Here is a 55,256-nt window from a genome sequence, read left to right as displayed (position 1 = left end):
TGGTCGGCCTGGTCAAGGCGGTCAAGCGCTATGAGCCGGACCGGGGTTCGGCCTTCGAGAGCTACGCCGTCCCGACCGTGGTCGGGGAGGTCAAGCGGCACTTCCGCGACCACATGTGGGGCCTGCACGTCCCGCGCCGGGTCCAGGAACTGCGCAACCGGGTCCGCACCGCCATCCAGGAGCTGACCCGCTCACCGGACGATCGCTCGCCCAGCGTCAAGGACATCGCCCGGCACACCGGCATGACCGAGGAGGACGTCCTCGTCGGCATGGAGGCGCTCGACAGCTTCCGCACGCTGTCGCTGGACGCCGCACTGCGCGGCGCGGACGACGGCTACACGCTGGTGGACACCCTCGGCTCCACCGAGTCCTCCTACGAGCGGGTGGTCCAGCGCGAATCCCTCAAGCCGTGCCTGCGCAGGCTTCCCGCGCGCGAGCGGGAGATCCTCTACCTGCGGTTCTTCTGCGACGAGACCCAGAGCCGGATCGCCGATCGGCTCGGCATCTCCCAGATGCATGTCTCCCGGCTCATCAACCGCACCTGCGCCCGCCTGGGCCAGGAGGTCGGCGCCCGTGCCGCGTGACGCCCACGGTCCGCGTCATGTCCACCCCGGCGGCGGCCACGGCCGCGCGGCCGGACGCCGTGGGCAGGCCGGACGCCGTGGGTGGCGCCGATGCCGTGGCCGGGGCGTACGCCGTGGGCGGGGCGCGCCCCCTCAGCCGCCCGGCCCCGCCCCCCGCTCCCGCCGGTCGAGCGGCGCGACGGTCCGCTCCAGCAGGGCCGCGGCCTCGTCCGGGTCCCCGCCCCGGCCACGCTCACTCATGGCGACGCACGCCTATCGTTGAGATATGCACGACACGGCGGTGACGCTGTTCCTCTGCGGCGATGTGATGCTCGCCCGCGGTGTCGACCAGATCCTGCCGCATCCCGGCGATCCGGAGCTCCACGAGCCCTACATCCGCGACTCCCGGGCCTATGTGGAGCTGGCCGAGGAGGCGAACGGCCCGATCCCGCGGCCGGTGGACTTCTCCTGGCCCTGGGGCGACGCCCTGGCGGTGCTGGACGAGGAGGCGCCCGAGGTGCGGGTGCTCAACCTGGAGACGAGCGTCACCCGCAGTGATGAGTTCGCCCCGGGGAAGGACGTTCACTACCGGATGAGCCCGGACAACCTCCCCTGCCTGACCGCGGTCCGGCCCGATGTCTGCGTCCTGGCCAACAACCATGTGCTCGACGGCGGCCGGCGCGGGCTCGACGAAACGCTCGACTCCCTGGCCGCCGCCGGGCTCCGGGTGGCCGGAGCGGGCCGTGACGCGGCCGCCGCGCGGCGCCCCGCCGTCGTCCCCGCCGGGGACCACCGCCGGGTGCTGGTCTTCTCGTTCGGCGCGGCCTCCAGCGGCATTCCGGGCCGGTGGGCCGCGACCGAGAACCGGTCCGGGGTCGACTTCCTGCCCGAGCTCTCGGACGCCCGCGCGGCCGGAATCACCGAGCGCGTACGGCAGCTCAAGCGCCCCGGGGACATCGCCGTCGCCTCGGTCCACTGGGGCGGCAACTGGGGGTACGGCGTCTCACCTGACCAGATCCACTTCGCCCACGCCCTGATCGACGGCGGTGTGGACCTCGTCCACGGCCACTCCTCCCACCACCCCCGCCCCCTCGAGGTGTACCGCGGCAAGCTGGTCCTCTACGGCTGCGGCGACATGGTCGACGACTACGAGGGCATCGGCGGCTACGAGCGGTACCGCGACGATCTGCGGCTGCTCTACTTCCCCGAGCTGGACCCGGACACCGGCCGTCTGGTGAGCCTGCGCATGGTGCCCCTGCGGTCACGGCGGATGCGGCTGGAGCGCACCGGCCACGACGACGCCGCATGGCTGGGCGGAACCCTCGACCGGGTCGGGGCCTTCCTCGGCTCGCACATCGACGTCCGGCCCGACGACGTCCTCAGCCTGCGCGGACCCTGACCCCGCCGGTCAGACGATCTTCGAGCGCACCAGCCCGCCCAGCACCAGCGCCCCGGGGATCAGCGGCAGCCACACCGTGATGAAGCGGTACGCCAGTACCGTGGACGTGGCCGACTCGACCGGCGCACCCGCCGCCACCAGCGCGATGACCAGCGCCGCGTCGACCGAGCCGATACCACCGGGGGCGGGGACGACGGCGGCCACCGCCGTGGCGGCCAGATACGCGAGCATCACATGCGCCGGCCGCACCTCGAGCTCCAGCGCCAGCGCGACCGCCACCAGCCCCGTCGCCTGGAGCAGCGGAAACGCCAGCGAACCACCCCACAGCGCCAGCGCCCTGGACGGCCGCATGTGCAGCGAACGGGCGTCGGCCAGCGCGGTGCGCAGGAACGTCACCACGAGCCGGCGCACCGGACGGACCAGCGCCACCCCGGCCACCAGCACCCCGGCCGCCGCCACCACCCCGGCCACCACCGTCCCGCTCACCGACTCCGGGAGCAGCGGGCCCAGCCGCAGCGCCTCGGGAAACGCCACGAGCAGCACCAGCAGCAACCCCACCCGGGCCGTGGCCTCCGCCAGGAAGTACAGGGCCAGCGCCGCCGAGGAGCGGGCGGGCGGCAGCCCGCAGCCCGTCATGAACCGGATGTTGACCGCACTGGCGCCGATCCCCGACGGCAGCAGATGGTTGGCCGCCCCCGCGGCGAACTGGGTGGCGAACAGCCGCCTCGCCGGCAGCCGCTCCAGCACCGTGCCCTGCCGGGCGAACGACACCGCCACCCAGCCGAGCCCGGTGGTCGCCACCGCCGTCAGCAGCCAGTACGGATTGGCGGTGAACATCTGACGGGCGCCGGAGCCGATCAGCGACCGGTGCTGGACCACCCAGACCCCGACGACGAGCAGCGGCAGCAGACACAGGATCTGGCGCAGCGGCAGCCGCCGGTACAGGGGCCGGCGCTGCGCCCGTTCCGCGGGCCGGTCCAGGGGCTGCTCCACGGGGCGCGACATCGCTTCAGGCATCGGTCCGGACACTCCTGTCGTCATGGGATACGTGCCGGATATGGCTCTTGGCCCAGCATCGTCGCGGAACGCGCACCGCGCAGCGGGAGCGCGATCAGCAGGCCGAGGCAGATCCACACATAGGTGTTGCTGCCGAGGAAGCCGTCCACCCCGGTGGAGTCGAACCGCCACAGCCACACCACACTGCTGCACAGCAGCACGTACACCAGCGCACCGACCCGGAGCAGCAGCCTGCGCCGGGCCGGTGGCGCGTCCGGCCGCAGCCCGCTGTCGGCCAGCACCGCCAGGGCCGGAATCAGCCACACCAGATGGTGCACCCAGGTGATCGGGCTGATCAGACAGGCGGCCACCCCGGTCAGCGCGAACCCGGCCCGCTCGTCCCCGACGGCCACCGCGCGGCGCACCCGGTGCGCCCAGACGGCCAGCACCGCGAGCACTCCGAGCGCCCACACCACCCCGCTCGGCGGCACCGGATCGACCAGCCGGGCCAGCACCCCTTCCCACGACTGGTTGGAGACGTAGGAGAGCACCCCGATCCGGTCGGTGTCCCACAGCGCCTCGGTCCAGTAGACCCGCGAGGCTCCCGGCGCCACCGCCAGGGCCAGCAGGGTGGCGGCCGCGGCGGTGCCCGTGGCGGTCGCGGCGGCGCGCCACCGCCGGGTGATGAGCAGATAGCCGATGAAGATCGCCGGGGTGAGTTTGATGGCGGCGGCGAGCCCGATACCGCAGCCGGCGAACCGGCCGCGCCCGGTGGACAGCAGCCAGGCGTCGAAGAACACCAGCACCAGCAGCAGCAGATTGACCTGACCGAAGCTGAAGGTGTCCCGCACCGGCTCCAGCAGGACGAACAGACAGGCCGCCACCACGAAGGCGAACCACTTGTTCCAGCCGTGCCGCTGGACGATCGGCCCGATCAGCCAGGTGAGCAGGGTGGCCGAGGCGGCCACGTTGAGCACCAGGCTCAGGGTGATCGCGGCCGGCCAGGTGAACAGGGCCATCGGCAGCATGCACAGCGCTGCGAAGGGCGGATAGGTGAAGCCGTAGTCCGCCCCGTCCGCGCCGGGGATGGTGAAGTCGTAGATGCGGCCGTCCCGCAGCCAGTGGCCCACGGCGTCGTAGTAGACGTTGAGGTCGAACCAGTGCCGGTGCAGCGGGACGAAGGCCAGGAACAGCGCCACCGCCGCCGTGAGGGCGAGCGCCAGGACCAGCCGTCCGCGTGAGGTGGTGGGCCCCGTCATGCCGAACGCTCCGATCGGTGGCCGCCGGAGACGGCGGGCAGCGCGTTGCCGGTGGCGAACCCCGGCGCGTGCCGTACGCACCACAGCGCGCACACCGCCAGCGCACCCCCGCACACGGCGTACGTCAGCTGCCGCGAATCCGGCGCGAACCCATTGGGCAGCACGGCCAGTGCGAGCACCCCGCTCCCGGCCACCACCGCCTTGCGCACCGTTCCGCCCGGACCGGCCGCCGCGATCACGAACAGCCCCCACAGCACGTACCAGGGCCGGATCGCCGGGCCCAGCACGGCCACCGCGATCAGGCTCAGCCCCAGCGCGTACACCGGCCGGGGGCGGGGCGGGCGCAGCCAGGCGACCCCGATGGCCACGGCGGTGGCCAGCAGCCCCAGACCGTGCCAGGCGGGTGCGGCCAGCGGCGCCAGACCGCTCCCGACGGCCTCCAGCAGGGCGCCGGTGGCGCGGCCGAGCGTGCTGGTCAGCGCCCAGTTGTCCGGTGAGGCCGGGGTGGTGAGCGCGGAGATCCAGCCGTATCCGGTGCCGGTGACGGCCGTCGCCACCCCGGTGGTGGCCAGGGACAGCGCGGCGGTGGCCGCCACGGCGCCGACGCGGCGCCTGCGGCCCTCCACCCGGCGCGCCCACAGGGTGGCGACCGCCAGCAGCCCCAGCGCCGCCGGGGCCTTGACCAGGGCGGCGAGCGTGACCAGCACCGCGCCACAGGCCGGCCATCGGCCCGTCGCGGCCACCAGCCCGGCCCCGAGCAGCCCGAGCATCACGGCATCATTGTGCGCCCCGCCCACCAGATGCAGCAGCAGGAGCGGGTTGAGGCCGCCCAGCCACAGGGCGGCGCTCGGGTCGGTGCCACAGCGGCGGGCCAGAACGGGCAGCGCGAGCACCATCAGCGCCACCCCGAGCAGTGCGATCAGCCGCAGCCCGATCACCCCGAGCGACGGCTCGGCGCGCGAGGCGTGGGCGACGGCCGATTCGAAGGCCAGCGAGACCGGGCCGTACGGCGTCGGGGTGTGCTGCCACACCGGCGCCACCTGGTCGGCCAGCGGCCCGCCGAGGCGGATGGGGCCATGGGTGTAGACGTCGATGCGGGCGTGCACCATCGCGCCCTGGGCGAGATAGCTGTACACATCCCGGCTGAACAGCGGCGGCCCGGGCAGCAGGGGAGCCGCCCAGGTGGCGAGCGTGATCAGCAGCGAGCGGGGGCCGGGCGGCCGCGGCCCGCGCACCTCGCGACCCAGCAGCCACCACGCCGCGATCAGCAGCACCAGCCCGAAGTAGGTGCTGATCAGCCCGAGCGCCTCTCTCCCGGAGTCAGGGGTGAGGGCGTCCCCCACCGGTAGCGCTCCGGCCGTCGCCCCACCCGCCGCCAGGGCCACCGACCCGGCGAGCCCGAGGAGCCGGCAGTGACCAGGAGCGACGGCGACACGTTGCGGGAGAAGACGACGGACCAGCACCCAGCCAGCCTCGGGAGAGCGCATGGCCGGAAATTGACGTCGCGGTCACCGGAGACTGGCCGAGAGGTGTCGGCCGGGCCACACCGCCTGGGGAGCGGGCAGGATCGATGCCCACGGTGCCCGGTCGACCACGAGTTGACGCAGTTTGCGCAGCTCGCACGGGCTGTTCCAGCCGAGCACCCCCACCACCCGGCCCCGGTGTCCATAGGCGACGACGAAGTGGCCGCCCTCGAGCTCGCCGTGGAGCACGGCGAGCTCGGCGTCGGCGGGAAAGATGCCGTACGCCTGGATATGGGCGTCGTACTGATCGGTCCAGAAGTACGGCACGGGGGCGAACGGCTGGTTCTCGCCGAGCACATTGTGGGCGACGGCCCGCGCCTGTTCCGTGGCGTTCAGCCGGTGTTCCAGCCGCATCCGGCAGCCGAAGTGGTTGTTGTGCCACGAGGCGACATCACCGGCCGCGTAGACGCCGGGCGCCGCGCGGCAGGTGGGATCGCATTCGACGCCGTTGCCCAGCTCGAGGCCGGATCCGGCCAGCCAGCCGATCGCCGGTGCGGCGCCGATGGCGACCACCACCACATCGGCGTCGAGCAGTGTGCCGTCGGTGAGTTCGAGACCGGTCACCCGGCCGCCGGACTCGAAGAACCGCCGCACCCCGGTGCCACAGCGCATGGACACCCCGTTCTTCTTGTGCAACTGCCCGACCAGGGCGGCTATCCGGTCGCCGAACTGCCGCCGCATCGGCACCGGCCGGGGGTCGATCATGGTGACGTCCAGCCGCATCCTGCGGGCCGCCGCCGCGGCCTCCGAGCCGAGGAAGCCCGCGCCGACCACCGCCACCTTCACATCGGGCTGGCGGCGCAGGTCGGCGCGCAGGGCTAGGGCGTCGTCGAGGGTGCGCAGCAGGTGCACCCCGGCCAGATGGTGGGCGCCGGGCAGGCTGTTGGGGGTGACACCGGTGGCGATGACCAGGGCGTCGTAGGAGACGCCGACGCCGCCGTCCAGCACCACCCGGCGGGCGGCGGTGTCCAGACCGGTGGCGGATCTGCCGAAGAGCAGCCGCGCGTCGAGGGCGGACAGCTCCTCGTCGGTGCGCAGCTTGATCCGGTCCGGCTCCCAGGTGCCCGCCAGGATCTGCTTGGACAACGGCGGCCGGTTGTAGGGAGTGTGGGGCTCGTCGCCGATGAGGGTGAGCCTTCCGTCGTAGCCCTCGCCGCGCAGTGTGACGGCCGCGGTGAGCCCCGCGACCGAGGCACCCACGACCACGACGTTCCGCGGTGCGCTCACGAGTCGGCCAGGGCGATCGCCAGGGCGGGGCAGACGGCGGCCGCGTGACGGACGTCGTCGTGCAGCTCCGCCGGCGGACGGTCGTCGAGGAGTACGGCGACACCGTCCTCGCCCCGCTGGTCGAACACGTCCTGGGCGGCGAGGACGCACTGCCCCGAGGCGACGCATTTGTCCTGATGCAAGGTCACCTGCATGGCGTTCTCCGGCGCTGGGGATCAACGGAAGGCGGTTACCAGACGAATGTTCGGTAACGGGCGGAAGGGAGGCTAGTTCTCCCGCGTACCCAGCACAACACGCTCCGCAAGAAGCTGGCCACGGAGCGAGACATATGAGCCTGGCATGTGCACCCCGAACAGCCCGACCGGCCGGTCCGGGAAGACTGTACAAAACACCAGGTCACACCCGGGACCGCGGACCGGGGGCCGGTTGTGCGGGGGATGGGGCATCAGCAGCTCACATGGCGGAAATACGCAGGTTACGAAAGTTCCGTATTGCTCACGTACGGTTCGAAGAGGCCCATGATTTCCACCGCACGGAGGACCCTTGCGCGCGCTCGTCCCACCGCCCGACTGGCTGACGCACCCCCTGCGCGGGGTGCGGGCGCTGCGGGGCCCCGTGCCCTGGGCGGCGGTGCTCCGCGGAGCCCTCGGCGTGGGGCCGGTGGTGGCCGTCGGCGTGGCGTCGGGACACACCTCGTTCGGGATGCTCGCCGGGCTGGGGGCGATGTTCGCCCATATCAACGACCGCCCCGCCACCCGCGCCACCCGCGTCGTGCGCATCGGCCTGCCCGCCCTCGCCGGCGCCGTCGGACTGCTGACCGGGGCCTGGCTGGGCACGCTGGGCCTCGGGACCTGGATCGCGCTCGCCCTCGCCCCCGTCGGACTTGTCTCCGGCGCGCTCAGCGCCATCGGCCCGGTCTGCTCCTCCGCCGGGGTGCAGCTGATGGTGCTCGCCGTGGTCGGCGCGGGCATGCCCCTCCCGGTGTCCCCGCCGGCCCGGGCGGGCCTGCTGCTCATCGGCGCCGCATGGGTGATCGCCATGGCCGCGCTGCTGCCACGCGTCATCCCCGCACGCCAGGCCGCGCCCTCCGGCGAACGGGAGACGGTGGCCGCCGTGTACGACGCCCTGGCCGACCTGATGACCGCGGTCGGCACCGACGACGGCCAGGCCGCCCGGCGCAAGCTCACCGCCGCCTACGACGCGGCGTACGAAGCCCTCTACGCCCATCGGCTCCCCCTGCACCGCGTCGACGAGGAGGAGCGGCGGCTGCGCGACCGGCTGGCGGTGGCCGGAGCACTCAGCGAGGGCATCCTGACCCTCCTGTGGGAGGACGAACCCGTACCCGAACGCCTCGCGCGCACCCCCGCCCAACTGGCCCGCTCGGTACGGACCGGACTGCCACCGGGCCGGCTGCCCGCCCCGGTGCCCGACACGGCGGGCAATGTGGCCATGCACCGGGCCGTGCTGCTCGCCGCCCGGGTGTTCGACGGCGAACCGGCGCCGCCCGTCGGCGCGGTGGTCCCCGGCCACCGGCAGCGGCTGCGCCGCGCGCTCGGCCCGGCGGGCCGGGAGTACGCCGCCCGGGTGGCCCTGTGCGTGGGCATCAGCACCGCCCTCGCCCAGCAACTGCCCGGCGCGCACTGGTACTGGCTCCCCGCCACGGCCGCCTTCCTGGTCAAGCCCGACATGGGCCCGCTGGTCTCCCGGGCCCTCTCCCGCGCCCTCGGCACCGCCGTGGGCGTGGCGGTCTTCGGCGCCCTCGCCACGCTGCTCGCCCCCGGCGCGGGCGACCCCGGCAGCTGGCCGGTGGCCGTCGCGGCGGTCTGCTCCGCGCTGATCCCCGTCTCCGTACGCCACTTCGCGCTGCAGACCGCCGTGCTCACCCCGCTGCTGCTCTCCCTGGTCTACCTCGGCGGCGACACCGACCCGGGGTTCACCCGGCTCACCGACACGCTGCTGGCCTGCGGTGTGGTCCTGGCCGCCGGGGCGCTGCCCGGGCTCGGCGGCCCGCGCGCGCAGGTGTCGGTGCGGCTGTCGCTCGCGGTCCGCGCCACCCGCGACCACCTTGACCGGGTGCTCACCGCCGAGGCGCCGTACGCCACCCGGCTGCGGCTGCGCCGCGAGGCCTACCGCGCACTCGCCGACGCCCGGCGCGCGGTGGAGGTGGCCAGTGCGGAACACCCACCGTTCGGCCGGGACCTGGCGGCCTGGGCGCCGGTGGTACTGGCCCTGGAGAAGATCGTGGACGCGGTCACGGCCTGCGGCGTACGGCTCGACCAGGGCGCCCCACAGCCCGATCCCGCGCTCGCGGCCCGGCTGCGGGCCGCGCTGTCCGACCTGGCCGACGCCGTCGCCACCCGCCGGCCCCCGACGGACCTCGTCCTGCCCGCGGGGGCGGCGGTGGGCGACTGCGCGACCATCGCCGATGTCACCGCCGGGCTGCGCACGGTGCGCGACCTGGCGGCCGGATGACCCCGCTCACCTCCCCGGCGGTGACATCGGCGACCGGCCGTTCACCGCCCCGGCGGCGGATTGCCCGGCGCGCACAGCGGCACACCGTCCTGCCAGGCACCGCCCTTGAGGTAGATGTTGCTGACCCATCCCCGGCGGTCGGAGAGATAGCTCCAGGCGTCGTTGGTGTAGCCCTCGGCCGTCACCTGCTCCGCGTGGACCTGGCATTGGACCCGCACCTGGCTGGGACCCTGAAGCGTGGTCACGTCCGGTGAGCCCTGCGCGGGCTCCCGGTGGACCCGTACGTCATCGCCCCAGGTGTCGCGGAAGTCGACGTTGTCGCCGTAGCCCCCGCCCTGGTCGGTGTCGCATTCGGGAACGCCCTCCAGCCAGGCGCCGCCCCGGAGGTAGATGTTGGACACCCACGCGTTGCGGTCCGGCAGATGCGCCCACGCGTCGTTGGTGACACCGTCCGCGGTGACCTCCTCGCCCCGCGCCTGGCAGTCGACGCGCACCGTCGTCGGCTTCGCCAGCGCGTCCGTCGCCTGGGCCTTGGAGGACGGGCCGTTGCGCAACGTGACATCGGTGCCCCAGGTCTGGCGCCGCGATCCGGCGCCGTCACCGGGCGGACCGCCCTGGCCCGGATCCCCATCACACGCCGGGACACCCGGAATCCACTCCGGCCCCTTCACATAGATGTTGCTGACCCAACTGCCGCCGTCGTCCGGCAGACGCGACCACACATCGCTGGTGTAGCCCTCGGAGGTGACCCGCTCGGCACGCCGCTGGCAGTCGACGCGGATCCCCGTCGGCCCGGGGAAGGTGGAGTGCACCGCGGAGCCGACGGACGGCTCGGTGTGGGTGCGCACATTGGTGCCCCAGGTGGATTGGGGGGCGTCGCCACCGCCGCCACCACCCGCGCCACTGATCCGCACGGCACCGGTGTAGTCGTCATGGCTGCGCAGCGGGGCCACCCGGATCTTCTCATCGGACTGCGGGGCCTCGGCGATCTGCCCGTTGCCCAGATAGATCGCGGTGTGGTGGATATTGCCCGCGGTGCCGAAGAACACCAGATCGCCGGGGCGCAGCGCGCCCTCGCCCTGCCCCGCCGTCATCCGCACCGGCCACGAGGCGTTGTACATCTGCTCCGCCGTGCGGTCGCCCAGCACGTCATAGCCGGTGGCCTTGTAGAACGCGTAGCGGACGAAACCCGAGCAGTCGAAGCCCCTGCGGTTCGGGTCCTCTCTGCTCCGCTCCGGGTCCGAGGAGTCCACATGGCCGAAGGTGGCCCCCGGCGGATCCACCCCGTGGCCGCCGCCCCAGGTGTACCAGGTGTCGGCCCCGACCACCGCGCACGCCTCCTTGATGGCCGCGGCGCCCGTCGCGTCGGTGTCGCCGTGCGGCGCGCAGGACGTGTCATTCGGGTCGTGCGGCGGCGCCGGAGGGTCGTCCGGCCGGCCCTGCGGGGGCGGTGGGGTGTCCGGCGGGTTGGTGTCACCGGTCCCGGGGGCCGGTGGCGGCCCCGGAGGCACGGTGTTCCGTTCGGCCTGGTGGGTCAGCGCGGATTCCACCGCCTGGGCGCCGGTGGAGTCGGCGCCGCGTGCGTAGTCGCCGTGCGGCCCCTCGCTGTCCGCGGCCCGCTTGGCGATGTCCACCCAGTCCCCGGGCAGGGTCTGGCCGGGGCGGTTGCAGAACTGGTCGTCCGTGCGGCAGATGTCGTGGTACCGGCCGTCGCCGAGGAAGCCGGAGAAGGTCTCCGGCACCGTGGCCCGCTGCAACAGCCCGCCGTCGGCCGCCTGGGCCTCCGCCGGGGCGAAGTCCGGTGTCACGGTCCGCATCTGGCCGCTCTGCGCCATCCCGGCCTGGCCGTTGCTCCGGCTGGGATCGGCGACGTTCACCACGGCGGCCACGGCCTCCTGATTGGCCTGGAGCAGCGGATCCTGCATCGCCTGCTTCATCAGATGGGCACCCATGGAGTACCCGAGCAGGATGAGGTTGGTGCCCTTGCCGCAGGTGGTGTTGTACCAGCTCACCTCCTGGGCGAGCTTCTCCTTCCCCAGCCTCAGCGACTCGTCGTAGCCCGGCTCCCAGGGCCAGTACCGCAACGCGTTCGCGGGGTAGGAGAGATTGCGGATGTCCACGGCGTCGTCCGCCCGCGGATTGCCGTCCGGATCACGAGCGGCGGTGCCGATGCCCTTCGCCTTCAGGGCCTCGGTGATCCCGCCGATGTACTGGCTGTTGACCGGGCTGCCCCAGGGCGCGCCCGGCCCGGCCGAGGCGTCCGCGCCATAGGCGGAGATGATCACCCACGGCTTGCAGACGGTCGGCTGAGGCGGCGCCGGATCGGCGTGGGCCTGTTGCGGAATCCCGAGCAGCGCGCCCAGCAGGGCCCCGACTGCCAGGATCCCTTGGACAACGCGGCCTCTTCTGTGTCCCATTGACGATCTCCCCCAGTTCGCGCTCGTCTCGCGCTCGTCGAGAGTGCTCGCTGCGCACGCTCTCAACGGCATAAAGGGGCCGTAAAGCGGCGGCGGACCGGGGTTTCAGAATGGGTCGTCGTTCTTCACGCCGGGGTCATCGACCTCACGGCGATGTCATCGGGACGTTCCCGGCGATGAGTTGGCGGGCGCGGTGCCGCTCGGCGGATGTCTCCGAGCGGGTGTCTCGCAGTGGGCGGATCGCAGCGGGTGTATCGCAGTGGGTGTCTCCCGGCGGGATCACGCGGGCCGGGGCCGCGGGGCGTTCCAGAGGTGGTGCATGGCGTACGAGCGCCAGGGGCGCCAGCCCTCGGAGTCCTCCAGATGGGCCCCGGCGCCGCGGGCCCCGGCCCGTACGGCGACATCCGACTCCAGCAGCACATCGGGGTCGCTCAGCGCCCGCATCCGGATGTAACCGGATGTCCAGGGGCCGATGCCGCGCAGCCCCAGCAGCTCCTTCTCGGTCCGGTCGCGGTCGGCGCCCGCGTCCAGCCGCACCGTGCCGTCCGCGAGCGCGGCGGCCAGCGTGCGCAGCGTGGCGCGCCGGCTCTCCGGCATGCCGAGCTCGCCGAGCGGCGCCTCGGCCAGGTCCTCCGCGCGCGGGAAGAGATGGGTGAGCCCGCCGTCGGGCCGCTCCAGGGGCTTGCCGTACGCGGCGATCAGCCCATCGCCCAGCACGCGCCCGGCGGCCACCGAGATCTGCTGGCCGAGCACGGCGCGAAGGGCGAGCTCATGCGGGTCGGCGGTGCCCGGCGAACGCAGCCCCGGTCGCGCGGCCACCAGCGGCGCGAGCGCGGCATCGGCGCCGAGGCGCTCGGCGACCGCGTACGGATCGGCGTCCAGGTCGAACAGGCGCCGGATCCGCTGGATGGCGGTGGTCAGATCGCGCAGCTCGGTCAGGCGCAGCCGGCATTCCAGCCAGCCGTCGCCGGGCCGTTCGTCGACCTCGACGATGGCGCAGGCGTGCGGCAGCCGCAGCGTACGGCGGTAGGTCCGGGCGCCCGGCGTACCCACCATCTCCTCCAGGCCGGTGAGGGCACGCCGGGCGAGGTAGTCGAAGACCTGCGTGGTGTCGTACGGACCGCGGTAGGCGAGCCGCAGCGGCACCCCGGCCGTTCCGCCGCCGGCCCCGCAGCTGGTCCCGCCGTTGGCCCCCAGCACCCCGCCGGGCGCCCCCGCGGACCCGGACCGGGAAGACTTCTCCGGCCTGGCGGCGCGCAGTTCGGTGGGGGTGGCGGCGTAGATCTCGCGCAGGGTGTCATTGAACTGCCGGACGCTGGAGAACCCGGCCGCGAACGCGATCTCCGAGGCCCGCAGCGCGGTGGTCTGCAGCAGGATGCGCGCGGTGTGGGCGCGCTGGGCGCGGGCGAGCGCCACCGGCCCGGCACCGAGCTCGGCGGTCAGCTGCCGCTGCACCTGCCGAGCGCTGTACCCGAGCCGCGAGGCGAGCCCGGACACCCCCTCCCGGTCCACCACCCCGTCCCCGATCATCCGCATGGCGCGGCCGACGGCGTCCGCCCGCGCGTTCCAGTCGGCGGAGCCGGGCACGGCGTCCGGCCGGCAGCGGCGGCAGGCCCGGAACCCCGCGCCCTGCGCGGCGGCCGAGGTCGGGAAGAACCGGACGTTCTTGCGCCGGGGCGTGGTGGCGGGGCAGCTCGGCCGGCAGTAGATCCCGGTCGTGGCGACGCCGAAGAAGAACTCGCCGTCGAACCGCGCGTCGCGGCTGCACACCGCCTCGTACCTGCTGTCGTCGCTCATCACACCTCCACTGTGCGCCCTGGGAGGGGAGGTGTGCTGGCGGAAATCGGACATGGCGCTCGCGGCTCGGCTCCGTGGCGACCGGGGCCGGGCCGGGGGGAATCGTGCGGCCGTGGGGGAGGGGCGTGCGCGGTCCGGTGCCGCGGGTGTCCGGCGCATAGCAGGGGGCTTCGCCCCTGGACGGGTCTTGGGCGGAGCCCCGGTTGTACGGGCCGCTCCTGCGCGGTCTCGCCGCTCACGAGCGCACCGGCACCGTCCAGCGTGGCGACCCGCGCGGGGTCGGCAGGCCCGGCCGCGCCGTCGTACGCGCGCACATAGCCGGCGCCGGTCTCGTCGCGGTCGCCCGTCTCCAGCCTGGTCAGGGCCTCGCGCAGTTGCTCAAGACTGTGACGCCGAGCGGCCAGGTGGTCCGCGTCCCCGTCGTCGGCGGCGGGGTCGCGCCAGTGGCGTTCGATGAGGGCGCGGATCGCCTCCAGCGGAGTGTGGTGGCTGGTGTGTCGATGTCGTCGCCGTCATGGGTGTAGTAGGAGGCGACGCCATCACAGGTCGATCCGTCGTCGGACCACAACCCGTAGTGCAGCCCGTCCGACCCGCCGTGCAGAAAGGTCTGCCGTTGCAGCTCCAGTGCGGTGGACGACTGTCGTCCGGAGTCGCGGCGTCACGGAGTAACGGAGTAACGGAGTCAGACCGTCGATGGTAAGTTCGGTGACGTGACTGCCGGGTCGGCCATGGGCCACGCACGAGTGAGGCGCCCGGCCTCGGCGTGAGCGCGAGGCGGGCCAGAGCCCCGCCATTTCCTCCGTGTCCTTCCTCCTGGCGCCCGTACGTGGCGCCTGTTCCAGCGGATTCCACGATGCGGAGACACCACCACCGATGCCACACCACGCCCAGCCCCAGCACGACTCCGAGCCCCCGGCCACCGCCGTCCAGCTGAACCACACCGCCGTCTACGCCCACGACCGGCAGCTGTCCGCCGAGTTCATCGCCGCGATCCTGGGAGTGGAGGTGGGAGCGCCGTTCGGCCCGTTTCTGCCCGTCGACCTCGGCAACGGCGTGACACTCGACTACTACGAGAAGCGCGACGAGCCCATACAGCCGCAGCACTACGCGTTCCTCGTGCCCGATGAGCGGTTCGACGCGATGATCACCCGTCTGGAAGCGGTCGGCGTCACCTACTACGCCGACCCCAACCACACCGACCCCGGCCGGATCAACCGTCTCTTCGGCGGCCGTGGCGCGTACTTCGACGATCCCAGCGGCCACAACATGGAGATCATCACCCGGCCCTACATCCGACCTTAGCCACCGGCTCTGGCCACGGGGCCAGCAGCCACAGGGGCGTCCGAAAGGGCGCCCCCACGGTGGCCGACCGCTCAGCATTCCGCCCGTACGTCCGTCGTCGCACCCGTCTGCTGCCGGGCGGCGTCCACGGTCTGTGCCAGCAGGACGGCGATGGTCATGGGCCCCACCCCGCCCGGCACCGGGGTGATCAGCCGGGCACGTTCACACGCGGAATCGAAGTCGACATCGCCGACGTTGCCGGGGTTGTATCCGGCATCGATCACCACGGCGCCCGGCTTGATGTCCTCGCCACGGATGAGCCGGGGCCGGCCCACCGCCGCCACGACGACATCCGCTTCCCGGAGCACCGCGCCCAGGTCGGCGGTCCTGGAGTGGCAATACGTCACCGTCGCGTCCCGGTCCAGCAGGAGCATTCCCACGGGCTTGCCCAGGATCGGACTGCGGCCCACCACCACCGCGTGCCGCCCCGCGAGCTCGACGCGGTACTCGTCCAGGAGACGCATGATCCCTCCGGGAGTGCACGACGTGAACCCCGGCAACCCGAAGCTCATCGCCCCGAAGGAGTTCATGGTGACGCCGTCGACATCCTTCTCGGGAGCGATGGCCTCGAACGCCGCCCGCTCATCGATATGAGCACCGACGGGATGCTGCAGCAGGATGCCGTGCACGTCGGGGTCCTGGGACAGAGAACCGAGGGTGTCGACCAACTCCGCGGTCGTCGTGGCGGCCGGCAAGCCGACGAACCGCGATGCGATCCCCGCCTTGGCGCAACGCGCGCGTTTCATGCGGACGTACGTGGCCGAGGCGGGATCCTCGCCCACCAGCACCGTTGCCAGGCAGGGAGTGACTCCCGTACGTCGAGTGATCTCCGAAGCGTGGCCCGCCGCTTCCGCCACGATGCGCCGGGCGAGACCGGCGCCATCCATGAGCTGGGCCGTCTGTGTCGAGGACAAGGTCGCCTCCCAGGCGTTACCGACTACTCGCCCAGGCGCACGGCATCGACCCGATCGTCAGGCCGCTCCCCGGTGGTGCTCCACCTCAGCGCCAGTCACGGCCCGGACATACTGTAGGGCACCCCGGACGACCCTTGCCGGGCGTTTTTCTCTCCTTCTCCCGCCGCCGTCCATCAGGCGTTTCCCCGCATATGAGCGAATGTGACCCCTGGCCGGACCATGATCCGATGCCCCCTAGACTGTCTCGCAATCCTCACGTTGATCGGAGCACGACATGCGTCGCCTTGCCCTTGCCCTCCTGGCATGTTCAGCCCTCACACTCGCCGGGTGCGCGCAGGACTTTGACCGGGGCCCTGATGGGACAGTCACCGACAAGGTCAAGGACGGGAAGAAGTTCTACCTGGTCGTCGATCCGGCCAAGGGCGGCGAGGAGAAGAAGTTCCGGGTCAGCAAGTACGACTACCACGATTGCAACCGTGGTTCGAAGTACCCCAAGTGCGTTGACGACTAAGGGCGATTGAGCCCGAGCGCACTCATCGTCGGCCCCGACCGCCCCAGCGGTCGGGGCCGACGCTCCAGACCGGGCGGCCGGGGGTTGGGGCGCTGGACCGATGGGAGGTACGGGCCGCACGCTGGCTGTGTGCCCGCATACGTTTCCTCCACCGCCGAGCCGCCGTGGTTCGCCCGGCCCGCCGCCCGGGCCTGGACCTGTCCGCCCGCCCCCACCGAGGTACGGGATTTCCACGCCTCCCTGTCCGGTTACGCCCCCACCCCGCTCACCGAACTCCCGCCGCTCGCCACCGAATTGGGGATCGGGCGGGTCTTCGTCAAGGACGAGTCGGGCCGTCTGGGCCTGCCCGCCTTCAAGGCCCTGGGCGCGTCCTGGGCCGTGCACCGCGCCCTCGCCGCACGAGCCGCACGGGCCGCACGGGCTGCACGGGCTGCACGGGCCGCACGCGGCGATGCCACCGCGCCCGTCACCCTGGTGAGCGCCACCGACGGCAACCACGGCCGCGCCGTGGCCCGGACGGCACGCCTGCTCGGCCACCGCGCCCGGATCTTCGTTCCACGCGGTGTCCATCCGGAGGCCGTGGCGGCCATCGCCGCGGAGGGGGCGGAGGTCTCCCAGGTCACGGGCGCGTACGACGAGGCAGTGCGCCAGGCCGCCGAGGCCGCCGTCGCACCGGACGCGCTCCTGGTCCAGGACACCGCCTGGCCCGGCTATGAACGGATACCGGGCTGGATCGTCGAGGGCTACTCCACCCTCTGCGCCGAAATCGACGAGCAACTCGCGGCCGCCGGAGCGGGGACACCCGACCTCATCGCCATCCCGGTGGGCGTGGGCTCGCTGGCCCACGCCGTCGTCACCCACTACCGCAGCCGCCCGGCCGGGCCGCCCACGGCACTGCTGTCGGTGGAACCCACGGCCGCCCCTTGCGTCATCGAGAGCCTGACACGTGGCGAGCCGGTCAGCGTCACCACCGGTGAGACCATCATGGCCGGACTGAACTGCGGCACCCCCTCCAGCATCGCCTGGCCCCGGCTGCGCGACGGTCTCGACGCGGCCATCGCCATCCCCGACGCCGCGAGCGCCCGCGCGGCGGGCGACCTCGCCCGGCTCGGCATCTCCAGCGGCCCCTGCGGCGCCGCCTCGCTCGCCGGACTGCGCGCCGCGCTCACCGGCGACGGCGCCGACGAGCGCCGCGCCGCACTGGGCCTCGGCCCCGCCTCCACCGTGGTGCTGCTGAGCACCGAGGGCAGCGCCGCCAACCCCGCCGCCACCACCGCGGACGCCTGAACACCCATCCGCATCCGACCACCCTCGGGTCCAACCGACCGTTCCCGGGAGCCAGAACATCACCAGCCCCACCTCCGACACCATCACCGTCGACGGCCACCGACTGTGGCAGTCGCCGATGGACCCCGCCGAGATCGGCGCGTACGACGACGAGCACACCGGGCTGCGCGGGGTGAACCGCCTGGCCCTCACCGACGCCGACGCCGCCGGGCGGCGTCAGGTCATCGCGTGGAGGGAGCAGGCCGGGCTGACGCCCTGACCGATCGCGACGGCCGCCTCGGCGGCGAGCTGACCCGCACCGGCTTCCACGGCCCCGCCGATGTACGTCTCGACCCGCCGTACGCCTACGTCGAGTGCCACCGCCGCGCTCTGCCCGACGGCGATGGTCTTCGTGCGTGGTGAATACGACGGGATCAGCCACAACCCGCGCGAGTACTCCACTCCCGAAGCGTGCACTCATGGTGTCAACGTCCTCGCGACCACCCTTCTCCGGCTGGCCACGCACGGCTCGTCCTGACGCGGGGGTGTCATCGGTGGCCGTGCCACGGCGCCGCAGCTCGATGGGCCCGCGTACGAACTGGGCGGGGTCGTCCAGGGCGGCGACGACCTCGTCCTGGACGCAGGCCGCCCATCGGGTGGTTCAGCCGCCAGAATTCCGCGACCTTCTCGCACTGCCTACCACAGGAGCCACGGCCGTTCGGGGCCTGGTGGTGGTCGCATTGGCATGTGACGGCCACCAGGACCGCGCCCCCGCCCCGGCGCGTGTGCCGGGGCAGGGGCGGGGCCACGGTGCGGCCACGCGGATTTACTTCCAGATGGAGTCGACCCACTCCGGGTGGTCGATGAACGGGTTCCGGTTGTGCTGGAACTTTTCGTAGATGACCTCGTTGCGGTTCTTCTCGAAGTCGTCGGGCGGGTCCTCGGCGCTCCACTGCTTCAGTACGGAGAGACGGCCGATGTTGGGCGCGGAGCCGTTGTCGACCTTGTCGTTGGGCTCGAGGTCGGGGAAGCCGTCCTCTCCGTCGTAGCGGACGGCCATGTAGAGGATCATCCGGGCGACATCGCCCTTGACCTGGTCACGCGGTTCGAAGGAGTCGTCGTCGGTGCGGTTGCCCGGGGCGTCGGGCACCTCCTCGCCGCCGTTGTCGAAGTCCTTGTTGCCGCGGGTGCTGTTCACCGTCACATTGGCCGGGCGCAGGTGGTGCAGATCGGTGCCGGGCCCGGTGGCCGTGCCGAAGTCGCCGTGTGACTTCGCCCAGACGTGCTCGCGGTTCCAGTCGTCGGGATTGCCGCCGCTCGCGTCCTTGGACTGGGAGCGGCCGGAGTAGAGGAGGATGACGTTCGACGGGTTGTCCGGGTCCTCGTCCGTGGACTTCAGCGCGTCCCACACCTCGTCGTAGGACAGCTTGGTCTGCTCGCTGATGATCGTGTGCAGCGCCGACTTCAGCTCCGGGCCGCTCTTGCCCGTCGCGTCCTGGTAGTAGTCGTCGGGCGCCTGCACGGCCGTGGGCCGGGTGGTGTCCGCCGTGGCCGGTGTGTCGGCGGCGGCGACCGAAGGGGCGGCCACACCGGCCGCGGCCACGACGGCCAGCAGGGGGAGGCGCCGTGACCGGCGCGGGCGATGAGTGGACATGATGTGGGGGGTGTCCTCTCCGAGACGAGTACCCGGACCGCCAACTGGCGCCGCGGGTACGGACGTTCAAGGCACAAGCTCTCGGAGACTCGCATGTGTGACGCCCGAACGTGTGTACGTCATGTGCCCGTTCAGCGTGAATCCGGTGAACGCCCCGGGGGGTGCGGAACGGGCCGACCGACGGGTCTGCCGTCGGGCCGGATCAGCGGAGCTGGCAGTATCGGCGTATGGCTGAACAGATCATCGCCGCGTGTGACGGGGCATCGAAGGGAAACCCCGGGCCCGCGGCCTGGGCATGGGTCATCGCGGGCACCGACGGTGAGGTGGAGCGCTGGGAGGCCGGGCCGCTGGGCACCGCGACCAACAACGTCGCCGAGCTGACCGCGCTGCGAGAGCTGCTGGAGTCCACCGACGCGGGCGTGCCGCTGGAGGTGCGCATGGACTCCCAGTACGCGATGAAGGCGGTCACCACATGGCTGCCCGGGTGGCGGAGGAAGGGGTGGAAGACCGCCTCGGGGTCGCCGGTGGCCAACCGCGAGCTCGTGATGCGCATCGACGAGCTGCTGGACGGCCGCACGGTGGAGTTCGTGTACGTTCCGGCCCACCAGATCGACGGCGACCCGTTCAATGCGGCCGCCGACCGCGCGGCCAGCCACACGGCCCGTACCCAGCAGCCCGCGGGCACCTCGCTCGGCTCCGCCCTGCCACCGCCCGAGGACCGGACGGCGACACGCTCGGCCGGTCGCGGCGGCGCGGCGCGCCCGCGTACGGCGGCGGCGCAAGGGCGGGGGAGGGCCACCGGCTCCAAGAGGAGCACCGGCTCGAAGGGGTCCATCAAGGCCAAGTTCCCCGGCCGGTGCCGCTGCGGCACGCCCTACGGCAAGGGCGAGAGCATCAGCAAGAACCCCGACGGCTGGGGCCATCCGTCCTGCGCCACCTGAGCCAGAGGGCGGATCAGGGCGGGGTGAAGAGTGCGGGGAAGCGGGGCGCCAGCCAGGGCCTGCGGCCCCATGTGAGGACGCGGCCCCTGGCGACCGCGCTCCACGGTCCGAGGCGGCCCAGCGCCATGACGGGCACCGGAGCCCCGGTGTCGGATGCGCCGCGCAGCGTGGCGGCGATGTCGGCCGCGGTGGCGCGTATCGCCTCGTCCAGGCCCGTGGGCCACGTGCCGCCGTCGCCCCGCCCGCTCACCGATTCCACGCGCCCTCCCTGCACCCACCCCGGGAAGCTCCCCGGGGTGGGTACGGTGCCACGTGTCCCACGGTCGCCGGTATCGCATCGCGTATTACGGTGTCAGCACGATCCTGCCGAACACCTCGCCGGTGTCCATCTTCCGGTGCGCCAGCGCGGCTTGCTCCAACGGCAGCAGCTCGTGCACCACCGTATGCAGTTCGCCGCGGCTCGCGGCGTCGAACTGCTCGGTCCGCACGGCACGTCGATCGGGCTCGGCCACGGTGGCGGCGCTGAAGGCGGCGAACGACATCGACTTCTGGAACGCCGCCATGATCGCCATACCGAAGTCCGCCGGTGGCATGCCTCCGACCGCGCCGACGGCCACCATGCGACCGTTCGGGTTGAGCCTGGCGAAGAAGGACGGCATGTCCGCACCGGCGATGATGTCGATGATGACGTCGTAGCCGGAGGGAGCGTCGTCGCCTCCCTCGCCGGAGCGGTCCAGCACATGGGTGGCGCCGAGCTTGCGCAACCGGTCGCCGCGCTCGGCCGACGACGTCGTGACCGCCACCGCCCCGGCACCGCCACGCGCCGCGAGCTGGACCGTCATGATGCCGATGCTGCCGGCCGCGCCCCGCACCAGCACCGACTCGCCGGGAGCGAAGTGGGCATGGGACAGGCCGAAGTGGGCCACGATTCCGGAGCTCCCCAGCGTCACCGCGTCGACGGCGGAGAGGCCCGCGGGGAGGGGAAGGATCTCCTCGACCGCGGCGATCGCCTGTTCGACGTAGCCGCCGTTGACACCGGTGAACGCCCACACCCGCTGACCGACCCATGACGTATCGACGCCGTCGCCGACCGCGGTCACGGTGCCCGCCACCTCGCTGCCGGGGATATGGCCTTCCTTGAAGCCGTAGCCGGCGAGGGTCCCGCGGCGGATCACGGCGTCGGAGCCGCCGACACCGATCGCCTCATTGGCGATCAGCACCTGTCCGGCGGCGGGAGCCGGGACGGGGAGGTCGATGACTGCCAGACCTTCGGGAGGTCCGAACGCCTGGATCGCGACTGCCTTCAAGGTCGTCTCCTTGCTCTGGGTTCGATGGGGTCGGTGGGGGTCGGTGGGATCGACGGGATCGGTGGGATCGACGGGATCGGTGGGATCGATCGGAACTGGCCCGAGGGACGCTAACGGACGCCCCCGTCCACTTTGGCTAAAGTGAGAGCGGTGACCGACCCTTTGCCTCACACCCTGCGCTCCGACGCCTCGGACAACCGGGAGCGCATCCTCGAAGCTGCCCGCACGCTGTTCGCCACCGAAGGGCTGAAGGTGCCGATGCGGGAGATCGCCCGGCACGCCGGAGTCGGCCCCGCCACGCTGTACCGCCGTTTCCCGACCAAGCAGACGCTGGCCACCGAAGCCTTCACGGACGAGATGCGCGCATGCCGCGCCATCGTCGACGAGGGGAGTGCCGAGCCGGATCCGTGGCGCGGCTTCTGCCTCGTGATCGAGAAGACCTGTGAGCTGCACGCCCGCAGCCGGGGCTTCACCGAAGCCTTCATGGCGACCTTCCCCGATGCGATGGACTTCGTCGCGGAGCGCGAATACGCGCTGAGGTCGATCGCCGAACTGGCCCACCGCGCCAAGGACACCGGCCATCTGCGCCCCGACTTCGTCCTGGACGACCTGGTCCTCATGCTGATGGCCAACCGGGGCCTCCACACCCCGTCGAAGGGCGCCCGGGTGGCGGCATCCCGGCGCTTCGCCGCGCTCGTGATCCAGGCGTTCCAGGCCTCCCCGCAGCACTCACCGCTGCCGCCGGTGGCACGCCTGGCCCCCGCGGCGCCACACACGATCACGTGAAGACACCACTCAGGGCCGACCGGCCCGCGTCGTGTTCCGGCGGCCGACCGCCGCGAGACCGAGGAATCCGGAGGGTCGGGCATGGGTCTGTGGGACAGGGCGCTGGATGGAGCGGGGATCAGCGACCCCAGGTTGCGGGAGGACTATACGCGGCAGCGGAAACTCGTCGCGGGCTACCGGCGCAGCTCCTACCTCGCCGCACGCCTGCTGCTCCCTCCGCCGCTGCTGCCGCACGTGATCGCGGCGACCGCCTTCATGCACCGCACCGACTCCCTCCTCGACAGCGGCCCCGCCGCGGAGCGCGCCGGGGCCTGCGCGGAGTGGGTGAAGGAGGTACGTGACGGCCTGGCCGGTGGCGAGAGCGACCATGCCGCCGTACGGCCGCTGCTGCACACCGTCTCCGCGCACCCCGGGATGCGCGGGCGCGTCGAGGACTTCCTCGACGCGACCGCCATGGAGCTGGAGTTCACCGGATTCGCCACCGAAGCGGACTACCAGCACTACGTCGACGCCTATGCGCTCCCGGCGTTCATGCTGATCGCGGGCCTGATCGCCGGAGAGCACCCCACGACGGACTACCGCGAGGCGTGCCGTGTGTACATCGACGGCAGCCAGCGCCTCGACTTCGTCAACGACCTGGCCGAGGACCTCGCCGACGGTCGCGCGGGTACTGTTACGGGAGCGCCGAGGCGCCCGTCACCTGCGCTGACCACCACACGCACGCGAGGCCACCGAGCCGGTGGACGGAACAGCGCCATCCTCGCCGTCCATGGCATCTCAGGATGCGCGCGCCTCGCTGGGCTCGCCCGCGTCGGCGGCCGCATCCGTGGTGGCCGCATCCGTGGTGACAGCCGAATAGAAGACGGACTTCTGCTGCTTGGTGCGGTGTGCTTGTCCCTTGGCGACAAGCGATTCGAGAGTGCTGCGCACGACCGTGGGCTTGATCTCGCGCTCCGGAAAAGTCTGACTCAGCGCGGCGGTCACCTCGGCCGCGGAGCGGGGCTCCCCGTGCTGGGCGAGGGCATCACGCACAAGCTCCCGAAGCGTGGGTACCCCCGCTTCCCGCACTCGCTGACGGCGCGGACGGCTCCCGCCCGACTCCGCCCCCTTCCGCTTGCCACCGGCCGCGTTGGCCTTCTTCCTCGCCTTGCGCGTGGCGGACAGCGTCGCGACCTCGCGCTTCGCGGACGAACCGTCCCCGGAGCCACCGGCCTCACCGTTCTCCGTCGCGTCACCGGCGGCGTCGCCACCAAGGGTTTGCCGCATGCTGAGCAGCAGCGCCCGGTTGTCTTCCAGTACCGCCAATTGCTCTTGCAGCGCCGCGATGTCGGAGCGGAGACGTTCTTGCTCGGCGGAGTTGCTTTCCAGATCGGCGGCGACCTGAGCCGCGTACTGGGACTTCAGGCTGGCGCTGTCGGCAGGAGTGTCCACTGCGAGCTCCCTTATCTGGGCACGTTGCACGTTGGTGCTGGATGGTACATCCGTGTGAATGCCACGTGGAGCCTGATCCCGTGGTTGAGCCTCGCAAGCCACGTCCTGACGCGCCGTCAGTCAGACTCCGGGCGTTGCGACGGCACACCTCCGGGCCGAGCCCGGTCACGCCCGGGCCCTCTTGGTGTACTGGCGGCACTCTCCGGTGAAGACGGTGGCCAACTCGGAGGCGATCACCGACGCCGACAGCTCGGCCGCGGACACCCCGTTCACCCCGGCCGGATCGCGGTAAACCTGCAGCGCGAGCCCTTCCGTCACCGCGGCGAGGCGAACGGCCACGGGCCACGGATCCAGCTCCGCCGCGACCTCGCCGCACTCCTTGCCGTTGTGGACGGCCCGGGCGATGTCCTTGCGCAACTGCCGACCCGTCTCGACACCGTATCGCCATACGGTTATTCGTTCCGCCCCTGGAGGAAACGTGAGGAACCTCATGCGCCACCGCTTACGGGCCGCGAGCACCGTGGTCCTGGTGCTCGGGCTGCTGCTGTCCATGCCCGCCGCCCCTGCCGCCGCGGCTTCCGCCCACACGGCCTCGGGCCGGCCCGGCCGTTATGCCGCCATCGACGACTACATCCGCGACCGGATGAAAGCCACCCACGCACCCGGGATCTCATACGCGGTGGTCGGCCCCGAGGGGCCGGTCCATCAGCGATCCTGGGGAACCGACGGGCGCGGACGGCGCGTCACGGCCGCAACGCCTTTCCTGTGGGGCTCGGTCGCCAAGCCGATCGCCGCCACCAGTGTGATGGTGCTCGTGCAGAACGGACGGCTCCGCCTCGACGACCGGGTGGTCGACCACGTCCCGGACTTCCGGTTCGGGGGTGCCGCGCACGCGTCCAGGGTCACGGTCCGCCACCTCCTCAACCAGACCTCCGGCATACCCGGGTCGGCCACCCTCCTCGTCACCGACTGCTTCGACCCCGACTGCCCCCGCCCGGCGGAGCGCATGCGCGCCCTCGACGGCGTGCGGCCGATCGGCCCGCCCGGCACCAAGTACGCCTACACCAGCGCCAATTACCTCGTCCTCACCGCCGTGGTCGAGGCCGTGACAGGGCGCTCCTTCGCGGACCACCTCAGGCAGGCCGTGCTCGACCCGGCGGGCATGGACGACGCCATCGCCGACCAGGCATCGGCGCGCCACCAGAACCTGCCCCCGGGACACCAGCTCCTGTGGGGTGTGCCGGCCGCGATCGCCGACGGCGTGGACGACCACGGCGCGGGCTACGGCTATCTGGGCGGGAGCCTCCACGACCTGGCCGCCTTCGCCGCGTTGCAGCTCCGCGGCGGTACGACCGCCGACGGTGACACCGTCCTCACCCCCGAATCCGTGAGGCTGATGCGTGCGGAGGGCAGGCTCTGGCCCACCGGCACCGCGACGGGCTACGGATTGGGCTGGCGGGTCGGCGGGCTGGACGCACCACTCGGCGACGCCATCTGGCACACGGGTGCCACTCCTGGCTACTCGGCCATGCTGTTCCTCTTGCCGAAGCGCGACATCGCCATCGTCCTTCAGCAGAACCTTTACGGGCTCCTCGATGACGAGGCGGTCATGCGGGTCGGCTTCGGCGCCGCTCGGATCCTCGCGGGCGGCCAGGCGCCCACGAGTACCACCTTCGCGTCCCCGTACTACTGGACCGTTTTCGGCGCCACCGCGTGTGCCATGACCCTGATCCTGACGGCTGTTCGCTCGGCCCTGCTCCTGCGCCGCCCTGCCACGCCCGGTGCCGGGCCGCGCCGCACCATCCTGACCGTCGTGTGGTGCGTGGCGGGCGGGCTGCCGTGCGCCGCCCTGGCCTGGGCCGTGGACCGGATGGGCCCGGAACAGCTCATCAACTGGGTGCCCGACATCTTCATCTCCGTATGTGTCGCGGCGGCCGCCGGTGCCGCGACCCTCATCCTCCGTCTCGTCCTCGCGATCCGTGCCGCCCGCGTCGGTCGCTCGCAGCCCTCAACGGCCGTGCGAACACGATGAACACACCTGCGGGAGGCAGACCGCGTGCGGCATCATGATCACTCGCCGTCCCGGACCGGCGCGGTGATCGGCGCGCCGCCAACCGGCCAAGCATGTGAAAGGAACCGCAGATGACCTTGGACGCACGACCGATACGCACCGGCGCGGACTCAACGGCGGGCGCGGGGGCGGACGACCTCCCGGCCACGATGCGCGCGGCGCGGTTCGACACGGCGGCGGGCACCTTGAAGGTCGAGGATGTGCCGGTGCCCCGGCCCGGAGTGGGCGAGGTCGTGGTCAAGGTGGCCGCGTGCGGCATCTGCCAGTCGGACCTGAGCCAGCTCGACGGCCATATCCCGCCCCGGCTGCCGGTGGTCACCCCAGGGCACGAGGCGTCGGGCGTGGTGGCGGCGGCCGGCGACGGCGCCGGGCACTGGAAGGTGGGGGACCGGGTGGTTCTGGGCGCGGGGAAGGCGTGCGGGACGTGTTCCGCCTGCCGGTTCGGCGGTGGCACGAACACCTGTGAGGACCTTCAGGTGATGGCCTTCCACTACGACGGGGCCTGGGCCGAGTACGTCCTGACCGACGCCACCACGCTCATCGCCGTGCCCGAGTCCGTACCCCTGGAACACGCCGCCGTGCTTGCCGATGCCGTCTCCACCCCGTACGGCGCCATCGACACCGCCCAGCTGCGGTCCGCCGAATCCGTGGGCATCTGGGGGCTGGGCGGGCTGGGCACCCACCTCGTGCAGCTCACCCGCGTCTGCGGCGCCTCCCCGATCGTCGCCCTCGACCCCCTCCCCGCCGCCCGCGAGCGCGCCCTCGCCCTGGGCGCCGACTTCGCGCTCGACCCGACGGACGGTGACACCAAGGTCAGGCTGAAGGAGATCACGGCAGGCAAGGGGCTGGACGTCGCCTTCGACTGCGTCGGCCGTACGCCCTCCTTCACCCAGGCGGAGCGCGCCCTCGGCCACCGGGGCCGCCTGGTGCTCGTCGGGATCTCGCCCGACCCTCTGGCCGTGGGCCCGGAGCGACACTTCGTGCGCAACCGCCACACGGTGATCGGACACACCGGGTATCGCATGGAGCATCTGGAGGACCTGGTCGAGCTCACCGCCCGGGGCCGTCTGGACATCTCCGGGTCGGTCAGCGCGATCCTGCCACTGGAGGAAGTGAACGAGGGCATCCGCCGGTTGCGGGAGCGGGAGGGCAACCCGATCCGCATCCTGCTGCGGCCCTGAGCGCGGGCCTGAAGCCAACGGCCCATGGGCGAAGGAAACCCCGACTCAGGGTCGTCAGGTCCCGGCCGCGCGGGCGGTTTGCTCGACCCGTGCGCGTACCCAGGCCAGGAAGGCCCGCACCTCCGCGGTGGGCAGCGGAATCGCGGAGGAGCGGGGGCGCTCGAAGCTGCGCACCGCGGCCTCGATGAGCGGCCGGAACTCCTCCTCGGCCAGGGCGACTTCCCGCGCCGCCGTGCGCTTGGCCATCCAGTGGCCCGTACGGCAGAACACCACCGAGCGGCAGCCGTTGAGCACGCGGTTGTCCGCGAGGTGACCTTCGCCGTCGCTGTGCTCACGGACGGAGGCGCGGACCGCGGCGAGCAGATCCGGGCGATCCGGTGCGGCGATCACCTCCCGGGCCGGGCGGCCGAACAGCGTCAGCCCGGTCTGATGGGCCACGGAACGGTCGATGACGTACCAGAACGCCGGGGAGCGCGCCGCGTCGACGTCGGCCCGGTCCGGCAGCAACGGGCCGGTGTTGAGGTCCAGAAGGTACCCGGCGGCACCGGAGGGGTGGCGGACGAAATCCGTTCCGTAGACCACCAGTTCCAGCCCCGCCGCCGGGCAGGGCAGATGGGGGTGGGCGAGGGCCCCGGCCAGGTCGTGCAGGGCCGAACCGGGCAGTGACGGCTCCACGACGACCGTCACATCGACGTCGCTGCGCCCATGCCGGTAGTCCCCGAGCGCGAGGGAACCGACCGCGAGGACACTCACCAGATGGGGCCCGCACACCGTGCGGGTGCGCCGGACGAGTTCTTCCAGATAGGGCCGCGGTTCGGTGGGGAGGGGCCGCGGATCCTCGCGTATATGGGCCACGTGCCCAGTATCCCCGGTGTGAGGTGCGTGGACTTGCGTTTCTTGAGGCAGGAGGGGGTGCCCGATTCCCGCTGCATGGGCTATTCATCCCCTATTGTGCCCTTTGTCGTAGAGCCTTCGTGAGCGGGATGGAGTCGGGACGTGGCCTTCGTGTCCGGCATGGGCTCGCTGGTACCGCTGCTGGCCGTGTGTGCCGGGTACTTCATGGTCATCCTGGACGTGACGGTCATCAACGTGGCCGTACCCGTGATCGGCCGGGAGCTGTCGGCCTCGCTCACCGGCATCCAGTGGATCACCGACGGATACACCCTGGTCTTCGCCGGGTTCCTGCTGAGCGGCGGTGCGCTGGGGGACAGGCTGGGAAACCGCCGGATCTTCTGCACCGGCGTGGTGGTGTTCACGGTGTCCTCGGCCGCGTGCGCCTTCGCGCCGAGTGCCCCCTTCCTCGTCGCCGCCCGGGTGGCGGAGGGCCTCGGCGCGGCGCTGATCGTGCCCGGCTCGCTGGCCCTTCTCCAGCAGGCGTATCCGGCTCCGGCCGCCCGCTCGCGGGCGTTCGGGGTGTGGGGCTCCGTCGCGGGGATCGCGGCCTCGGCGGGGCCGCTGCTGGGCGGGCTGCTGGTCTCCACCGTGGGCTGGCGGTGGGTGTTCCTCATCAATCTGCCCGTCGGCGTCGCCTGTCTGGCGCTGACGCTGCGTCGCGTGGCCCCCTCCGGCCGGCTCACCACCCGGCCTCTCGACTGGCCGGCCCAGTGCGCGGTCGTGGCGGCGGTGGCCTCGCTGACCGCCGCGCTCAACGAGGCCGGCCGGCGCGGATGGTCCGATCCGGCCGTTCTCGCCGGGGTGGGCCTGTCCGTACTGGCCGCCACGGCGTTCGTGGTGCGCGAGCGACTGGCCCGCTTCCCCGCCCTGCCGACGAGCCTGCTGCGCTCCCGCGCGCTGGGCGGCGGAGCCGTCATCGGCCTGCTGTTCAATTTCGGCTTCTACGGCATGGTGTTCACCGCCAGCCTGGACTTCCAGCACCAGCGCGGCTACAGCGCCCTCGTCACCGGCCTGGCGCTGTTCCCCGCGGTCGCGATGACCACGTTCGCGTCCATCCTGTCCGGACGGCTGACCCGCACGACCGGCGACCGTCCGCTGGTGTGCACCGGCATGCTTCTGGCGGCCCTGGGGCTGGCGGGCTGGGTCGCGGCGGGAGCCGAGCCCGGCTACCCGCTGCTGGTGGCCCCGATGATGGCAGCGGGATTCGGCACCTCGTTCGCGCTCACCGGCTCCGCCTCCACCGTCATGGGCGCCGCGCCCCCGGCGTACGCGGGGACCGCCTCCGCGCTGTTCAACACCACCCGCCAGCTCGGCAGCGCCACCGGCGTGGCGCTCGGCGGCACCTTGCTCGCCACGGCCGCCGACTACGGTGAGGGCCTGCGCACCAGCATGGCCATCGGCGCGCTCGCCTATCTGACCGCCGCGGGTCTCGCGTGGTTCTGCGTACCGCCCAGGCCCGGGAGCGAGGCGCCTGACGCCGAGGCCCACGCGGGCTGATCGAGGCGTCCGGCCCCCGCCTGGCGGGTGGGACCGGCCGCGCGGCCCGGGCAGCGGGGCCGGGGCCGCGACATCGCGGGGTGCGCCGCCACGGCGGCGCGCAGCGTCATGGGACGACGCTACGGCCCCGTCACTGTCCGACCGGCAAGCTGCGCCCGGAGGGTCAGGCGGCCATGGCCGGCAATCCGGGCAACAGCTTCTCGAGCGTGATGGGGAAGTCCCGCACCCGCACTCCCGTGGCGTTGAACACCGCGTTGGCCACCGCCGCACCGGATCCGCAGATGCCCACCTCACCGATGCCCTTCGCGCCGAGGACATTGGCCTTGTCGTCGTAGCCCTCGAGGACGACGGCATCGATGTCGGCGGGGATGTCGCCGTGGACCGGCACCAGATACCCCGCGAAGTCCCGGTTGACGAAGGCGCCGGATCGCGGGTCGACGACGGCCTCTTCCTCGAGGGCCGCGCCGACACCCCAGATCATGCCGCCGATCAGCTGCGAACGGGCCGTCTTGGGGTTGAACACACGGCCCACCGAGAACACGCTGAGCATCCGCCGCAGCCGGATCTCGGCGGTGTCCGCGTCGACGCCCACTTCGGCGAAATGGGCCCCGTAGGTGTTGATCGAGTAGTCCGAGTAGTTGGGATCGTCGCCCATGAAGCGGGTCTGGCCCTCCGCCTCCACACCGTCGGGATGGTGGCGCGCGACGATCTCGCGCAGTGTCTCGGACGCGCCACCGATGGCCACGTCGCCGTCGGAGAACACGGCGTCCGCCGGGTCCCGGCCGTGCAGCGGGGAGTGTGTGTCGCCGCAGGCCGCGTCCAGCAGCTTCGTGCGCAGGGCCGCGCACGCCCGGTGCACCGCGGTGGACGAATTGGTGGCGCCCCACGAGCCGCCGGACCCCCAGCTGGAGGGGTGATCGGAACGCCCGAGGTCGACCCGCACCCGTTCCAGCGGCAGTCCGAGTCCCTCGGCCCCGACCTGGGTCAGAATGGTGTAGGTGCCCGTGCCGATGTCGGTCATGTCCGTCTGGATGACGGCGGTGCCGTCCGGCTCCAGCCGCACCCGCACGGTCGTCGGCCCCTGGAAGTGTCCCCGGATGGCGGCCGACATGCCGTAGCCGATCAGCCACCGGCCCTCGCGCACACTCGCGGGCGTGGCCGGGCGGTTCTCCCAGCCGAACCGGCGCGCGCCTTCGCGCAGGCACTCCACCAGGTGCCGGTCGCTGTACGGCACGTTCCGCTCGGGATCGACGGTGGGCTCGTTGCGGATCCGCAGCTCGACCGGGTCCATCCCGAGCGCATCGGCCAGCTCGTCCATCGCCGACTCGACCGAGAGCATGCCCGGTGCCTCGCCCGGCGCGCGGACGTCCGTCCCGCGCGGCAGGTCGAGCGCCGTCAGCCGGTGGCTGGTCAGCCGGTGGGGCGCGGCGTAGAGGCTGCGGACGGTGGCGGCGGTCTGCTCGGCGTACTCGACGTCGGGGTTGGTGTGCATCGTGACGTCGTGGGCGATCGCGGCCAGCCGCCCATCGCGCCCCGCGCCCAGCCGGACCCGCTGGTTCGACGTGGGACGCATGCCCACGAGCTGGAAGACCTGCTGGCGGGTCAGCGTGACCTTGACCGGCCGGTCCAGCGTGCGGGCGGCGAGCGCCGCCAGGATCGTCTCGGAATGGATGCCCAGCTTGGAGCCGAAGCCGCCGCCGACGAAGGGGGTGACGATGTGCACCCGCTCCGGGTCCATCATCAGCGTGCCGGCGACCGAGTCCCGCGCCGCGTCGGTGATCTGGCAGCTGACGTAGACGACCAGGTCCTCGCCGCGCGGTGCCACCATGGACGCGTTCGGCTCGATCGGCATCGAGAACTCGTACGGCGTCGTGTACCGCTGGTCGACCTTGACCTCCGCACCGGCGAACCCGGCCTCGAAGTCGCCGACCGCGGTGTCGGTGGGGAGACCCGCGTTGACCGTCTTCGGGATGTAGGTGTCGTCCTCGAACTCGCCGAAGTCGAAACGGCCCCGCCCGACGCGGTATTCGACCTCGACCAGGTCGGCCGCGTCCCGGGCCTGCTCGAAGGTCTCGGCGACGACCAACGCCACCGGCTCGCCGTAGAAGTGGATGTCGGGGCCGGTCAACATCGGCTGGGCGCGCCAGTATTCGAACGAAATGGACTCGTCGCGGGGACCCTGCGCCGGGGCGTTGCGGTGGGTCATCACCAGGTGCACACCGGGCGCGCCTTCCGCGTCCTCGGTGTCGATCCGGGTGATACGGCCCTTGCCGATCGTCGCGCCGACGATGAAACCGTAGAGCGGCTGGCCGGCGTCCCAGTGCTCGTAGGCGTAGACGGCCCGGCCGGTGGCCTTCAGCGGGCCGTCGACGCGGTTCACAGCTTGCCCGATCATCTCGCCTCCTCAGCTCACCCCGGCCGCTTGCGCCAGCGTGCGGCACAGCGTGCGCTTGGCCAGCTCGATCTTGAAGTCGTTGTGGCCCCGCCCGACCGCACCGCGCAGCGCCGCCTCGGCGGCGGCGCGATAGGTGTCCATCGCGGCCGGACGGTCGGTCAGCGCGTCCTCCGCCTCGACGGACCGCCACGGCTTGTGCGCCACACCTCCGAGCGCCACCCGCGCCTCTCGGATCGTTCCCCGGTCGGCCGAGACCACGGCCGCCACCGAGACCAGCGCGAACTCGTACGACGCCCGGTCCCGCACCTTGCGGTAGACCTGCCGGCCCGGCAGGGGCGGGGGCAGCAGCACGCCCGTGATCATCTCGTCGTCACCCAGCACGGTCTCGATGTGCGGCGTATCGCCCGGCAGCCGGTAGAAATCCGTGATGGCGACGCGGCGCGCCGATCCATCGGCCCGCAGCAGCTCGATCTCCGCGTCGAGCGCGGTCATCGCGACGGCCATGTCCGAGGGATGGGTGGCGATGCAGGACTCGCTCGCGCCGAGGATCGCGTGGATCCGGTTGAACCCGCCGATCGCCGCACACCCCGATCCGGGGTCGCGCTTGTTGCAGTCCGCGGCCGTGTCGTAGAAGTAGGGACAGCGCGTGCGCTGCACCAGGTTTCCCCCGGTGGACGCCTTGTTGCGCAGCTGCCCCGAGGCGCCCGACACCAGCGCCTCCGACAGCGCCGGATAGCGGGTGCGCACGCGCAGATCGGCGGCCACGTCGGAGTTCCGCGCCTGGGCGCCGATGCGCAGTCCGCCGTCCGGCAGTTCCTCGATGTCCCGCAGCGGAAGCCGGCTGATGTCGACCAGATGGCTGGGGTATTCGACGTCGAGCTTCATCAGGTCGAGCAGATTGGTGCCGCCGCTGATGAACTTCGCGCCCGGCCGGGCCACCGCGGCGACGGCGGCCCGTGTGTCGGTCGCCCGCTCGTAGGTGAAGGACCTCATGTGGCGCCTCCCTCCGCGCTGCCGCGGATGGCCGCGACGATGTTCGGATAGGCGGCGCACCGGCAGATGTTGCCGCTCATCCGCTCGCGGATCTCGTCGTCGGTCAACGCGACCCGTGGCGAGGACACATCGGCGGTGACATGGCTGGGCCAGCCCGCCTCCACCTCGGCGAGCATGCCGACGGCCGAACAGATCTGGCCGGGGGTGCAGTAGCCGCACTGGAAGCCGTCGCACTCGACGAAGGCCCGTTGCATGGGGTGCAGATGGTCGGGGTCGCCCAAGCCCTCGATCGTCATGATCTCGTCGTCCTCGTGCATCACGGCGAGTGTCAGGCAGGAGAGGACGCGCCGGCCGTTGATCAGCACCGTGCAGGCGCCGCACTGCCCGTGATCACACCCCTTCTTGGTCCCGCTCAGGCGCAGATGTTCGCGCAGCGCGTCGAGCAGCGAGGTCCGCGGATCCACCTCGAGCTGCCGCACCTGATCGTTGATGTTCAGCTTGATCGCCGAGGGCGGGGCCATCTCGCCCTGGCCCCGCCGCATGGCGTGCGTATCCGAAGCGCTCATCACGGCCCGCCTTCCTCACTAGGTGCAGGTGTAGGTGTCACCCCGGATGTGCGGCGCGACTGCCGGGCACGCTCCCTGTCTCCAGGCTCTCGCAAGAAGGCGGACGTCGCACCGCGAAGGACGTCGGTGACGGTGGGTCGCTCCATGGTGGCTGACGGTGCCGTGGCCGTCCGCGCCCCGGGGACCGCAGGTGTAATACGGGCGCCTCCCGGGCACCCGCGCCCTCGATAAGGATCACGCCTGTCAAGAGAGCGGGCCCGGTCCGCAACGCCTGGCCGGGACCGCGGAACGGAAGGCCATGAGCAGCGGTTTCATGGGTCCGGGGGACTTCGGTCCAGACCCGTTCGAGGAATTCATGGCACGGTTCCTCGGCGGCGGACCGCGCCCCGGCCTCCGCCATATCGACATCGGCCGCCTGATGAGCGACCCTGCCCGGCAACTCGTCGCCAACGCGGCCACCTACGCCGCCGAGCACGGCAGTGCCGACCTGGACACCAAGCATCTGCTGCGTGCGGCGCTGGCCACCGAGCCGACCCGGGGGCTGCTGGCGGGGGCGGGCGCCGACACCGACGCGCTGGCCGCGGAGATCGACCGGATGAGCGGCGAGGGGCCGCGGCGCACCCAGCTGTCCGTCACCCCCGCGGTCAAGCGCGCCCTGCTGGACGCGCACGAACTGGCCCGTGCGAACGGCGCCTCCTACATCGGCCCCGAGCATGTGCTCGGGGCGCTGGCCGCCAACCACGACTCCACGGCCGGCCGCATCCTCAACTCCCTGCCCCTGGACCCCGCGGCGGCCCAGGGCGGACCGCAGAGCGCACCGGGCCAGCCGTCGGCCGGCAGGGCGGCCGGGCAGCAGCCCGGCCGACGGCAGAACACACCCACCCTCGACAAGTTCAGCCGCGATCTGACCGACCTCGCCCGCGCGGGGCGGATCGACCCGGTCATCGGCCGCGAGCAGGAGATCGAGCAGACCGTCGAGGTGCTGTCCCGCCGGGGCAAGAACAACCCCGTGCTGATCGGCGACGCCGGTGTCGGCAAGACCGCCATCGTGGAAGGGCTCGCCCAGCGCGTGGCCGAGGGAGACGTCCCCGACATCCTGCTGGACCGCCGGGTGGTCGCCCTGGACATGTCCGCGGTCGTCGCCGGCACCCGCTACCGCGGCGACTTCGAGGAGCGGCTGAGCGGCATCATCGACGAGATCCGCACCCACTCCGAGGAGCTGATCGTCTTCATCGACGAGCTGCACACCGTGGTCGGCGCGGGAGCGAGCGGCGGCGAGGGCGGTTCCATGGACGCGGGCAACATGCTCAAGCCCGCCCTGGCCCGTGGCGAGCTGCATGTCATCGGCGCCACCACACTGGAGGAGTACCGCCGCCACATCGAGAAGGACGCGGCGCTGGCCCGGCGCTTCCAGCCCATCCTGGTCCCGGAGCCCTCCGCCACCGACGCGGTGGAGATCCTGCGCGGTCTGCGCGACCGCTACGAGGCCCATCACCAGGTCCGCTTCACCGATGAGGCGCTGCTCGCCGCCGTGGAGCTGTCCGACCGCTACCTCACCGACCGGTTCCTGCCCGACAAGGCCATCGACCTGGTGGACCAGGCCGGTGCCCGGGTGCGGCTGCGCTCGCGTACCAAGGGCACCGACACCCGCACCCTGGAGCGCGAGGTCGAGCAGCTGACCCGGGACAAGGACCAGGCGGTGGCCGCGGAGGAGTACGAGCGGGCCGGCGAACTGCGCGACCGCATCGGCGAGTTGAGCCGCCGGATCGAGGCCGACGGCGGCACCGAGCCCGACGACGGGCAGAGCCTGGAGGTCACCGCCGAGGACATCGCCGAGGTGGTCTCCCGCCAGACCGGGATCCCGGTCAGCAGCCTCACCCAGGAGGAGAAGCAGCGCCTGCTCGGCCTGGAGGAACACCTCCGCGAGCGGGTCATCGGGCAGGACGAGGCCGTCGGCGCGGTCGCCGAGGCGGTGCTGCGCTCCCGGGCCGGCCTCGCCGACCCCGGCCGCCCCATCGGCAGCTTCCTCTTCCTCGGCCCGACCGGCGTGGGCAAGACCGAACTCGCGCGGGCGCTGGCCGAGGCGCTGTTCGGCAGCGAGGACCTGATGGTCCGCCTGGACATGAGCGAGTACCAGGAGCGGCACACCGTCAGCCGGCTGGTCGGCGCCCCACCCGGGTACGTCGGCCACGAGGAGGCCGGGCAGCTCACCGAGGCGGTGCGCCGCCGCCCCTACGCGCTGCTCCTGTTCGACGAGATCGAGAAGGCACATCCGGACGTGTTCAACACACTGCTCCAGGTGCTCGACGACGGCCGGCTCACCGACGCCCACGGCCGCACGGTCGACTTCCGCAACACGGTCGTCGTGATGACCAGCAACCTCGGCTCCGAGGCCATCGGCGGGCGCGGCGCCCTCGGCTTCGGGACCGCGGACGCCGAGACGGACGAGCAGGCCCGGCGCGAGCGCGTCCTGCGACCGCTGCGCGAGCACTTCCGCCCCGAGTTCCTCAACCGCATCGACGAGATCGTGGTCTTCCGGCAACTCACGGACGAGCATCTGCGCCAGATCACCGATCTGCTGCTGGAGGAGACCCGCCGCCGGCTGCACGCCCAGGACGTCACCGTGGAGTTCGCCCCGGAGGCCGTCGACTGGATCGCGCGGCGCGGCCACGAACCCGCGTACGGTGCCCGGCCGCTGCGCCGCACCATCCAGCGGGAGGTGGACAACCGTCTGTCGCGGCTGCTGCTGGACGGCGAGATCCCGGCCGGCGCCCGGGCCCGGGTGGAGGTCGCGGACGGACAGCTGGTGTTCCACACCGACACCGCCTCGAACGCCAAGCAACTGTGACGCTCACGGTGTGCCGCGAACGCCGGGCGGTGCCCGGCCACTCTTCCGCCGTATGGTGGGAAGAGTCCACCGGGGACGGTGCCTCGAACGGGGTGGCGGACCGGGGGAGCCGGCGCGCCGCGGGCGGAAAGGAGCGCATCGGACATGGACCAGCAGAATCCGCACCCCGACCGCACTCCCGGGCCTGCCGGGCCTCCCGGGTCTGCTGGGCCTCCCGGGCCTGCCGGAAGTCCTGGGTCTCCTGGACTTCGGCCGAGCGTGGGCGTGCCCCCGGGCGAGACCCCACCGGCCGAGGGCGGCCTCTCGGAAGCGGGCCCCCGCGAGACGTACAACCCCACGAAGGGCTGGTCGAAGGGGCCCACGATCGTCATTTGGCTCTTCGTGGCGCTGTTCGTGACCTTCTGCATCGCGTTCGCGGTCGCCGTGCTGGGGTGATCTGAGGCGCGTCCTGAGGCGAGTCGGGGTGAACGCGAACGGCGGCCCCCGTCGCGGCATGCCACGGCCCCCGAGGGCCAAGCCCTCGGGGGCCGTCGGAGATCTTCCCGTCAGCGGATCAGCTGATCAGCTGCCGAAGCGGGCCTTCAGGAGCTGCTTGCCCAGCTCAGCTCCCTTGCGGCTGTCCGCCTGGGCCTTGCGGAACAGCTCCGCGACCTCGGTGTCCTTCTCCCGTTCCGCGTCCCTGATGTAGGTCTCCATGCGCAGCGCGTTGCTCAGACATGCCTCGACGTACCAGACGAGGTTGTAGTCCTTGTCCTTCGTGCCGGTGGCCTCGCCGGTTTCGGCGGTGTGGGTCATGGTGTCTCTCTCCTTTCCACTGACTGAGGGCCGAGTGCCCCTGACGGCCTGGGTGATGCATGGATCGGCCGTGCTCGCGCCCGCTGATCGCGGGTGACGTTCGCCTTTCGGACCGGCTGGGAACACGGGGGGGTGGACGCGAAGGAGGCCACGCTGATGCACGACGACCACGAAGCGCCGAGGAACGGCGGCCGTGAGGCTCGGTCCGGCCGTGTGGAGACCCGCGAGGAGCGGGCCGACCGCAAGTGGGCCGAGTTGCTCCAGGAGGTGAGGGTGACGCAGACGGGCGTGCAGATTCTGTTCGCGTTCCTGCTCACGGTCGCCTTCACCCCGCGCTTCCAGGACCTGGGCCAGGTGGACCGGGACATCTACGTCGTGACCGTCCTCCTGGGGGCGGCGGCGACCGGCGCGTTGATCGCACCGGTTTCCTTGCACCGGATCGTCACCGGACGCCGGCTGAAGCCGGAAACGGTGGACTGGGCCTCCCGCTTCACCGTGGCCGGGCTGGTGCTGTTGCTGTGCACGGTGGCGTCGGCGCTGCTGCTGATCCTGCGTGTCGTCGTGGCCGGTACCACCGCCTTCTGGCTGTCCGTCGCGGCCCTGCTCTGGTTCGTGATCTGCTGGTTCGTACCCGCGGCGTGGCTTTTCCACCGCTCGCGCAAGAAGCGCTGAGGAGCGCTGAGCAGCGCTGAGCAGCGTCGAGCAACGCCTGGGGGTCGTTTTCTTCGCAGGTGGCGGGGCACTCGTCCGGCATGGACCATAGGGAGGCTCCGATTCTGGAGGCCCTGGCTCGCTACCACGAGCGGGGGTCTCTTCCGTTCACTCCGCCCGGGCACAAGCAGGGCAGGGGCGCTGACCCGGAGGTCGTCAAGGTCCTGGGCGAGGAGGTGTTCCGCACCGACCTCCTGGCCTTCGGCGGCCTTGACGACCGGCTGGGGTCGGGCCGTGTGCTGGAGCGCGCGGAGGAGCTGATGGCGGACGCGGTGCACGCCGAGCACACCTTCTTCTCGACCTGCGGCAGCTCGCTCTCCGTCAAGGCGGCGATGCTGGCGGTGGCCGGCCCCCACGAGACCCTGCTGGTGGGCCGGGACGCGCACAAATCGGTGGTCTCCGGCCTGATCATCTCCGGTGTCCGGCCGATCTGGGTGGACCCGGAATGGGACGGTGCCCGCCACATCGCGCATCCGCCGTCGGCCGCGGCCTTCGAGCGGGCATTCGATGAGCACCCGGAGGCCAGGGGCGCCCTGGTGACCAGCCCCACTCCGTACGGGTCCTGCGCCGACCTGGCGGGCATCGCCGAGGTCTGCCACCGGCGTGGCCGCCCGCTGATCGTCGACGAGGCGTGGGGAGCGCATCTGCCGTTCTGCTCCGAGCTGCCGAGCTGGGCCATGGACGCGGGCGCCGACGTCTGCGTGACCAGCATCCACAAGATGGGCAGTGGCCTGGAGCAGGGCTCGGTGTTCCATCTCCGGGGCGACCTGATCGAACCGGCCGCCCTGAAGTCCCGCGCCGATCTGCTCGGCACCACGAGTCCGTCCGTCCTGCTCTACGCGGGAATGGACGGGTGGCGTCGGCAGATGATGCTGCACGGCGAGGAACTGCTCGGCGCGGCCCTGCGCCGGGCGCATGCGGTGCGCGACGAGATCGCGGCCATCGACGGACTGCACGTGGACGGGCGCGCGGACTACGTGGGCCCAGGGCTGGGCAGTGACTTCGATCCGTTTCCGGTCGTCATCGACCTGACCGGTCTCGGGGTGAGTGGCTACCGCGCGGCCGACTGGCTCCGGGAACAGCACGACGTCAACGCCCATCTGGCCGACCACCGCCGGATCAGCACCCAGCTCACCCACGCCGACGACCCCTCGACGACCGGCGCGCTGCTGACGGCGCTGTGCGAGCTGGCCGACCACGCGGAGGATCTGCGGCCCGCTCCCGAGGTGACCGTGCCGGCACCGGACGAGTTGCGGTTGGAGCAGTCCCGACTGCCGCGGGACGCCTACTTCGGTGCCACGGAGGACCTGCCCGTGGCCCGTGCGGCAGGACGGGTGGCGGCCGAGATGATCACTCCCTACCCGCCGGGCATACCGGCCGTGCTGCCCGGTGAGGTGCTGAACCAGCCGGTCCTGGACTATCTGCGGTCCGGGGTGAAGGCCGGGATGAACCTCCCCGACGCGGCCGACCCCGGACTGGACACCATCCGCGTCCTGGTCGAAGGGACCGGAGCCGACTGAGGCGGACGGAGCGGAAGGAACGGTGAGCGAAACGCATCCCGCGACGACGACCCGGCCGATGCCCTTGCCCACGGCGCGGGGAGAGGTGTCCGGCGCGCTCGTCGACGCCCTCGCGCGCGAGCCCGGCGGGGCGACGCTGCCCGGCGGCCGGTCGCTCGGGGAGGCCGATCCGTACGGCGACGATCTGCAGCTCGCGCTGTATGTGTGCTACGAACTCCACTACCAGGGCTTCCCCGGTGTGGACGACGCATGGGAGTGGGACCCCGACCTGCTCCGGCTGCGGCAGGCGCTGGAGCGGCGCTTCCTGGACGCGCTGCGTTCCGACGCCACCACGCACGACGGCCCGGACGCAGCCGTGGCCGAGCTGCTGGTGGAGCCCGCCGACGGCACGGGCGTGTCGCACTTTCTCCGGGACGAGGGTGAGCTGTGGCAGATGCGTGAGTACATCGCGCATCGGTCGCTCTACCAGCTCAAGGAGGCCGACCCGCATGTGTGGGTCCTGCCACGGCTGCGGGGCCAGGCGAAAGCCGCGATGGCGGCGGTGGAGTACGACGAGTTCGGGGCCGGGCACGGGGACCGCGTACACGCGGAGCTGTTCGCCGATCTGATGGCCGACCTGGGTCTGGACCCGGAGTACAACCACTACCTGGACGCCACGTCGGCCCGGATGCTGGCGGTGGTCAACATGATGTCGCTGCTGGGCCTGCACAGGGCGCTGCGCGGCGCCCTGGTGGGCCACTTCGCCACCGTCGAGATCACCTCCTCGCCCGCCTCCGACCGGCTGGCCCAGGCCCTGCGACGGCTGGGCGCGGGCGAGGCGGCGGTGTTCTTCTACACCGAGCACGTGGAGGCCGACGCCGTACACGAGCAGGTCGTACGCCATGGGGTGATCGACGACCTCCTGAAGCGCGAACCCGGGCTCGCCGCGGATGTGGCGTTCGGCGTCGACGCCACCGTGTTCCTGGAAGACCGCTTCGCCGATGAGGTCCTGGACACCTGGCGGAAGGGCCGTTCCTCACTCCGCCTCCCGCTGTGATCCCGGCTGCCCCGCCTCCTCGGACTCCGGCTCGGGCGCCACCGCGCGGGTGCGGCCAGGCAGGGCGAGAGAGGGAGGCGCCGAGCGAGGACATCGCGTCCTCGGGCAGACCGTCCGGCAGCTTGCCCCGATAGACCGTGGCGAGCAGGCTGCCCAGCCCGGCCACGCCCAGGGCGATGCCGAGTTGCTGGTGGGTGTCGTTCAGCGCGGAGCCCATACCGGCCCGCTCGGGCGGTACCGCCCCCAGCACCGTGCTGGTCGCCGAGGGCCCCGCGATACCGGATCCGAGACCCGCCAGCCCCAGCCCGATGGACACCGTCGCATGGCCGCTGCCCTCGGAGAGCGAGGCCAGCACCACGAATCCGGCCGCGGTGACGGCGAACCCGGCGCCGACGCCGCCCCGAAGACCAGCAGTCCCGCTTCTCCTACAGTGCCTGATTCCATCCAGCACTGTAGGAGCGATGGAGCGGTGACGGCAACCTCCGACTCCCCGGCGCGCGAGCGGCTGCTGCGGCCGCTGTGCGACGGCACGCTGCTGTCCGGTATCGCCTTCTCCCATCTGCGGGCCTTCCCCCGCACACCGGTGCGGGTCACCCGGGTCCCGGGCGGCAGGCGCTTCGACGGCCGGGTGCCGTGGTACACCGGCTGGGGCCTGAACGACGTGATGCTGCTCGCCGGGGTCACCGACGACGGCGAGGCGCTGTTCGCCTGCGTGGACGCCCGGGAGCAGCCCGGTCTGCGGCCCACACCGCGGCTCGAGCTCGCCGCGCTCACCGGCACCCGCACGGTCGGCCTGGAGCTGGACGGCCTGGTGGTGCCCGAGGACGCGGTGGTCTGGAGCCGTCCCTACCAGGAGTGGGCGGTCGCGGACCGGCCGAAGAACACCAACCCGAACCCGGCCGTGTTCGGCGTGGCCGGCGCCGCCCTGGATCTGCTGGAGTCCGCCGGGGACGCGGAGGCGAAGGAGACGGCGCAGGTGCTGGGCGAGCGGCTGCGCGCGGTGCGACGGGAGGCGTACGCGCTGGTGGACGAGGTACCGGCGGGCGAGCGCCTGGCGGACCGGCTCGCGGTGAAGACCCGGGCCTACGACGTGCTGCGCGCCGCCACCACCGCGGCGATCGTGGCGGGCGGCGGCCGGGCCTTCGGCCTCGGCAGCCCCGCCCAGCGGCTGGCCCGGGAGGGCCTGTTCCTGGTGGTGCAGGGCCAGACCGCCGATGTCCGCGGCGCGCATTTGCGGGCCCTGCGCGGCTGACCCGTCCGCCTACTCCGGGCCGGAGGCGTCGAGGATGCCCCGGATGGCCGTGTCATCCAGGCGCCGGCCCAGCAGCCGCAGGATCTCCGCGCCGTGCCGCAACGTGCCCGCTTCGAGCGAGCGCCGGGCACCGGTGTCCAGCTCGTGCAGGAGTAACGGATCCGCGACCAGGACGCGCAGATCGAGCGTCACCCGGTGGCCGTCGACGTCCCACAGGAGCAGACGAGTGGCGATCCGGCCGTCCCGCCACACCCCGGCCAGGGCGTCGGTGCGCACCCGGCGGACGCGTACCAGGCCCCGTACCGTGAGCCGGCCACCGCCCGCCGTCACCCGCGGTGGCCGCAGCACGGCGAACACCGCCACCCCGAGCAGGGCCCACAGATCGGCCCGTGCCACCGTGAGCCCGCCCGAGGCCCCGTCGAGCACCGTCGTCACCCCGGCGAACGCCAGCGCGAGCCACACCGCCCACCGCGCGTCCGCACGCCGTCGGCGGCCACCGGGCGTCCGGGCGGGCCGACCCACCAGCCGTTCCATACGGGCATGCTAGGCCGGGCGCAGGACGGGTGGAACGCACCCTGACGCTCCTCTTACGCCGCCCTCACCACCTTTGACGGCATTCTTGCGGCCGCCCGCTCCGCACCGAGGTGGCGGCGGCCCGAGGTGGCGGCGGCCCGAGGTGGCGGCGGCCGGGCCCGGGTGACGCTCCACCCGGGCCCGGCCGCCGTGTCTCACGCCGCGAGCTCCTTGCGGATGCGGTCCAGCATGAAGGCGGAGGACTCCCGCGCCCGTTCCTCCCAGGCGAAGACGCAGGAGGTGGCGACACCGTCGAAGTCCAGCTCGCGGAGGGTGCCGAAGAAGGTGTCCCAGTCGACCTCGCCCTGGCCGATGTCCAGGTGCTGGTGGATGCGGGCGGGGGTGCCGGGCGGGTTGAGGATGTAGCGCAGCCCGGAGGAGCCCTTGTGGTTGAAGGAGTCCGCGATGTGCACATGCTGGAGCTTGTCGCCCGCGTAAGCCATCATCGCCGCGATGTCCGCCGTCGGCTCGGCACCGGAGAGGTGGAAGGTGTGCGGAGCGCAGTAGAGGTAGTTCACCCACGGCTTGTTGATGGCGCGGACCAGGTCGACCGCGGGGGTGTTCTCCTCGCAGAAGTCGTCCGGGTGGGCCTCGAGGTTGAGGGCGATGCCCTCGCGTTCGAAGAGCGGCAGCAGCTCCTCCAGCGAGCGCCAGAAAGCGGCCTCGCTCTCGGCGGCGCGCTCGGGACGGCCGTTGAACTCCGAGTTCATCAGTGGGCATTCGAGGTCGGCGGTGATCTCGATCATCCGCTTCCAGTAGCGGACGGCGGCCTGCCGCTCCGTCTCGTCGGGCGAGGACCACTTGTACAGCGGCAGCACGGAGGAGAGCTGGACGCCGTGCGTGCGCAGGGCCCGCTTCAGCTCCGCGACGCGCTCGTCGTCCGCCCGCGGGTGGAGGAAGAACGGCATGAAGTCGTCGCGCGGGGACAACTCGATGTATTCGTAGCCGAGTTCGGCGACCGTGCGCACCATCTCGTCGAGCGGCAGCGCGCGGAGCATATAGGGGTCGAGGGCGATCTTCACGAGGTGGCTCCGTAGAACGCGGGTCGGGGCTTCATGTCGACGGGGATGATCTGGCCGCCAGACTCCAGGGACCGGACGGTGATGATGCGCAGCCGCCGGGAGACCGCCGGCGGGGCGGGGTCGCTGACGGCGGTGGCCGGGATGGGGGCCCGTGTCGCGTCGTCCCTGACGTCCATGGCCGCCTCTCGCACAGGCCGGTGCCGGTCACCTCGAACGGCATCACACTGTTGTTCCTTCGCTCCGGGGACCTGGGATCTCGGGGGAGAACGGATCGGCTAGCGCGCTCTACTAGCGCGCTCTAGGCGTACGATGACCGCTGTCCGAATGTCATGTCAATAGCTTGTTGCCGGGGGATTTCAGGACTGCCCGTAAGGTTGGGCTGCGTCGGAGGGTGGTCACAGGTGGAAACATCGGGCAAGCAGCGGCCCACCATGGCGGATGTCGCTGAGAAGGCGGGCGTGTCCCGGGCACTGGTCTCGATCGTCTTCCGCGACCAGCCGGGGGCGAGCCCGCAGACCCGCGACCGGGTGCTGCGCGTCGCCGACGAGATCGGCTACCGGCCGGACAGCGCGGCCCGGCTGCTGGCCCGTGGCCGCAGCCGCACGCTCGGCGTGATGTTCACCGTGCGTCAGCCCTTCCATGCCGACCTCGTCGAGGGCATCTACCCCGAGGCCGAGCGGCTCGGCTACGACGTCCTGCTCTCCGCGACCGCTCAGGGGCGTGGCGAGGTCAAGGCCGTCGAGGCGCTGCTCGGCCACCGCTGCGAGGCCGTGATCCTGCTCGGCCCCGGCGCGCAGCCCGCGGACATCGACGCACTGGGACACCGCACGGTCGCCGTCTCCGTCGGCCGCCGGGTGCCCCACGCCCGTGTCGACAGTGTGCACACGGCCGAGGGCAAGGGCGTACGGCAGGCCATGGAGCACCTCGTGGAACTGGGTCACCGAGGGATTGTGCACATCGACGGCGGCCGCGGACCGGGCTCGGCCGAGCGCCGCCGCGCCTACCGGGCCGCGATGCGCCGCCATGGTCTGGAGCCGGAGCTACGGGTGATCCCGGGTGAGCACACCGAGCAGTCGGGCATCGACGCGGGGCGGCTGCTGCTGGACGAGCGCGACCACGGCCGGCCCCTGCCGACGGCGGTGCTCGCGGGCAACGACCGTTGTGCGATGGGGCTGTTGATGACCCTGGCGCAGGCGGGTGTCGAGGTTCCGCGCGATCTGTCCGTCGTGGGCTACGACGACAGCCACCTCTCCCATCTGATGCCGATCGGCCTGACCACGGTCCGCCAGGACGCGGTGCTCATGGCCGAGTACGCGGTGCGGTTCGCCGTGGAGCGGCTGGAGAACCCGGTGGCGGAGCCGAGGGAGGCGGTGCTGGACCCGAAACTGACGGTACGGGGCACCAGCGGGCCGCCTCCGGGTGGGTGAACGCGAGGCGGGCTAGCCGAAGTCGGTGATCAGCTCGTGGAACAGGTCGTGCACGGCATGGGCGGGTTCCGACAGCGGCTGATGGTCGGAGGTACAGAGGGACAGCTTGACCTGGATGGCCGGCTCGACGATCCGCCGCACCTCCAGGTTGCGCACATCGAGGATGGCGCGCGCCGCCGACCAGGGCAGCACCGTCGCCCCGAGGTCCGCGCCCACGGCGCTGACCAGGGTCAGGACCGATTCGAGCTCACCGATCACCCGGGGCTGGAGCGACGCCTGCTGGAACGCGGCTTCCACCACCTGGCGGATGGTGTGAATACGGCTGGGCAGCAGCAGACCGACGTCGACCAGCTCCTTCAGCGCCACCTCGCCGTCCCCACCCGGAATGTCCGCGCCCGGCGCGGCGATCAGAAACAGATCCTCGGTGCGCAGCGGCTCGAACTGCACTCCCCGGAGCGGACCGGCCCCGTAGATGAAGGCCATGTCCATCCGGCCGGTCATGATCGCTTCGCTGATGACCCCGCCGAAGTTCTCGTTGATGTGCAGCAGGATGTCGGGGTAGCGCTCGCGCACGCTCCTGAGCAGGGGAAGCGCGAGCGCCGCGCCCATGCTGTACGGGGCCAGGCCCACCGAGACACTGCCGGCCGGGGTGCGCCCCGAGACATCGACCGCCGCATGTGCCAGATCGACCTGGCGCAGGATGAGCTGCGCGTGCCGGTACAGCGCCCGGCCCGCCTCGGTGGGCGCCACCCCGCGTTTGCTGCGGATCAGCAGTTGCTGTTTGAACTGGGCTTCCAGCATGGAGAGTTGCTGGCTGAGCGCGGGCTGGGCGATATGCAGGATGTCGGCCGCGCGCGTGATGCTCCCGGCGTCGACGATCTTCACGAACGAGTACAGACGCCTGGTGTCCATGGAGGGGCCTCCAGCCTCAGCGGAGTCTCATGGTAGGCCCACGGCGTCCGGCGGACGGTGGCGCGTGTGGGCCAGGTCATATCCAGCGGTGATTACGTCACATCGAACGCGTATTTGCCGCCACCTGACAGCGGGATTAGGTTCACCGAAACACGGATTCCGGGGCCACTCGACCGCGGGAAACCGTGTCATTCCGCGGCGGCCGCGGGAATGCCGACGACCCAGTTGACGCCGTGAACGCGAGTCGGGAGCGGGCGCGGACCAGCCGGTCCACGGAGCCGAAAACGAAGAAGCGGCGAAATCGCCTTTTCTTCCCTTGTCTGGAGGACGTCATGAAGCAGCACATGGTCGATCTCGTGGCAGATCTGGGCGAGGGGTTCGGCGCCTACACGATGGGCGACGACGAAGCGCTGCTGGACGTGCTGACGTCGGCCAATATCGCGTGCGGATTCCACGCGGGAGACCCGCGGATCATGGACGCGACCGTCCGCCACTGCGTCCGGCGCGGTGTCGCCGTGGGCGCACACCCCAGCTTTCCCGATCTCGTCGGCTTCGGCCGCCGGGCGATGGACCTGACCCCGGACGAGGTCCGGACCGACACGCTGTACCAGATCGGGGCCCTGCGGGCGTTCGCCACCGCGCACCACACCCAGGTGCGCCATGTAGCGCCGCACGGCCGCCTCGGCAACCTGGTGGCGACCCGGCCGGACTACGCGGAGGCGGTGGCCGACGCCGTCGCGTCGCTCGACCGGTCGCTGGTCGTCCTGGCCCAGGACGGCGCCCTCGCCGACGCCGCGCACGCCCGTGACCTGCGGGTCGGCATCGTCGGGGTCGCCGACCGGGCCTACCGCGACGACGGCACGCTGGTGCCCAGGAGCGAACCGGGTGCGGTGATCCACGACCCGGGGGAGATCGCCGAACGGACCGTCCGGATGGTCACCGAAGGGGTGGTGCGCACCGTCGGCGGACGTGACCTCCCGGTCGAGTGCGACACCGTGCTGCTGCACGGCGACACCCCCGGGGCCATCACCCTCGCGCACCGGATACGCCGCGAACTCCTCGCCGCCGGTGTGCGGATCGCCCCGCTGACCGACGTCCTGGACGCCAAGGCACGCGAAGCCACGACCGGCGACACCAGGACCGGCGACGCCAACGCAGGCGACGCCAAGACCGGTGTGAGCGCCTGAGATGGGCCGCGACATCGTGATCGCGGACTGCGGTGACTCGGCCGTTGTGGTCAAGGCCGTGGGCGGGGACACCGCCCGCGCCTGGCACACCGTGCACGCCCTGGCCGACGCGTTCGAGGCGGCCCGGCCCGGCGGGGTGTACGGCATCGTTCCCACCTACGACTCGCTGCTGATCGAGTTCGACTGCTTCCACACCGATCACACGACGGTACGACGTGCCCTGCGCCATGAGGCCGCCCGGCTCGGCGAGCGGTCCCGTCCGGCGACACCCTCCCGGCGCTTCGTGGTGCCGGTGGTGTACGGCGGTGAACACGGCCCCGATCTGCCCCTGGTCGCCGAGCAGTTGGGGCTGACCGAGCACGAGGTGGTGGCGTTGCACTCCGCCGCCCCGCTCACCGTACGCTGCCTCGGAGCCCCGGCGGCGGCCCCGATGATGGACGGCCCCGCCTTCCCCGGGCCCGTCCCGCGGCTGGCCTCACCACGCACCAGCGTCGTGCCCGGCTCGATCGCGGTGGCCGGGCGGCAGGCCGTCGTCTCGCCCATGCCCTCGCCCGGCGGCTGGCCGCTGCTGGGCCGGACACCGCTGCGCGTCCTCGACCTCGACGCCGAGCCACTGGCCCCGTACCGGCCCGGTGACACCTTCCAGTTCGTGCCGATCGACCCGGCGCGGTGGGACGAGTACATGGGCACACCTCTGGCGGCCGCCCATGGCTGACACCCTGACAGTTCACCGGGCGGGGCTCGCCACCGTGCAGGACCTCGGCCGCTTCGGCCACTCCCGCTACGGCCTGCCGGTCAACGGAGCACTCGACCAACACTCCGCCCGCGTGGCCAATGTGCTGGCCGGAAACGACGAGGGCGCGCCGCTGATCGAAATCACCGCACTGGACTTCAGCTGTTCCCCCTCCACCGATGTGCTCATCGCGGTGACCGGCGCGCCCGCCGAGGTGACCGTGGGCGGCGTCCGGCGCAACCAGTGGGAGCCGGTGTCGGTGCGCGCCGGGGAGACCATCGCCATCACCGGCATCCGGCTGGGCCTGCGGGTCTACCTCGCCGTTCTCGGCTCGATGGAAACACCGTCCCTGCTCGGCAGCTGCGCCCCCGACACCATCCTGGGTTTCGCGCAGACCCTGCGCGGCGGCGATGAGCTGGCCCTGCGCACGCACTGCCCGCCGATCGACCACCCGGTGTTCCGGATACCGCTGTTCCGGCTGAACGTGCCCATGGCGCGCTTCGGCGACTCCTGGACCATCGATGTGACCGACGGCCCCGACCTGGAGGAATTCGGCGGCACCGCCGAGCGGCTGTTCCGGTCGGCGTTCACCGTGACCCCGCGGAGCAACCACATCGGGCTGCGGCTGAGCGGCGATGTGCCACGGCGGGTGACGAGCGGCGAGCTGCTCTCCCGGGGGGTGCCCGTCGGCGCGGTCGAGGTGCCCGCGGGCGACGAACTGCTCGTCCTGCACCGCGGCCGTGGCGTCACCGCCGGATACCCGGTGCTCGCGGTGGTGACGGCCACGGGTCTGTCCGCGCTCGGGCAGGCCAGACCCGGCCAGTCCGTCCGCTTCCGGCGCCGTACGGTCGCCGACGCCGTGAGCGCCCACCGAGCCCAGCGACACGCCATCCACGCGCTCAAGGCCCGTGTGCGCACCGCCTTCGACGCCCTCCGCATCCCCGCAGCGCCCTGAGACCCTCTTCCGGCCCGTCCCCTCCCAGCTGTGCGTGATCCGTCCCCATCACCCCTGCCCCGCCAGCAGAAAAGAGACATCATGACCGCCGTCGCCGCTCAGCCGGCCCCTCACGTCGTCGATCCCAGAACCGCGAAGAAGGTGACGCTCGCCGGGTGCGTGGGCATCTTCGCCGAGCTCTACGACAACGGCATCTTCGGCTTCATGGCGGGCACGTTGGGCGCCGTCTTCTTCCCGGACGCCACCAACGCGGTACAGGTGCAGCTCGTCTTCCTCGGATACGCCGTCTCGTTCTTCTTCCGCCCGCTCGGTGGCATCATCTGCGGCCACCTCGGTGACCGCATGGGCCGGCAGCGGATGCTGGTCTTCGTCATCATGCTGATCAGCGTGGCGACGGCGGCGATCGGCCTCCTGCCGACGTACGCGAGCATCGGTGTGGCCGCGCCCGCGCTGCTGATCCTGTTGCGTGTGCTCCAGGGCTTCTCCGTCGGCGGCGAGGCATCGGGCGCGATGACCTTCCTCGCGGAGCACGCCCCCGAGGGCAAACGCGGCCTGTACACCAGCTACGCGCAGATCGCCTCCTTCCTCTCCCTGCTGACCGGCACGCTGATCGCGGCCGGCATGACCAGCGGCCTCGGGACGGACGCCATGGAGTCCTACGGCTGGCGCATTCCGTTCCTGCTGGCCATTCCGCTGGGCATCGCCGGGCTCTACATCCGCAAGCGCATCAGCGACACGCCGAACTTCACCCGGCTGAGGGAGGAGGGCGGCCTGTCCAAGAACCCGCTCAAGGAGGCGTTCTCCTCCGCCGAGCACCGCCGCGCGATGCTGCTGGCCCTGTTCATCCCGCTCATGAACGGATCCGGCTACTACGTGCTGTTCAGCTACATGCCGACCTTCATGAGCGGTGAGCTGCACTTCGGCAAGGTGCAGAGTCTGCTGGTCACCGCGGCCAGCCTGGTGACCATCTCCCTCGCCATCCCGTTCATGGGCGCGCTCTCCGACCGGATCGGGCGGAAGAAGGTGCTCATGGCCGCGGCCATCGCCATGGCCATCGCCGGTGTCCCCTGTTACCTGCTCATCGGCACGGGCAATGTGGCGCTGGCCGTCATCGGCGCATGCGTCATGGCCGCCATCTTCGCGGGCCACACCGGCGTCATCCACATCCTGCTCGTCGAACTCTTCCCCACCCGGGTGCGCTACTCCGCCTACGGCCTGGGCTACAACATCTCCTCGGCCCTCTTCGGGGGCACCGCGCCCCTGTTGATGGCCTTCCTGATCAGCCGTACCGGCAACGTCACCATGCCCGCCTTCTACGCGGTCATCACCGCCCTCGGCACGCTCATCGCCGTCTCCCGGGTGTCGGACAGGGCCCATCTGCCGCTGCGCGACGCATAACGCCGGGCCGCTCCGACCCGCCCCCCGGCGGGCCGCTCCCTCACCCGAACCACGAACCACCCCCTCTCCAAGGAGTGAAGCCCACATGCCCTTTTCCGACTACAAGACCGCACTCGTGACCGGTGCCTCCACCGGTATCGGAGCGGTGGTCGTCGAACGGCTGGCGAAGCAGGGCCTCGAGGTCCACGCGCTCGCCCGCGACGCCGAGCGGCTGAACGACCTCGCCCGGCGGACCGGCTGCGTTCCGCACGCCGTCGACATCACGGACACCTCCGCGCTCACCGGAGAACTGCACGGCGTCGACGTCGACCTGCTCGTCAACAACGCCGGGGTGTCGCGCTCCGGAAACATCCTCACCGCCGACGAGTTCGCCATCGACGAGCAGATAGCGGTCAACGTCCAAGCCGTCCTGCACCTGGTGCGGCTGGTCATGCCCGGGATGGTCGCACGCGACCTCGGACACATCGTGAACATCAGCTCCATCGCCGCCGTCTACAACTTCGCCGGAAACACCATCTACCACGCCACCAAATCGGCCGTGCACACCCTCTCCCGCCAGCTCCGGGTCGACGCGTACGGCCGCCGCGTCCGGGTCACCGAGATCTGCCCCGGGCGGGTGGAAACGGAGATCTTCGGCCGGCTGCTGGGCGACATGGAGGAGGCGCGGCGGCGGTACTACGACGGCTACGAGTCGCTGAAGCCGGAGGACATCGCCGACGCCATCGAGTACGCGGTCGGATCACCGCGCCACGTGAACATCGGCCATGTGGAGATCCTGCCCACCTTCCAGGTGCCCGGCGGCCTCAACTTCGAGCGGAGGACGGACTGAATGAGCACCGCGCAGCGGGTGAGCCGCGTCAAGCCCTCACCGAGCACGGCGGCCGCCCAGCGGGTCCGCGAGCTCAAGGCCCAGGGCCTGGGCATCCACGACCTCACCGTGGGCGAGCCCGACTTCGACACCCCCGTCCATGTGAAGGACGCCGCGATCGAGGCGATGCGGCGGGGCGCCACCAAGTACACGCCCGTCAACGGCACCCCGGAACTGCGGGCCGCCATCGCGGACCGGCTCCGGCTGCGCCACGGACTGGACTGCCCCCGAGACCGGATCGTGGTCGGCGGCGGCGGGAAGCAGGTCATCTTCCTCGCCCTGATGGCCACCCTGGACGCGGGTGACGAGGTCGTCATCCCCGCCCCGTACTGGGTGTCCTACCCGGACATGGTGCTCGCCAACGACGGCACACCGGTCATCGTGGACTGCCCGGAGGCGGACGGATTCAAGTTGACCCCACAGCGGCTCGCCCATGCCCTCACCGACCGCACCCGCTGGGTCGTCCTCAACTCCCCGAGCAACCCGACGGGCGCCGCCTACACCGCCGGGGAACTGCGCGCGCTCGCCGAGGTGCTGCTCGACCACCCCCACGTCCAGGTGCTCACCGACGAGATCTACGACGAGATCTGGTACGGGCCGGGCCGCGTCCCCAGCATGGCGGGCGTCGAACCGCGCCTGACCGACCGGGTCTTCCTCACCAACGGCGTCTCCAAGACCTACGCGATGACCGGCTGGCGGATCGGATACGGCGCGGGCAACGCCGAACTCGTCGGCGCCATCAACACCCTCCAGTCCCAGATCTCCTCCTGCCCCTCGTCCATCAGCCAGGCAGCCGCCACCGCCGCGCTCACCGGTGACCAGAGCTTCGTCCGCGACTGCGTGTCCGTCTACCGCGGCCGCCGCGACGACGTGGTCAAACGGATCAATGACACCCCCGGTCTCTCCTGCGCCCCGCCCAGCGGTGGTTTCTACGCCTTCGTCAACTGCGCCGGAGTCATCGGCAGGCGCACCCCGTCCGGCGACGAGATCCGCACCGACGAGGACTTCGCCGCCCATCTGCTGGAGTCACGGCGAGTGGCGGTGATCCACGGCGCCGCGTACGGCTCACCGGGGTACTTCCGCATCTCCTTCGCGACCTCCCACGACGTCCTCACCGCGGCCTGCGAGGGCATCGCCCACGCCTGTGCTGACCTTTCCTGAACACCTCAAGGAGCCACATGCTGCGCGTCACCACCCGGTTCGACCGGCCCGACCCCGCCCTCGTCGACCAGCTGAGCGGGTACTCCGCCGCCACCGTCCACGAGGCCCAGGGCCGCCTCGGCGCCCTGGACTCCACCATCAAGCCGATCGATCCCACCATGTCGGCCTGCGGCCCCGCCTTCACCGTGCGCTGCGCGCCACGGGACAACATCATGCTCCAGGTGGCCATCGCCCACGCCCGCCCCGGCGATGTCATCGTGGTCTCCGCGGGCCAGTACGCCGAGGCGGGCTCCTTCGGCGATGTACTGGCCAACGCGTGTGTGGCCAAGGGCCTCGGCGGTCTCGTCACCGACACCGGCGTCCGCGACACACAGGAGCTGCGGAAGCTGGGCTTCCCGGTGTTCTCGTACAGCGTCAGCATGAAGGGCACGGTCAAGGAGACCGTCGGCCCGATGGCCGAACCCGTCCTGATCGGTGGCGAGATCGTCCGCCCGGGAGACGTGGTGCGCGCGGACGCCGACGGAGTCGTCGTGGTGCGCCGCGAAGACCTGAAGGACGTCATAGCCAAGTCCCGGGCCCGCGTCGAGGCGGAAGACGCCTATATCGCCGCCTACCGCGCGGGGAAGAGCGTGATCGAGGTCAGCCGGCTGGCGGCGGTGCTCGAGGCCAAGGGGCTCGTCATCGACGAGTAGCGCCGGGTGGCGCGCACCAGGTCTACAGCTTCTCGAAGGGATCGTGGTTCGCCAGCAGCTTCTCCACCCGCGCCTGATCGACCCGGCTGACGATCTGCCCGGCCTCCTGCCGGTCCCGGATCACCTTGGCCAGGGTGAAGGCGGAGGTCACCAGGTAGAGCACGGAGATGGCGAGGAAGCCGCGCACCCAGGCGTCGGCGCTCAGCTGGAAGATGCCGATGGCGGTGGCGGCCATGGCGACGGCGAAGGAGGCGATCGCCTGGCCGTAGAACGCGGCCGTGCTCTGCTGCTTGACCGGTGTCTCACTCATGCGGACAAGGATGGGCGGATGCGGTCGGCTCCGCATCCGTCCGGATACTCAGGTACGTACTCAGAAATCGGGCGCCGTCAGTGCGGTTGGCGCAGCCCCTCGACGAGGAGCGCGACCAGTCGGCGTGCGTCATAGTCGCGGTCGTTCTCGGCGCCGATGCAGAGGTTCCCGACGCCGCGCATGAGCTCGTACGCCTTCAGACCGGGCCGGATCTCACCGGCGTCGGCCGCCGCGTCGAGCAACTGGGTGCACACGGGCAGGAGGCGGTCGAGGAAGTACGAGTGCAGCGTGTCGAAGCCCGCGTTGTCGGACCGCAGCACGGCGGCGAGGCCGTGCTTGGTGACCAGGAAGTCGACGAAGAGATTGATCCACTGGCCCAGCGCGGCGTGCGGGGTCGCGCTGCTCGCCAGCAGGGCCGGACCGGCCTCGGCGCAGGCCTCGACCTGGTGCCGGTAGACGGCGATGATCAGGTCCGCCCGCGTCGGGAAGTGGCGGTAGATGGTGCCCACCCCGACACCGGCCTTGGCCGCGATGTCGCGCACCGGCGCTTCCACGCCCGCGGCGACGAAGACCGAGGCGGCCGCGTCGAGCAGGGTCTCCTGATTGCGCCGGGCGTCCGCCCGCTTGGACCGGGCCGAGGGTCCCGCTCCCTTGTCCGCGCCGTTCACCGCGCCGCTCCCTCCACTGCCGGCCTTGCCAAGCGGAACATCGTTCCGTATCTTTACCGGAGCCAGGTTCCGTTTGCTTATGATGCCAGAGCAGGGGCCCGGCAACCAAACCACGCGTTGCCGCCGCGCAATGCCACCACGCTTCCCGCAGTGGAGGAACACGGTCATGCAGTACCGCACCTTGGGCCGCACCGGTGTGCAGGTCAGCTCCCTCGCGCTCGGCGCGATGAACTTCGGCAGGATCGGACGCACCACCCAGGACGAGGCCACCGCCCTCGTCGACGCCGCCCTCGAGGCCGGAATCAACCTCATCGACACCGCCGACATGTACAGCGCCGGCGAGTCGGAGGAGATGGTCGGCAAGGCCATCGCCGGCCGCCGTGACGACATCGTGCTGGCCACGAAGGCGGGCCTGCCCATGGGTGACGAGCCCAACCACCGGGGCAGCTCACGCCGCTGGCTGGTCACCGAGCTCGACAACAGCCTGCGCCGGCTCGGCGTCGACCACGTGGACCTGTACCAGATCCACCGATGGGACCCGGCCACCAGCGACGAGGAGACGCTCTCGGCGCTCACCGACCTCCAGCGCGCGGGGAAGATCCGCTACTTCGGCTCCTCGACCTTCCCCGCCTACCGCGTCGTCCAGGCCCAGTGGGCCGCCCGCGAGCACCACCTGAGCCGATATGTCACCGAACAGCCCAGCTACTCGATCCTGCAGCGCGGAATCGAGCGCGACGTACTGCCCGTCACCGAGGAGTACGGGCTCGGCGTGCTGGTGTGGTCCCCGCTGGCCTCGGGCTGGCTGTCGGGCGCCATCCGCGAGGGCCGGTCCATCACCACCAGCCGCTCGGCGCTCATGCCGGAGCGCTTCGACGTCACCATCCCCTCCAACCGGGCCCGGCTCGACGCCGTCGAGCGGCTGGCCGAGGTCGCCGACGAGGCCGGTCTGACCATGATCCAGCTCGCGCTCGGATTCGTCACCGCGCACCCCGCCGTGACCAGCGCGCTCATCGGCCCCCGCACACGGGACCATCTGCACACACAGCTCGCCGCCGCCGACACCGTGCTCTCCGCCGATGTGCTCGACGCGATCGACGCGATCGTGGCCCCCGGCACCGACCTCGCCGCTCATGAGAAGCAGGACACTCCGCCCGCGCTGCTCGACCCGTCACTGCGGCGCCGCTGACGGGTCCGGCGCCACCTCTGCCCGTACCCGCGTGAGCGCGGCGACCGCTTCCCGCGGATCGTCCGCGTGGAACCGGAGCGTACGGGCGACGCCCCGGCGCCCGAGGGGCCGTACGAACGTCACCGGCTCCGTCAGCTCCACCGTCACCGTGGTCTGGCTGCCCACCGCGAGGTCGAGCACCCCGCCCGGGCCCAGCCGCACCAGCCGTCCGTCCGGATAGCGCCGGTCGACCCGGGCGGCGGCGATGGTGGCGGCCGGAACCCGCAGGTCGAACAGTGCGCCGTAGCGGATGCGCAGCGAGCCGTCGGAACCCACGACATGTGGCCGGACCACACAGGCCGCGTGCAGGGCGAGGACCAGCACCACCCCGTACACATCGAGGACGAGCAGGACCGCGTGCACCACCGGCCAGGGGATCACCAGGGCCAGCGCCACCGTCTCGATGACCGACACGAAGATCATCCCGTACATCATGGCCGTCTGGGGTCCGGTGTAGGCGACGGCCAGCGCCCCCTCGGGAACCTGGTGGCGGCGGCGCAGCACCCATAACCCGAGGCTGTGCAGGGCCCGGGCCTCGTGCAGGACGAGCCGGCGCGCGACC

General features: G+C 71.8%; 52 protein-coding genes, 3 pseudogenes and 1 riboswitch (2 of these 56 only partly in view). Of the genes and pseudogenes, 29 read left to right on the top strand and 26 right to left on the bottom strand.

The window, feature by feature from the left end; genetic code table 11:
* A protein-coding gene (locus IEJ02_RS01325) for a SigB/SigF/SigG family RNA polymerase sigma factor (protein WP_137976237.1) crosses the window boundary here: on the top strand, nt 1–584 show its 3' portion. Its footprint begins 223 nt before the window's first position; 584 of the gene's 807 nt are visible here — the last part of the coding sequence; its start codon lies off the left edge, out of view; it ends in the stop codon at nt 582–584.
* A 265-nt stretch (nt 585–849) separates the two neighbouring features.
* On the top strand, nt 850–1,962 hold the full coding sequence (locus IEJ02_RS01320; protein ID WP_191062920.1) for a CapA family protein: 1,113 nt from the start codon (nt 850–852) through the stop codon (nt 1,960–1,962).
* Between the two features lie 9 nt (nt 1,963–1,971).
* Here the strand turns inward: IEJ02_RS01320 and IEJ02_RS01315 are convergent, their stop codons facing one another.
* The 5 genes from IEJ02_RS01315 to IEJ02_RS01295 are packed head-to-tail and all read right to left on the bottom strand — an operon-like array spanning nt 1,972 to nt 7,161.
* Nucleotides 1,972–2,979: a lysylphosphatidylglycerol synthase transmembrane domain-containing protein gene (locus tag IEJ02_RS01315; protein WP_223863193.1), complete on the bottom strand. Its 1,008-nt coding sequence runs from the start codon at nt 2,977–2,979 to the stop codon at nt 1,972–1,974.
* Nucleotides 2,980–2,999: 20 nt separating this feature from the next.
* Nucleotides 3,000–4,217 (bottom strand): glycosyltransferase 87 family protein, encoded by a 1,218-nt coding sequence (locus tag IEJ02_RS01310; protein WP_191062919.1) that lies wholly within the window; start codon nt 4,215–4,217, stop codon nt 3,000–3,002.
* On the bottom strand, nt 4,214–5,704 hold the full coding sequence (gene mptB / locus IEJ02_RS01305) for a polyprenol phosphomannose-dependent alpha 1,6 mannosyltransferase MptB (protein ID WP_191062918.1): 1,491 nt from the start codon (nt 5,702–5,704) through the stop codon (nt 4,214–4,216). Before mptB ends, IEJ02_RS01310 begins: the two co-directional genes overlap by 4 nt.
* Nucleotides 5,705–5,725: 21 nt before the next feature.
* A complete protein-coding gene (locus IEJ02_RS01300; RefSeq protein ID WP_191062917.1) occupies nt 5,726–6,967 on the bottom strand; it encodes an NAD(P)/FAD-dependent oxidoreductase in 1,242 nt (413 codons plus the stop codon).
* Nucleotides 6,964–7,161 (bottom strand): ferredoxin, encoded by a 198-nt coding sequence (locus tag IEJ02_RS01295; RefSeq protein WP_137976234.1) that lies wholly within the window; start codon nt 7,159–7,161, stop codon nt 6,964–6,966. The genes IEJ02_RS01300 and IEJ02_RS01295 overlap by 4 nt, the downstream gene beginning before the upstream one ends.
* Nucleotides 7,162–7,510: 349 nt before the next feature.
* Here IEJ02_RS01295 and IEJ02_RS01290 point away from each other — a divergent pair, with 349 nt between their 5' ends.
* Complete coding sequence (locus IEJ02_RS01290; protein WP_191062916.1) at nt 7,511–9,439, top strand: FUSC family protein; 1,929 nt, start codon at nt 7,511–7,513, stop codon at nt 9,437–9,439.
* A gap of 41 nt (nt 9,440–9,480) precedes the next feature.
* Here IEJ02_RS01290 and IEJ02_RS01285 read toward each other — a convergent pair whose 3' ends face one another.
* Nucleotides 9,481–11,856 (bottom strand): NlpC/P60 family protein, encoded by a 2,376-nt coding sequence (locus tag IEJ02_RS01285; RefSeq protein ID WP_191062915.1) that lies wholly within the window; start codon nt 11,854–11,856, stop codon nt 9,481–9,483.
* Nucleotides 11,857–12,135: 279 nt separating this feature from the next.
* On the bottom strand, nt 12,136–13,653 hold the full coding sequence (locus IEJ02_RS01280; RefSeq protein ID WP_191062914.1) for an AlkA N-terminal domain-containing protein: 1,518 nt from the start codon (nt 13,651–13,653) through the stop codon (nt 12,136–12,138).
* 203 nt (nt 13,654–13,856) lie between these two features.
* Between IEJ02_RS01280 and IEJ02_RS01275 the strand changes: the two genes are divergently transcribed.
* Together IEJ02_RS01275 and IEJ02_RS01270 are read left to right on the top strand one after the other, a co-directional pair.
* Complete coding sequence (locus tag IEJ02_RS01275) at nt 13,857–14,177, top strand: hypothetical protein (RefSeq protein WP_191062913.1); 321 nt, start codon at nt 13,857–13,859, stop codon at nt 14,175–14,177.
* A gap of 349 nt (nt 14,178–14,526) precedes the next feature.
* On the top strand, nt 14,527–14,955 hold the full coding sequence (locus tag IEJ02_RS01270) for a VOC family protein (RefSeq protein WP_191062912.1): 429 nt from the start codon (nt 14,527–14,529) through the stop codon (nt 14,953–14,955).
* 71 nt (nt 14,956–15,026) lie between these two features.
* Here IEJ02_RS01270 and IEJ02_RS01265 read toward each other — a convergent pair whose 3' ends face one another.
* A complete protein-coding gene (locus tag IEJ02_RS01265; RefSeq protein WP_317985694.1) occupies nt 15,027–15,908 on the bottom strand; it encodes a bifunctional 5,10-methylenetetrahydrofolate dehydrogenase/5,10-methenyltetrahydrofolate cyclohydrolase in 882 nt (293 codons plus the stop codon).
* Between the two features lie 22 nt (nt 15,909–15,930).
* A riboswitch (ZMP/ZTP riboswitch) is annotated at nt 15,931–16,017 on the bottom strand.
* Between the two features lie 165 nt (nt 16,018–16,182).
* On the opposite strand from IEJ02_RS01265, the gene IEJ02_RS01260 reads away from it, so the two are divergent.
* From IEJ02_RS01260 to IEJ02_RS01250, 3 genes are all read left to right on the top strand, one after another.
* Entirely contained in the window at nt 16,183–16,419 is a 237-nt protein-coding gene (locus IEJ02_RS01260) for a hypothetical protein (RefSeq protein ID WP_086885525.1), read from the top strand.
* Nucleotides 16,420–16,548: 129 nt separating this feature from the next.
* Complete coding sequence (locus IEJ02_RS01255; RefSeq protein ID WP_191062911.1) at nt 16,549–17,706, top strand: diaminopropionate ammonia-lyase; 1,158 nt, start codon at nt 16,549–16,551, stop codon at nt 17,704–17,706.
* 118 nt (nt 17,707–17,824) lie between these two features.
* On the top strand, nt 17,825–17,965 hold the full coding sequence (locus IEJ02_RS01250) for a hypothetical protein (RefSeq protein WP_191062910.1): 141 nt from the start codon (nt 17,825–17,827) through the stop codon (nt 17,963–17,965).
* Here the strand turns inward: IEJ02_RS01250 and IEJ02_RS01245 are convergent.
* The gene (locus IEJ02_RS01245) at nt 17,923–18,147 is read right to left on the bottom strand and encodes a hypothetical protein (RefSeq protein ID WP_191062909.1); all 225 of its coding nucleotides are present in this window, start codon (nt 18,145–18,147) and stop codon (nt 17,923–17,925) included. The two genes, IEJ02_RS01250 and IEJ02_RS01245, sit on opposite strands and share 43 nt — an antisense overlap.
* Before the next feature lie 364 nt (nt 18,148–18,511).
* Nucleotides 18,512–19,339 carry an endonuclease I family protein gene (locus IEJ02_RS01240; protein ID WP_191062908.1) on the bottom strand — a complete coding sequence of 276 codons (828 nt, stop codon included), beginning with the start codon at nt 19,337–19,339 and terminating at the stop codon, nt 18,512–18,514.
* Between the two features lie 227 nt (nt 19,340–19,566).
* On the opposite strand from IEJ02_RS01240, the gene IEJ02_RS01235 reads away from it, so the two are divergent.
* Nucleotides 19,567–20,280, top strand: coding sequence for a ribonuclease H family protein (locus IEJ02_RS01235; RefSeq protein ID WP_191062907.1), 714 nt, complete (start codon nt 19,567–19,569; stop codon nt 20,278–20,280).
* Nucleotides 20,281–20,293: 13 nt separating this feature from the next.
* Here IEJ02_RS01235 and IEJ02_RS01230 read toward each other — a convergent pair.
* Nucleotides 20,294–20,410 (bottom strand): annotated as a pseudogene (locus IEJ02_RS01230) (maleylpyruvate isomerase family mycothiol-dependent enzyme); the annotation flags it as partial.
* Nucleotides 20,411–20,624: 214 nt separating this feature from the next.
* Nucleotides 20,625–21,587 carry a zinc-dependent alcohol dehydrogenase family protein gene (locus IEJ02_RS01225; protein ID WP_191062906.1) on the bottom strand — a complete coding sequence of 321 codons (963 nt, stop codon included), beginning with the start codon at nt 21,585–21,587 and terminating at the stop codon, nt 20,625–20,627.
* Between the two features lie 150 nt (nt 21,588–21,737).
* Between IEJ02_RS01225 and IEJ02_RS01220 the strand changes: the two genes are divergently transcribed.
* Both IEJ02_RS01220 and IEJ02_RS01215 read left to right on the top strand, forming a co-directional pair.
* Nucleotides 21,738–22,373: a TetR/AcrR family transcriptional regulator gene (locus IEJ02_RS01220; protein WP_191062905.1), complete on the top strand. Its 636-nt coding sequence runs from the start codon at nt 21,738–21,740 to the stop codon at nt 22,371–22,373.
* Nucleotides 22,374–22,454: 81 nt separating this feature from the next.
* A pseudogene (locus IEJ02_RS01215) lies at nt 22,455–23,024 on the top strand (squalene/phytoene synthase family protein); the annotation flags it as partial.
* Between the two features lie 126 nt (nt 23,025–23,150).
* On the opposite strand, the gene IEJ02_RS01210 reads toward IEJ02_RS01215, so the two are convergent.
* Together IEJ02_RS01210 and IEJ02_RS01205 are read right to left on the bottom strand one after the other, a co-directional pair.
* Nucleotides 23,151–23,804, bottom strand: a complete 654-nt coding sequence (locus tag IEJ02_RS01210) for a BlaI/MecI/CopY family transcriptional regulator (RefSeq protein WP_191062904.1) — start codon at nt 23,802–23,804, stop codon at nt 23,151–23,153.
* 165 nt (nt 23,805–23,969) lie between these two features.
* Entirely contained in the window at nt 23,970–24,221 is a 252-nt protein-coding gene (locus tag IEJ02_RS01205) for a TetR family transcriptional regulator C-terminal domain-containing protein (protein WP_263407890.1), read from the bottom strand.
* A 73-nt stretch (nt 24,222–24,294) separates the two neighbouring features.
* Here IEJ02_RS01205 and IEJ02_RS01200 point away from each other — a divergent pair, with 73 nt between their 5' ends.
* Both IEJ02_RS01200 and IEJ02_RS01195 read left to right on the top strand, forming a co-directional pair.
* Nucleotides 24,295–25,836 (top strand): serine hydrolase domain-containing protein, encoded by a 1,542-nt coding sequence (locus IEJ02_RS01200; RefSeq protein WP_191062902.1) that lies wholly within the window; start codon nt 24,295–24,297, stop codon nt 25,834–25,836.
* Between the two features lie 110 nt (nt 25,837–25,946).
* The gene (locus IEJ02_RS01195; protein ID WP_223863191.1) at nt 25,947–27,056 is read left to right on the top strand and encodes a zinc-binding dehydrogenase; all 1,110 of its coding nucleotides are present in this window, start codon (nt 25,947–25,949) and stop codon (nt 27,054–27,056) included.
* 54 nt (nt 27,057–27,110) lie between these two features.
* Here IEJ02_RS01195 and IEJ02_RS01190 read toward each other — a convergent pair whose 3' ends face one another.
* Entirely contained in the window at nt 27,111–27,911 is an 801-nt protein-coding gene (locus IEJ02_RS01190) for an aminoglycoside adenylyltransferase domain-containing protein (RefSeq protein ID WP_317985693.1), read from the bottom strand.
* 159 nt (nt 27,912–28,070) lie between these two features.
* Here IEJ02_RS01190 and IEJ02_RS01185 point away from each other — a divergent pair, with 159 nt between their 5' ends.
* Nucleotides 28,071–29,447, top strand: coding sequence for an MFS transporter (locus tag IEJ02_RS01185; RefSeq protein ID WP_223863245.1), 1,377 nt, complete (start codon nt 28,071–28,073; stop codon nt 29,445–29,447).
* A gap of 163 nt (nt 29,448–29,610) precedes the next feature.
* On the opposite strand, the gene IEJ02_RS01180 is transcribed toward IEJ02_RS01185, so the two are convergent.
* From IEJ02_RS01180 to IEJ02_RS01170, 3 genes are read right to left on the bottom strand one after another with little or no spacing between them, the layout of a single operon-like run.
* Nucleotides 29,611–31,842: a xanthine dehydrogenase family protein molybdopterin-binding subunit gene (locus tag IEJ02_RS01180; protein WP_191062901.1), complete on the bottom strand. Its 2,232-nt coding sequence runs from the start codon at nt 31,840–31,842 to the stop codon at nt 29,611–29,613.
* 9 nt (nt 31,843–31,851) lie between these two features.
* A complete protein-coding gene (locus IEJ02_RS01175; protein WP_191062900.1) occupies nt 31,852–32,835 on the bottom strand; it encodes an FAD binding domain-containing protein in 984 nt (327 codons plus the stop codon).
* Nucleotides 32,832–33,401 (bottom strand): 2Fe-2S iron-sulfur cluster-binding protein, encoded by a 570-nt coding sequence (locus tag IEJ02_RS01170; RefSeq protein WP_137976219.1) that lies wholly within the window; start codon nt 33,399–33,401, stop codon nt 32,832–32,834. The genes IEJ02_RS01175 and IEJ02_RS01170 overlap by 4 nt, the downstream gene beginning before the upstream one ends.
* Before the next feature lie 298 nt (nt 33,402–33,699).
* On the opposite strand from IEJ02_RS01170, the gene IEJ02_RS01165 reads away from it, so the two are divergent.
* Together IEJ02_RS01165 and IEJ02_RS51000 are read left to right on the top strand one after the other, a co-directional pair.
* Nucleotides 33,700–36,249 carry an ATP-dependent Clp protease ATP-binding subunit gene (locus IEJ02_RS01165; protein WP_191062899.1) on the top strand — a complete coding sequence of 850 codons (2,550 nt, stop codon included), beginning with the start codon at nt 33,700–33,702 and terminating at the stop codon, nt 36,247–36,249.
* A 258-nt stretch (nt 36,250–36,507) separates the two neighbouring features.
* Nucleotides 36,508–36,684: a DUF6480 family protein gene (locus IEJ02_RS51000; RefSeq protein WP_191062898.1), complete on the top strand. Its 177-nt coding sequence runs from the start codon at nt 36,508–36,510 to the stop codon at nt 36,682–36,684.
* A gap of 126 nt (nt 36,685–36,810) precedes the next feature.
* On the opposite strand, the gene IEJ02_RS01155 is transcribed toward IEJ02_RS51000, so the two are convergent.
* Nucleotides 36,811–37,044 carry a hypothetical protein gene (locus tag IEJ02_RS01155; protein ID WP_137976217.1) on the bottom strand — a complete coding sequence of 78 codons (234 nt, stop codon included), beginning with the start codon at nt 37,042–37,044 and terminating at the stop codon, nt 36,811–36,813.
* A 156-nt stretch (nt 37,045–37,200) separates the two neighbouring features.
* Between IEJ02_RS01155 and IEJ02_RS01150 the strand changes: the two genes are divergently transcribed.
* The 4 genes and pseudogenes from IEJ02_RS01150 to IEJ02_RS01135 all read left to right on the top strand — a co-directional run.
* The gene (locus IEJ02_RS01150; protein ID WP_191062897.1) at nt 37,201–37,716 is read left to right on the top strand and encodes a DUF6328 family protein; all 516 of its coding nucleotides are present in this window, start codon (nt 37,201–37,203) and stop codon (nt 37,714–37,716) included.
* A gap of 80 nt (nt 37,717–37,796) precedes the next feature.
* On the top strand, nt 37,797–39,275 hold the full coding sequence (locus IEJ02_RS01145) for an aminotransferase class I/II-fold pyridoxal phosphate-dependent enzyme (protein ID WP_191062896.1): 1,479 nt from the start codon (nt 37,797–37,799) through the stop codon (nt 39,273–39,275).
* A gap of 58 nt (nt 39,276–39,333) precedes the next feature.
* The gene (locus IEJ02_RS01140) at nt 39,334–40,311 is read left to right on the top strand and encodes an iron-containing redox enzyme family protein (RefSeq protein WP_191063107.1); all 978 of its coding nucleotides are present in this window, start codon (nt 39,334–39,336) and stop codon (nt 40,309–40,311) included.
* Between the two features lie 475 nt (nt 40,312–40,786).
* Nucleotides 40,787–41,563 (top strand): annotated as a pseudogene (locus tag IEJ02_RS01135) (acyl-CoA dehydrogenase family protein); the annotation flags it as partial.
* A 9-nt stretch (nt 41,564–41,572) separates the two neighbouring features.
* On the opposite strand, the gene IEJ02_RS01130 reads toward IEJ02_RS01135, so the two are convergent.
* The 3 genes from IEJ02_RS01130 to IEJ02_RS01120 form a co-directional block, all read right to left on the bottom strand.
* Nucleotides 41,573–42,097 (bottom strand): hypothetical protein, encoded by a 525-nt coding sequence (locus tag IEJ02_RS01130; RefSeq protein ID WP_191062895.1) that lies wholly within the window; start codon nt 42,095–42,097, stop codon nt 41,573–41,575.
* Between the two features lie 194 nt (nt 42,098–42,291).
* Nucleotides 42,292–43,158 (bottom strand): sugar phosphate isomerase/epimerase family protein, encoded by an 867-nt coding sequence (locus IEJ02_RS01125; RefSeq protein WP_191062894.1) that lies wholly within the window; start codon nt 43,156–43,158, stop codon nt 42,292–42,294.
* Nucleotides 43,155–43,334, bottom strand: a complete 180-nt coding sequence (locus tag IEJ02_RS01120) for a hypothetical protein (RefSeq protein ID WP_191063128.1) — start codon at nt 43,332–43,334, stop codon at nt 43,155–43,157. Before IEJ02_RS01120 ends, IEJ02_RS01125 begins: the two co-directional genes overlap by 4 nt.
* Before the next feature lie 255 nt (nt 43,335–43,589).
* On the opposite strand from IEJ02_RS01120, the gene IEJ02_RS01115 reads away from it, so the two are divergent.
* Nucleotides 43,590–44,585: a LacI family DNA-binding transcriptional regulator gene (locus IEJ02_RS01115; RefSeq protein WP_191062893.1), complete on the top strand. Its 996-nt coding sequence runs from the start codon at nt 43,590–43,592 to the stop codon at nt 44,583–44,585.
* A gap of 12 nt (nt 44,586–44,597) precedes the next feature.
* On the opposite strand, the gene nac is transcribed toward IEJ02_RS01115, so the two are convergent.
* Nucleotides 44,598–45,497, bottom strand: coding sequence for a nitrogen assimilation transcriptional regulator NAC (nac, locus tag IEJ02_RS01110; protein WP_191062892.1), 900 nt, complete (start codon nt 45,495–45,497; stop codon nt 44,598–44,600).
* Nucleotides 45,498–45,829: 332 nt separating this feature from the next.
* Here nac and IEJ02_RS01105 point away from each other — a divergent pair, with 332 nt between their 5' ends.
* The 7 genes from IEJ02_RS01105 (at nt 45,830) to IEJ02_RS01075 (ending at nt 52,491) form a co-directional block, all read left to right on the top strand.
* Entirely contained in the window at nt 45,830–46,684 is an 855-nt protein-coding gene (locus IEJ02_RS01105; protein WP_223863189.1) for a LamB/YcsF family protein, read from the top strand.
* Between the two features lies 1 nt (nt 46,685).
* The gene (locus IEJ02_RS01100) at nt 46,686–47,399 is read left to right on the top strand and encodes a 5-oxoprolinase subunit B family protein (protein ID WP_191062891.1); all 714 of its coding nucleotides are present in this window, start codon (nt 46,686–46,688) and stop codon (nt 47,397–47,399) included.
* The gene (locus IEJ02_RS01095; protein WP_191062890.1) at nt 47,392–48,372 is read left to right on the top strand and encodes a 5-oxoprolinase subunit C family protein; all 981 of its coding nucleotides are present in this window, start codon (nt 47,392–47,394) and stop codon (nt 48,370–48,372) included. Before IEJ02_RS01100 ends, IEJ02_RS01095 begins: the two co-directional genes overlap by 8 nt.
* A gap of 81 nt (nt 48,373–48,453) precedes the next feature.
* Nucleotides 48,454–49,770, top strand: coding sequence for an MFS transporter (locus tag IEJ02_RS01090; protein ID WP_191062889.1), 1,317 nt, complete (start codon nt 48,454–48,456; stop codon nt 49,768–49,770).
* Between the two features lie 85 nt (nt 49,771–49,855).
* The gene (locus tag IEJ02_RS01085; RefSeq protein WP_191062888.1) at nt 49,856–50,599 is read left to right on the top strand and encodes an SDR family oxidoreductase; all 744 of its coding nucleotides are present in this window, start codon (nt 49,856–49,858) and stop codon (nt 50,597–50,599) included.
* Nucleotides 50,600–51,799: an aspartate transaminase gene (locus IEJ02_RS01080; protein WP_191062887.1), complete on the top strand. Its 1,200-nt coding sequence runs from the start codon at nt 50,600–50,602 to the stop codon at nt 51,797–51,799.
* Nucleotides 51,800–51,816: 17 nt separating this feature from the next.
* Complete coding sequence (locus tag IEJ02_RS01075) at nt 51,817–52,491, top strand: 4-carboxy-4-hydroxy-2-oxoadipate aldolase/oxaloacetate decarboxylase (protein WP_191062886.1); 675 nt, start codon at nt 51,817–51,819, stop codon at nt 52,489–52,491.
* Nucleotides 52,492–52,513: 22 nt separating this feature from the next.
* Here the strand turns inward: IEJ02_RS01075 and IEJ02_RS01070 are convergent, their stop codons facing one another.
* Nucleotides 52,514–52,801 (bottom strand): YiaA/YiaB family inner membrane protein, encoded by a 288-nt coding sequence (locus IEJ02_RS01070; RefSeq protein ID WP_137976210.1) that lies wholly within the window; start codon nt 52,799–52,801, stop codon nt 52,514–52,516.
* 77 nt (nt 52,802–52,878) lie between these two features.
* On the bottom strand, nt 52,879–53,469 hold the full coding sequence (locus IEJ02_RS01065; RefSeq protein WP_137976209.1) for a TetR/AcrR family transcriptional regulator: 591 nt from the start codon (nt 53,467–53,469) through the stop codon (nt 52,879–52,881).
* 166 nt (nt 53,470–53,635) lie between these two features.
* Here IEJ02_RS01065 and IEJ02_RS01060 point away from each other — a divergent pair, with 166 nt between their 5' ends.
* The gene (locus IEJ02_RS01060) at nt 53,636–54,655 is read left to right on the top strand and encodes an aldo/keto reductase (protein ID WP_191062885.1); all 1,020 of its coding nucleotides are present in this window, start codon (nt 53,636–53,638) and stop codon (nt 54,653–54,655) included.
* On the opposite strand, the gene IEJ02_RS01055 is transcribed toward IEJ02_RS01060, so the two are convergent.
* Nucleotides 54,638–55,256, bottom strand: the 3' portion of a protein-coding gene (locus IEJ02_RS01055) for a hypothetical protein (RefSeq protein WP_191062884.1). It continues 65 nt past the right edge of the window; 619 of the gene's 684 nt are visible here — the last part of the coding sequence; the start codon falls outside the window, past its right edge — the gene reads right to left on this strand; it ends in the stop codon at nt 54,638–54,640. The two genes, IEJ02_RS01060 and IEJ02_RS01055, sit on opposite strands and share 18 nt — an antisense overlap.

This window comes from Streptomyces sp. 5-10, from assembly GCF_014712245.1.
Lineage (GTDB): Bacteria > Actinomycetota > Actinomycetes > Streptomycetales > Streptomycetaceae > Streptomyces > Streptomyces violaceusniger.
The sequence above is the reverse complement of the archived record's forward strand: the minus strand, read 5'-3'. Positions and strand labels throughout refer to the sequence as shown.

What these genes read in the sequence shown, in the direction of transcription:
- IEJ02_RS01155 (WP_137976217.1), bottom strand. Translation starts at nt 37,044, where the DNA reads ATGACCCACACCGCCGAAACCGGCGAGGCCACCGGCACGAAGGACAAG.
- IEJ02_RS01310 (WP_191062919.1), bottom strand. Translation starts at nt 4,217, where the DNA reads ATGACGGGGCCCACCACCTCACGCGGACGGCTGGTCCTGGCGCTCGCC.
- IEJ02_RS01280 (WP_191062914.1), bottom strand. Translation starts at nt 13,653, where the DNA reads ATGAGCGACGACAGCAGGTACGAGGCGGTGTGCAGCCGCGACGCGCGG.
- IEJ02_RS01260 (WP_086885525.1), top strand. Translation starts at nt 16,183, where the DNA reads ATGCGTCGCCTTGCCCTTGCCCTCCTGGCATGTTCAGCCCTCACACTC.
- IEJ02_RS01165 (WP_191062899.1), top strand. Translation starts at nt 33,700, where the DNA reads ATGAGCAGCGGTTTCATGGGTCCGGGGGACTTCGGTCCAGACCCGTTC.
- IEJ02_RS01200 (WP_191062902.1), top strand. Translation starts at nt 24,295, where the DNA reads ATGCGCCACCGCTTACGGGCCGCGAGCACCGTGGTCCTGGTGCTCGGG.
- IEJ02_RS01270 (WP_191062912.1), top strand. Translation starts at nt 14,527, where the DNA reads ATGCCACACCACGCCCAGCCCCAGCACGACTCCGAGCCCCCGGCCACC.
- IEJ02_RS01090 (WP_191062889.1), top strand. Translation starts at nt 48,454, where the DNA reads ATGACCGCCGTCGCCGCTCAGCCGGCCCCTCACGTCGTCGATCCCAGA.
- IEJ02_RS01180 (WP_191062901.1), bottom strand. Translation starts at nt 31,842, where the DNA reads ATGATCGGGCAAGCTGTGAACCGCGTCGACGGCCCGCTGAAGGCCACC.
- IEJ02_RS01060 (WP_191062885.1), top strand. Translation starts at nt 53,636, where the DNA reads ATGCAGTACCGCACCTTGGGCCGCACCGGTGTGCAGGTCAGCTCCCTC.
- nac (WP_191062892.1), bottom strand. Translation starts at nt 45,497, where the DNA reads ATGGACACCAGGCGTCTGTACTCGTTCGTGAAGATCGTCGACGCCGGG.
- IEJ02_RS01100 (WP_191062891.1), top strand. Translation starts at nt 46,686, where the DNA reads ATGGGCCGCGACATCGTGATCGCGGACTGCGGTGACTCGGCCGTTGTG.
- IEJ02_RS01120 (WP_191063128.1), bottom strand. Translation starts at nt 43,334, where the DNA reads ATGGACGTCAGGGACGACGCGACACGGGCCCCCATCCCGGCCACCGCC.
- IEJ02_RS01295 (WP_137976234.1), bottom strand. Translation starts at nt 7,161, where the DNA reads ATGCAGGTGACCTTGCATCAGGACAAATGCGTCGCCTCGGGGCAGTGC.
- IEJ02_RS01285 (WP_191062915.1), bottom strand. Translation starts at nt 11,856, where the DNA reads ATGGGACACAGAAGAGGCCGCGTTGTCCAAGGGATCCTGGCAGTCGGG.
- IEJ02_RS01105 (WP_223863189.1), top strand. Translation starts at nt 45,830, where the DNA reads ATGAAGCAGCACATGGTCGATCTCGTGGCAGATCTGGGCGAGGGGTTC.
- IEJ02_RS01235 (WP_191062907.1), top strand. Translation starts at nt 19,567, where the DNA reads ATGGCTGAACAGATCATCGCCGCGTGTGACGGGGCATCGAAGGGAAAC.
- IEJ02_RS01115 (WP_191062893.1), top strand. Translation starts at nt 43,590, where the DNA reads ATGGCGGATGTCGCTGAGAAGGCGGGCGTGTCCCGGGCACTGGTCTCG.
- IEJ02_RS01170 (WP_137976219.1), bottom strand. Translation starts at nt 33,401, where the DNA reads ATGAGCGCTTCGGATACGCACGCCATGCGGCGGGGCCAGGGCGAGATG.
- IEJ02_RS01150 (WP_191062897.1), top strand. Translation starts at nt 37,201, where the DNA reads ATGCACGACGACCACGAAGCGCCGAGGAACGGCGGCCGTGAGGCTCGG.
- IEJ02_RS01095 (WP_191062890.1), top strand. Translation starts at nt 47,392, where the DNA reads ATGGCTGACACCCTGACAGTTCACCGGGCGGGGCTCGCCACCGTGCAG.
- IEJ02_RS01175 (WP_191062900.1), bottom strand. Translation starts at nt 32,835, where the DNA reads ATGAGGTCCTTCACCTACGAGCGGGCGACCGACACACGGGCCGCCGTC.
- IEJ02_RS01130 (WP_191062895.1), bottom strand. Translation starts at nt 42,097, where the DNA reads ATGGAACGGCTGGTGGGTCGGCCCGCCCGGACGCCCGGTGGCCGCCGA.
- IEJ02_RS01070 (WP_137976210.1), bottom strand. Translation starts at nt 52,801, where the DNA reads ATGAGTGAGACACCGGTCAAGCAGCAGAGCACGGCCGCGTTCTACGGC.
- IEJ02_RS01140 (WP_191063107.1), top strand. Translation starts at nt 39,334, where the DNA reads ATGCCCTTGCCCACGGCGCGGGGAGAGGTGTCCGGCGCGCTCGTCGAC.
- IEJ02_RS01185 (WP_223863245.1), top strand. Translation starts at nt 28,071, where the DNA reads ATGGGCTCGCTGGTACCGCTGCTGGCCGTGTGTGCCGGGTACTTCATG.
- IEJ02_RS01195 (WP_223863191.1), top strand. Translation starts at nt 25,947, where the DNA reads ATGACCTTGGACGCACGACCGATACGCACCGGCGCGGACTCAACGGCG.
- IEJ02_RS01315 (WP_223863193.1), bottom strand. Translation starts at nt 2,979, where the DNA reads ATGCCTGAAGCGATGTCGCGCCCCGTGGAGCAGCCCCTGGACCGGCCC.
- IEJ02_RS01085 (WP_191062888.1), top strand. Translation starts at nt 49,856, where the DNA reads ATGCCCTTTTCCGACTACAAGACCGCACTCGTGACCGGTGCCTCCACC.
- mptB (WP_191062918.1), bottom strand. Translation starts at nt 5,704, where the DNA reads ATGCGCTCTCCCGAGGCTGGCTGGGTGCTGGTCCGTCGTCTTCTCCCG.
- IEJ02_RS01240 (WP_191062908.1), bottom strand. Translation starts at nt 19,339, where the DNA reads ATGTCCACTCATCGCCCGCGCCGGTCACGGCGCCTCCCCCTGCTGGCC.
- IEJ02_RS01250 (WP_191062910.1), top strand. Translation starts at nt 17,825, where the DNA reads ATGGACCCCGCCGAGATCGGCGCGTACGACGACGAGCACACCGGGCTG.
- IEJ02_RS01080 (WP_191062887.1), top strand. Translation starts at nt 50,600, where the DNA reads ATGAGCACCGCGCAGCGGGTGAGCCGCGTCAAGCCCTCACCGAGCACG.
- IEJ02_RS01145 (WP_191062896.1), top strand. Translation starts at nt 37,797, where the DNA reads ATGGACCATAGGGAGGCTCCGATTCTGGAGGCCCTGGCTCGCTACCAC.
- IEJ02_RS01320 (WP_191062920.1), top strand. Translation starts at nt 850, where the DNA reads ATGCACGACACGGCGGTGACGCTGTTCCTCTGCGGCGATGTGATGCTC.
- IEJ02_RS01075 (WP_191062886.1), top strand. Translation starts at nt 51,817, where the DNA reads ATGCTGCGCGTCACCACCCGGTTCGACCGGCCCGACCCCGCCCTCGTC.